This window comes from Amycolatopsis sp. NPDC004747 (genome assembly GCF_053601335.1).
Window position 1 is genome coordinate 168,062 of record NZ_JBSGBQ010000014.1, and the last position, 55,961, is coordinate 224,022.

General features: G+C 71.6%; 53 protein-coding genes (2 of these 53 running past the window's edge). 21 read left to right on the forward strand and 32 right to left on the reverse strand.

What is annotated here, in order from left to right:
* Positions 1-239, forward strand: the 3' end of a protein-coding gene (locus ACWEGE_RS23925; protein ID WP_449662656.1) for a solute symporter family protein. The gene continues 1,369 nt to the left of window position 1, outside the view; 239 of the gene's 1,608 nt are visible here — the last part of the coding sequence; the start codon falls outside the window, past its left edge; it ends in the stop codon at positions 237-239.
* A gap of 73 nt (positions 240-312) precedes the next feature.
* Here ACWEGE_RS23925 and ACWEGE_RS23930 read toward each other — a convergent pair whose 3' ends face one another.
* Together ACWEGE_RS23930 and ACWEGE_RS23935 are read right to left on the reverse strand one after the other, a co-directional pair.
* A complete protein-coding gene (locus tag ACWEGE_RS23930) occupies positions 313-1,050 on the reverse strand; it encodes an isocitrate lyase/PEP mutase family protein (RefSeq protein ID WP_449662657.1) in 738 nt (245 codons plus the stop codon).
* Positions 1,047-1,508: a carboxymuconolactone decarboxylase family protein gene (locus tag ACWEGE_RS23935; RefSeq protein WP_449662658.1), complete on the reverse strand. Its 462-nt coding sequence runs from the start codon at positions 1,506-1,508 to the stop codon at positions 1,047-1,049. Before ACWEGE_RS23935 ends, ACWEGE_RS23930 begins: the two co-directional genes overlap by 4 nt.
* Positions 1,509-1,554: 46 nt before the next feature.
* On the opposite strand from ACWEGE_RS23935, the gene pdxR reads away from it, so the two are divergent.
* Positions 1,555-2,937 carry a MocR-like pyridoxine biosynthesis transcription factor PdxR gene (pdxR, locus tag ACWEGE_RS23940; protein ID WP_449662659.1) on the forward strand — a complete coding sequence of 461 codons (1,383 nt, stop codon included), beginning with the start codon at positions 1,555-1,557 and terminating at the stop codon, positions 2,935-2,937.
* Positions 2,938-3,213: 276 nt separating this feature from the next.
* On the opposite strand, the gene ACWEGE_RS23945 is transcribed toward pdxR, so the two are convergent.
* The 3 genes from ACWEGE_RS23945 to ACWEGE_RS23955 form a co-directional block, all read right to left on the reverse strand.
* Positions 3,214-3,939 carry a peptidylprolyl isomerase gene (locus tag ACWEGE_RS23945; protein ID WP_449662660.1) on the reverse strand — a complete coding sequence of 242 codons (726 nt, stop codon included), beginning with the start codon at positions 3,937-3,939 and terminating at the stop codon, positions 3,214-3,216.
* 262 nt (positions 3,940-4,201) lie between these two features.
* On the reverse strand, positions 4,202-5,167 hold the full coding sequence (meaB, locus tag ACWEGE_RS23950; RefSeq protein ID WP_449662661.1) for a methylmalonyl Co-A mutase-associated GTPase MeaB: 966 nt from the start codon (positions 5,165-5,167) through the stop codon (positions 4,202-4,204).
* Complete coding sequence (locus ACWEGE_RS23955) at positions 5,168-6,355, reverse strand: acetyl-CoA C-acetyltransferase (RefSeq protein WP_449662662.1); 1,188 nt, start codon at positions 6,353-6,355, stop codon at positions 5,168-5,170.
* Positions 6,356-6,492: 137 nt separating this feature from the next.
* On the opposite strand from ACWEGE_RS23955, the gene mce reads away from it, so the two are divergent.
* Positions 6,493-6,948, forward strand: a complete 456-nt coding sequence (mce, locus tag ACWEGE_RS23960; protein ID WP_449662663.1) for a methylmalonyl-CoA epimerase — start codon at positions 6,493-6,495, stop codon at positions 6,946-6,948.
* 97 nt (positions 6,949-7,045) lie between these two features.
* Here the strand turns inward: mce and ACWEGE_RS23965 are convergent, their stop codons facing one another.
* Positions 7,046-7,618, reverse strand: coding sequence for a TetR/AcrR family transcriptional regulator (locus ACWEGE_RS23965; protein ID WP_449662664.1), 573 nt, complete (start codon positions 7,616-7,618; stop codon positions 7,046-7,048).
* Between the two features lie 19 nt (positions 7,619-7,637).
* Positions 7,638-8,006 carry an SPW repeat domain-containing protein gene (locus tag ACWEGE_RS23970; protein WP_071831581.1) on the reverse strand — a complete coding sequence of 123 codons (369 nt, stop codon included), beginning with the start codon at positions 8,004-8,006 and terminating at the stop codon, positions 7,638-7,640.
* 201 nt (positions 8,007-8,207) lie between these two features.
* Here ACWEGE_RS23970 and ccrA point away from each other — a divergent pair, with 201 nt between their 5' ends.
* The 5 genes from ccrA (at position 8,208) to ACWEGE_RS23995 (ending at position 13,820) form a co-directional block, all read left to right on the forward strand.
* Positions 8,208-9,548, forward strand: coding sequence for a crotonyl-CoA carboxylase/reductase (gene ccrA, locus ACWEGE_RS23975; RefSeq protein WP_449662665.1), 1,341 nt, complete (start codon positions 8,208-8,210; stop codon positions 9,546-9,548).
* Between the two features lie 574 nt (positions 9,549-10,122).
* Positions 10,123-11,331, forward strand: a complete 1,209-nt coding sequence (locus tag ACWEGE_RS23980; RefSeq protein ID WP_449662727.1) for a chromosome segregation protein — start codon at positions 10,123-10,125, stop codon at positions 11,329-11,331.
* Positions 11,332-11,424: 93 nt separating this feature from the next.
* Positions 11,425-11,877, forward strand: coding sequence for a universal stress protein (locus ACWEGE_RS23985; protein ID WP_091306092.1), 453 nt, complete (start codon positions 11,425-11,427; stop codon positions 11,875-11,877).
* Position 11,878: 1 nt separating this feature from the next.
* Positions 11,879-12,994 carry an adenylate/guanylate cyclase domain-containing protein gene (locus tag ACWEGE_RS23990; protein WP_449662666.1) on the forward strand — a complete coding sequence of 372 codons (1,116 nt, stop codon included), beginning with the start codon at positions 11,879-11,881 and terminating at the stop codon, positions 12,992-12,994.
* Positions 12,995-13,136: 142 nt separating this feature from the next.
* On the forward strand, positions 13,137-13,820 hold the full coding sequence (locus ACWEGE_RS23995) for a toll/interleukin-1 receptor domain-containing protein (protein ID WP_449662667.1): 684 nt from the start codon (positions 13,137-13,139) through the stop codon (positions 13,818-13,820).
* Positions 13,821-13,822: 2 nt separating this feature from the next.
* Here the strand turns inward: ACWEGE_RS23995 and paaE are convergent, their stop codons facing one another.
* The 6 genes from paaE to paaZ form a co-directional block, all read right to left on the reverse strand.
* The gene (gene paaE, locus ACWEGE_RS24000; RefSeq protein WP_449662668.1) at positions 13,823-14,875 is read right to left on the reverse strand and encodes a 1,2-phenylacetyl-CoA epoxidase subunit PaaE; all 1,053 of its coding nucleotides are present in this window, start codon (positions 14,873-14,875) and stop codon (positions 13,823-13,825) included.
* A 1-nt stretch (position 14,876) separates the two neighbouring features.
* Entirely contained in the window at positions 14,877-15,365 is a 489-nt protein-coding gene (paaD, locus tag ACWEGE_RS24005; protein WP_449662669.1) for a 1,2-phenylacetyl-CoA epoxidase subunit PaaD, read from the reverse strand.
* On the reverse strand, positions 15,359-16,216 hold the full coding sequence (paaC, locus tag ACWEGE_RS24010; protein WP_449662670.1) for a 1,2-phenylacetyl-CoA epoxidase subunit PaaC: 858 nt from the start codon (positions 16,214-16,216) through the stop codon (positions 15,359-15,361). Before paaC ends, paaD begins: the two co-directional genes overlap by 7 nt.
* Positions 16,213-16,479, reverse strand: coding sequence for a 1,2-phenylacetyl-CoA epoxidase subunit PaaB (paaB, locus tag ACWEGE_RS24015; protein ID WP_449662728.1), 267 nt, complete (start codon positions 16,477-16,479; stop codon positions 16,213-16,215). The genes paaC and paaB overlap by 4 nt, the downstream gene beginning before the upstream one ends.
* Before the next feature lie 86 nt (positions 16,480-16,565).
* The gene (gene paaA, locus ACWEGE_RS24020; RefSeq protein ID WP_449662671.1) at positions 16,566-17,498 is read right to left on the reverse strand and encodes a 1,2-phenylacetyl-CoA epoxidase subunit PaaA; all 933 of its coding nucleotides are present in this window, start codon (positions 17,496-17,498) and stop codon (positions 16,566-16,568) included.
* The gene (gene paaZ / locus ACWEGE_RS24025) at positions 17,495-19,522 is read right to left on the reverse strand and encodes a phenylacetic acid degradation bifunctional protein PaaZ (protein WP_449662672.1); all 2,028 of its coding nucleotides are present in this window, start codon (positions 19,520-19,522) and stop codon (positions 17,495-17,497) included. The genes paaA and paaZ overlap by 4 nt, the downstream gene beginning before the upstream one ends.
* Positions 19,523-19,687: 165 nt before the next feature.
* On the opposite strand from paaZ, the gene paaI reads away from it, so the two are divergent.
* The 3 genes from paaI to ACWEGE_RS24040 are packed head-to-tail and all read left to right on the forward strand — an operon-like array spanning position 19,688 to position 21,968.
* Positions 19,688-20,104, forward strand: a complete 417-nt coding sequence (paaI, locus tag ACWEGE_RS24030; RefSeq protein WP_449662673.1) for a hydroxyphenylacetyl-CoA thioesterase PaaI — start codon at positions 19,688-19,690, stop codon at positions 20,102-20,104.
* Positions 20,101-21,378 carry a phenylacetate--CoA ligase PaaK gene (paaK, locus tag ACWEGE_RS24035; protein ID WP_449662674.1) on the forward strand — a complete coding sequence of 426 codons (1,278 nt, stop codon included), beginning with the start codon at positions 20,101-20,103 and terminating at the stop codon, positions 21,376-21,378. The genes paaI and paaK overlap by 4 nt, the downstream gene beginning before the upstream one ends.
* Complete coding sequence (locus ACWEGE_RS24040) at positions 21,375-21,968, forward strand: TetR/AcrR family transcriptional regulator (protein ID WP_449662675.1); 594 nt, start codon at positions 21,375-21,377, stop codon at positions 21,966-21,968. The genes paaK and ACWEGE_RS24040 overlap by 4 nt, the downstream gene beginning before the upstream one ends.
* Position 21,969: 1 nt before the next feature.
* On the opposite strand, the gene ACWEGE_RS24045 is transcribed toward ACWEGE_RS24040, so the two are convergent.
* Entirely contained in the window at positions 21,970-22,542 is a 573-nt protein-coding gene (locus tag ACWEGE_RS24045) for a TlpA family protein disulfide reductase (protein ID WP_449662676.1), read from the reverse strand.
* Positions 22,543-22,561: 19 nt separating this feature from the next.
* Entirely contained in the window at positions 22,562-22,873 is a 312-nt protein-coding gene (locus ACWEGE_RS24050; RefSeq protein ID WP_449662677.1) for a hypothetical protein, read from the reverse strand.
* A 194-nt stretch (positions 22,874-23,067) separates the two neighbouring features.
* On the opposite strand from ACWEGE_RS24050, the gene ACWEGE_RS24055 reads away from it, so the two are divergent.
* Positions 23,068-23,739: a TetR/AcrR family transcriptional regulator gene (locus ACWEGE_RS24055; RefSeq protein ID WP_449662678.1), complete on the forward strand. Its 672-nt coding sequence runs from the start codon at positions 23,068-23,070 to the stop codon at positions 23,737-23,739.
* On the opposite strand, the gene ACWEGE_RS24060 is transcribed toward ACWEGE_RS24055, so the two are convergent.
* A complete protein-coding gene (locus tag ACWEGE_RS24060; protein ID WP_449662679.1) occupies positions 23,660-24,715 on the reverse strand; it encodes an AraC family transcriptional regulator in 1,056 nt (351 codons plus the stop codon). The two genes, ACWEGE_RS24055 and ACWEGE_RS24060, sit on opposite strands and share 80 nt — an antisense overlap.
* An 80-nt stretch (positions 24,716-24,795) precedes the next feature.
* Between ACWEGE_RS24060 and ACWEGE_RS24065 the strand changes: the two genes are divergently transcribed.
* From ACWEGE_RS24065 to ACWEGE_RS24075, 3 genes are all read left to right on the forward strand, one after another.
* On the forward strand, positions 24,796-25,890 hold the full coding sequence (locus ACWEGE_RS24065) for a winged helix DNA-binding domain-containing protein (RefSeq protein ID WP_449662680.1): 1,095 nt from the start codon (positions 24,796-24,798) through the stop codon (positions 25,888-25,890).
* 75 nt (positions 25,891-25,965) lie between these two features.
* On the forward strand, positions 25,966-27,429 hold the full coding sequence (locus ACWEGE_RS24070) for a flavin-containing monooxygenase (protein WP_449662681.1): 1,464 nt from the start codon (positions 25,966-25,968) through the stop codon (positions 27,427-27,429).
* Positions 27,429-29,087, forward strand: coding sequence for a GMC oxidoreductase (locus ACWEGE_RS24075; protein ID WP_449662682.1), 1,659 nt, complete (start codon positions 27,429-27,431; stop codon positions 29,085-29,087). Before ACWEGE_RS24070 ends, ACWEGE_RS24075 begins: the two co-directional genes overlap by 1 nt.
* Positions 29,088-29,129: 42 nt before the next feature.
* Here the strand turns inward: ACWEGE_RS24075 and ACWEGE_RS24080 are convergent, their stop codons facing one another.
* On the reverse strand, positions 29,130-30,608 hold the full coding sequence (locus ACWEGE_RS24080; RefSeq protein ID WP_449662683.1) for a chitinase: 1,479 nt from the start codon (positions 30,606-30,608) through the stop codon (positions 29,130-29,132).
* A gap of 145 nt (positions 30,609-30,753) precedes the next feature.
* Here ACWEGE_RS24080 and ACWEGE_RS24085 point away from each other — a divergent pair, with 145 nt between their 5' ends.
* Positions 30,754-33,123, forward strand: a complete 2,370-nt coding sequence (locus ACWEGE_RS24085) for a Tex family protein (protein ID WP_449662684.1) — start codon at positions 30,754-30,756, stop codon at positions 33,121-33,123.
* A 95-nt stretch (positions 33,124-33,218) separates the two neighbouring features.
* Here ACWEGE_RS24085 and ACWEGE_RS24090 read toward each other — a convergent pair whose 3' ends face one another.
* The 4 genes from ACWEGE_RS24090 to ACWEGE_RS24105 are packed head-to-tail and all read right to left on the reverse strand — an operon-like array spanning position 33,219 to position 36,552.
* The gene (locus ACWEGE_RS24090) at positions 33,219-33,632 is read right to left on the reverse strand and encodes a hypothetical protein (RefSeq protein ID WP_449662685.1); all 414 of its coding nucleotides are present in this window, start codon (positions 33,630-33,632) and stop codon (positions 33,219-33,221) included.
* A gap of 9 nt (positions 33,633-33,641) precedes the next feature.
* Positions 33,642-34,403: a 2-keto-4-pentenoate hydratase gene (locus ACWEGE_RS24095; RefSeq protein WP_449662686.1), complete on the reverse strand. Its 762-nt coding sequence runs from the start codon at positions 34,401-34,403 to the stop codon at positions 33,642-33,644.
* Positions 34,400-34,846, reverse strand: coding sequence for a nitroreductase family deazaflavin-dependent oxidoreductase (locus tag ACWEGE_RS24100; protein ID WP_449662687.1), 447 nt, complete (start codon positions 34,844-34,846; stop codon positions 34,400-34,402). Before ACWEGE_RS24100 ends, ACWEGE_RS24095 begins: the two co-directional genes overlap by 4 nt.
* The gene (locus ACWEGE_RS24105; protein WP_449662688.1) at positions 34,846-36,552 is read right to left on the reverse strand and encodes an acyl-CoA dehydrogenase; all 1,707 of its coding nucleotides are present in this window, start codon (positions 36,550-36,552) and stop codon (positions 34,846-34,848) included. The genes ACWEGE_RS24100 and ACWEGE_RS24105 overlap by 1 nt, the downstream gene beginning before the upstream one ends.
* Before the next feature lie 234 nt (positions 36,553-36,786).
* Between ACWEGE_RS24105 and ACWEGE_RS24110 the strand changes: the two genes are divergently transcribed.
* Positions 36,787-38,331, forward strand: coding sequence for a DEAD/DEAH box helicase (locus ACWEGE_RS24110; protein WP_449662689.1), 1,545 nt, complete (start codon positions 36,787-36,789; stop codon positions 38,329-38,331).
* Positions 38,332-38,463: 132 nt separating this feature from the next.
* On the opposite strand, the gene ACWEGE_RS24115 is transcribed toward ACWEGE_RS24110, so the two are convergent.
* The 5 genes from ACWEGE_RS24115 to ACWEGE_RS24135 all read right to left on the reverse strand — a co-directional run bounded on the left by ACWEGE_RS24115 (position 38,464) and on the right by ACWEGE_RS24135 (position 42,471).
* Entirely contained in the window at positions 38,464-39,285 is an 822-nt protein-coding gene (locus ACWEGE_RS24115; protein ID WP_449662690.1) for an SMP-30/gluconolactonase/LRE family protein, read from the reverse strand.
* A complete protein-coding gene (locus ACWEGE_RS24120) occupies positions 39,282-39,659 on the reverse strand; it encodes a DUF1761 domain-containing protein (protein WP_449662691.1) in 378 nt (125 codons plus the stop codon). The genes ACWEGE_RS24115 and ACWEGE_RS24120 overlap by 4 nt, the downstream gene beginning before the upstream one ends.
* Positions 39,660-39,742: 83 nt before the next feature.
* Entirely contained in the window at positions 39,743-40,627 is an 885-nt protein-coding gene (locus ACWEGE_RS24125) for an ABC transporter permease (protein ID WP_449662692.1), read from the reverse strand.
* Complete coding sequence (locus ACWEGE_RS24130; protein WP_449662693.1) at positions 40,614-41,405, reverse strand: ABC transporter ATP-binding protein; 792 nt, start codon at positions 41,403-41,405, stop codon at positions 40,614-40,616. Before ACWEGE_RS24130 ends, ACWEGE_RS24125 begins: the two co-directional genes overlap by 14 nt.
* A 13-nt stretch (positions 41,406-41,418) precedes the next feature.
* The gene (locus tag ACWEGE_RS24135; RefSeq protein WP_449662694.1) at positions 41,419-42,471 is read right to left on the reverse strand and encodes an ABC transporter substrate-binding protein; all 1,053 of its coding nucleotides are present in this window, start codon (positions 42,469-42,471) and stop codon (positions 41,419-41,421) included.
* A 209-nt stretch (positions 42,472-42,680) separates the two neighbouring features.
* Here ACWEGE_RS24135 and ACWEGE_RS24140 point away from each other — a divergent pair, with 209 nt between their 5' ends.
* Positions 42,681-43,061, forward strand: coding sequence for a hypothetical protein (locus tag ACWEGE_RS24140; protein WP_449662695.1), 381 nt, complete (start codon positions 42,681-42,683; stop codon positions 43,059-43,061).
* A gap of 574 nt (positions 43,062-43,635) precedes the next feature.
* Here the strand turns inward: ACWEGE_RS24140 and ACWEGE_RS24145 are convergent.
* From ACWEGE_RS24145 to ACWEGE_RS24155, 3 genes are read right to left on the reverse strand one after another with little or no spacing between them, the layout of a single operon-like run.
* Positions 43,636-44,688 (reverse strand): S-adenosylmethionine:tRNA ribosyltransferase-isomerase, encoded by a 1,053-nt coding sequence (locus ACWEGE_RS24145; protein WP_449662696.1) that lies wholly within the window; start codon positions 44,686-44,688, stop codon positions 43,636-43,638.
* Positions 44,685-45,338, reverse strand: a complete 654-nt coding sequence (locus ACWEGE_RS24150) for an SDR family NAD(P)-dependent oxidoreductase (RefSeq protein ID WP_449662697.1) — start codon at positions 45,336-45,338, stop codon at positions 44,685-44,687. The genes ACWEGE_RS24145 and ACWEGE_RS24150 overlap by 4 nt, the downstream gene beginning before the upstream one ends.
* A gap of 44 nt (positions 45,339-45,382) precedes the next feature.
* Entirely contained in the window at positions 45,383-46,750 is a 1,368-nt protein-coding gene (locus ACWEGE_RS24155; RefSeq protein WP_449662698.1) for a purine-cytosine permease family protein, read from the reverse strand.
* A gap of 157 nt (positions 46,751-46,907) precedes the next feature.
* Between ACWEGE_RS24155 and ACWEGE_RS24160 the strand changes: the two genes are divergently transcribed.
* The gene (locus ACWEGE_RS24160) at positions 46,908-48,470 is read left to right on the forward strand and encodes a sensor histidine kinase (RefSeq protein WP_449662729.1); all 1,563 of its coding nucleotides are present in this window, start codon (positions 46,908-46,910) and stop codon (positions 48,468-48,470) included.
* 44 nt (positions 48,471-48,514) lie between these two features.
* Here ACWEGE_RS24160 and ACWEGE_RS24165 read toward each other — a convergent pair whose 3' ends face one another.
* Positions 48,515-50,446, reverse strand: coding sequence for a S53 family peptidase (locus ACWEGE_RS24165; protein WP_449662699.1), 1,932 nt, complete (start codon positions 50,444-50,446; stop codon positions 48,515-48,517).
* Positions 50,447-50,791: 345 nt separating this feature from the next.
* Positions 50,792-51,928: an ROK family protein gene (locus tag ACWEGE_RS24170; protein WP_449662700.1), complete on the reverse strand. Its 1,137-nt coding sequence runs from the start codon at positions 51,926-51,928 to the stop codon at positions 50,792-50,794.
* Positions 51,929-51,986: 58 nt separating this feature from the next.
* Here ACWEGE_RS24170 and ACWEGE_RS24175 point away from each other — a divergent pair, with 58 nt between their 5' ends.
* The gene (locus ACWEGE_RS24175) at positions 51,987-53,222 is read left to right on the forward strand and encodes an MGH1-like glycoside hydrolase domain-containing protein (protein ID WP_449662701.1); all 1,236 of its coding nucleotides are present in this window, start codon (positions 51,987-51,989) and stop codon (positions 53,220-53,222) included.
* Between the two features lie 59 nt (positions 53,223-53,281).
* On the opposite strand, the gene ACWEGE_RS24180 is transcribed toward ACWEGE_RS24175, so the two are convergent.
* On the reverse strand, positions 53,282-55,054 hold the full coding sequence (locus ACWEGE_RS24180; RefSeq protein WP_449662702.1) for a discoidin domain-containing protein: 1,773 nt from the start codon (positions 55,052-55,054) through the stop codon (positions 53,282-53,284).
* A 350-nt stretch (positions 55,055-55,404) separates the two neighbouring features.
* Between ACWEGE_RS24180 and ACWEGE_RS24185 the strand changes: the two genes are divergently transcribed.
* Positions 55,405-55,961 carry the start of a glycoside hydrolase family 88/105 protein gene (locus tag ACWEGE_RS24185; RefSeq protein WP_449662703.1) on the forward strand. 631 nt of this gene lie beyond the right edge of the window, so 557 of the gene's 1,188 nt are visible here — the first part of the coding sequence; it begins with the start codon at positions 55,405-55,407; its stop codon lies beyond the right edge, outside the window.

Consider the following 55,961-nt stretch of genomic DNA (forward strand, 5'->3'; position numbering starts at 1 on the left):
TCACGATCATCCTGATCGTGTTCTCGCCGGCGGTGTCCGGCAAGAGCACGTCGATGATCAAGACGGTGGACTTCGCCTGGTTCCCGCTCCCCAACCCGGGCATCGTCTCGATCCCGGCCGCGTTCATCCTCGGCTGGCTGGGCACGATCCTGTCCAAGGAGCACAACGAGAAGAAGTACGCCGAGATGGAGGTCCGCTCCCTCACCGGCGCGGGCGCCGAGAAGGCGGTCGTCCACTAGTCCCGCTGGTGCACCGACACCGAAGGCCGTCGCGAGGGTGTTCCCGATCCCCTCGCGGCGGCCTTCGGCCATTTCAGTACGGCAGCTTGCCCTCGGCGACGCTCTTGAGCGTGCTTTCCAGCTGCTTGCGGAGGTACTGCCAGAGCCCGCCACCCAGCGAAATCCTCGCCACCCCCAGATCGGCGAGGCGCTCCAGGCCCGGGCCGCCCGGCCAGGCGGCCGTGTTGACCGCACCCCCGGTCTCCCGCACGAACTCCGCGATCAGCTCCGGCGTGCGCAGGTGGATCGGGTAGACGCAGTCGGCACCCGCTTCGAGGTACGCCTTCGCCCTGGCGATCCCCGCTTCGATCGCTTCCTCCGGGTCCACGCCGCGGAAGGAGTCGACGCGGGCGTTGATCACCAAGCCGTCGCCGGACGCCTCGCGCAGGGCGGCGATCCGGGCCGCCTGCGCCTCGACCGGCCGCACGTCGCCGGTCGCGTGGTCGGTGTCCTCGAAGTTGCAGCCGACGGCGCCGGCGTCGAGCAGCCGGCCCGCCAGTTCGGCGCCGGAGAGGCCGTAGCCCGACTCGGCGTCGACGGTGACCGGGACGCCGACCGCCTTGGCGATCCGGGCCGCGGCGGCGAACATCTCGGCCGCGGGCGCCTGCTCGCCGTCGGCGAACCCGAGCGCGGCCGCCACGGCGACCGAGCTGGTGGCGACGGCCGGGAACCCGGCGGCCTCGACGAGCTTCGCGGTGTCGGCGTCCCAGACGTTCGGCAGCACCAGCGGCTTGCCGGGGACGTGCAGCGCCTTGAGCGCGGCGGCGCTCACGCGTCCCGCTTCGGCAGCGGTGTGTGGCTGGTGATGGTCATCCGGTTCCAGCTGTTGATGGCGATGATCTCCCACGCGACCGCGCGGTACTGGTCCTCGGTGAACACCTTCGCGGCCTGCTCGTAGACGTCGTCCGGGACGGTCTGCGTGGCGGACAGCTTGGTCATCGCTTCGGTGAGGGCGAGGGCGGCCTGCTCCTGCTCGGTGAACAGGTCGGTCTCGCGCCAGCCGTCGAGCACGAACAGCCGCCGCGGCGACTCGCCCAGCTCGAGCGCGTCGCGGGAGTGCATGTCGAGGCAGTACGCGCAGCCGTTGAGCTGCGACGCGCGGGTCTTCACCAGTTCCAGCAGCTTGGGGTCGAGCCCCGCGTTGGCGCCGGCCTTGTTCACCTCGGCCTGCAGGTTCGCCATCGCCCGGTACAGCTCGGGGGCGCCCCCGAGCGCGATTCGCTTGCTCATGCCGTCCACGCTAGTGCGAACTGGTCCACGGGTATGGTCCAGTCACATGACGGAATCGTGGTCCAGTTCCGGCCTCGACGTCCACCTCGGCTGGCAGCCCTCGTCCGGCCGCGCCGGGCTCGCGGCGGCGATCCGCGCGGCCATCCGGGACGGCCGGTGGCAGGCGGGCGCGGCGGTGCCCTCGACCCGCGCGCTGGCCCACGACCTCGGCGTCGCCCGCGGCACGGTGACCCGCGTCTACGCCGATCTCGCCGCGGAGGGGTACCTGCGCACGGCCCAGGGCGCACCGACCCGGGTGGCGACGGCGGGCTCGCTCCCGCAGTCGGCGCCCCGGCAGGCCCCGCGCGAACCGGCGCCGCGCTGGGACCTGCGACCGGGACGGCCGGACCTGACGGCGTTCCCGCGGCAGGCATGGCTCACCGCGACCCGCCGGGCCCTGCTGCGGACACCGGCGTCGGCGTTCGGCTACGAGTCGGAGCTGGGCGCGCCGGAGCTGCGGGACACCCTCGCCGGCTACCTGGCCCGGGCCCGCGGGGTGGTCGCCGACCCGGCGCGGATCGTGGTGTGCCACGGCTTTTCGCACGCCATCGCGGTGGTGGCGCGGGCCTGGTCGTCGTTGGGTACGGACGAGATGGCGTTCGAGAACCCGTCGCTGGGCATGTACCGGTCGATCGCGGCGGCGCAGGGCCCGCGGATCGTCGGCGTGGACGTCGACGGCGCCGGGATCGACGTGTCCGCTTTGGACAGTCCGGCGGTGGTCGTCACGCCGGCGCACCAGTACCCCACCGGCGTCACCCTGGCCCCACCGCGCCGGGCGGCGCTGGCCCGCTGGGCGAGCGAGTCCGGCGGGTACGTGCTCGAGGACGACTACGACGGCGAGTTCCGCTTCGACCGCCAGCAGGTCGGGGCGTTGCAGGCGCTGGCGCCGGAGCGGGTGGTGTACGCGGGAACGGCGAGCAAGACGCTCGCCCCGGCGCTCCGGCTCGCGTGGCTGGTCCTGCCGCGCTCGCTGGTGGAGCCGGTCCGCGCGGCGATGGCCGACAGCGGTTCGCGGCCGGCGTTGCTGAACCAGCTGGCGCTGGCCGAGCTGATCGACTCGAGTGCCTACGACCGGCACGTCCGCCGCAGCCGCGCGGAGTACCGTGCCCGCCGCACCCGTCTCCTGGCCGCCTTGCCGGCTTCGGTCCGCCCGCACGGCATCGCGGCCGGCCTGCACCTGCTCCTCATGCTGCCGCCGGACGGCCCGTCCGAGGCCACGGTCCTCGCGGCCTGCCGCCGCCGTTCGATCGGCATCGAAGGCCTGTCCGGCCACTGGATGACCCCCAACGGCCCCGGCGGCCTCATCGTCGGCTACGCGGCAACCCCGGCCCACGCCTTCGCCGGCGCAACCCAAAACCTGGTAGAGGCCCTAACCGAACCACCCCCCTAACCCAGTTCCGCCCCAATCACGCGAGTCGTCCATCCAGGTACGCGAGTCGTCCATCCAAGTACGCGAGTCGTCCGCCCAGGTACGCCGACCGACCCTTCAGGCACGCGGCCCGACCCTCGAGGTACGCGAGTCGACCTCCCAATCACGAGTGATGCCCCTCCAATCACACGTGATGCCCCCTCAATCACGCATGAAGCCCGCCCGATCACCCGCGAAACCCCGCCGGACACAGGTGATGCCCGCGGGCCACCCCACCGGAGCGGCCCGCGGCCACCGTCAGAGCCAGCAGTCCGGCCGCACCCGAAGCAGTTCCGTCCGCAGCACCGGCGTCCCGTCGACCGGTGACGGCTCCTCCGCGGTCGGTTGGATCCCGCCGGCCGCAATCTTGTCGAGCGTCTTCAGCCCCTCCGCACCGACCGTCCCGAACACCGTGTAGTTCGGCCGCAGCGCGGAATCGCCGTACACGACGAAGAACTGCGAACCGTTCGTGTCCGGCCCAGCGTTGGCCATCGCGAGCAGGCCACGCGCGTAGACCCGCCGGGCACCGGTCGGGTCGGTCGGCGCCGGCGGCAGGTCGACCGGCAGCTCGTCCTTGTACTTGTACCCCGGCCCGCCCTCGCCGGTCGCCGTCGGGTCGCCGCACTGCAGCACCTTCAACGTCGGGTACGCGGTGAGCCGGTGGCACACCGTGTGGTCGTAGAACCGGTGCCGCGCCAGGTGCAGGAAGCTCTGCACGGTGCACGGCGCCTTCGCGCGGTCCAGCCGCAGTGGCAGCGCGCCCTGGCTGGTCGGGATGGCGACGTCGACCTTCCCGTGGCTCGGCGTGTGCCGCGGGTCGGGCGGCAGCGGCACCGGGCGCGCGGGCGGCTCGTCCGGGGTTTCGGTGTACTGGCAGGGCCCGTGGGTCGTCTTCGGCGGCGGGGCGTCGGCCGCCGCGGCGACGCCGTTCCCGGCCACGAACAACGCGCCCGCCGCCAGCGCGGTGAGAAGTGTCTTCTTCATGCTGCACGCCCTCCCAGTGATCGCCCGGTTCCGGAGCGCCCCGCAGTCTAGGGCCCGGCACCGACAGCCAGAACCGGCGAAAGTCGTCCCCTGTCAGCCCATCGGGTGAACCTCCGCGCCCGAACCCCGGAAATTGTCGGACCCTCCGCGCACGATGGTCGGCACGCGGCAAACCCGCCGCCCACGAGGGGAGAACACCATGGAATTCCGGCGAAGAACCGTTGCGCTGGCCCGGTTCCTGCTGACGCGGCTCGCGTCCGCGCTACCCGCGCAGGTCCGCGATCAGTTCCTCGGCGGCGGCGAACGGGTCGAGCTCCCGCGCCACGACCCGCTCGGCGACCCCGGCAAGCCTTCCCCCGCCGCGCAGGTCCACGAGCTCGGCCCGCAACCGCCGGAGCGCGATGGCTTCGACCTCGTCCCGCGCCCGCGCCACCCGGCGCCGGGCCAGCTCGTCGTGCTCGACCAGCCAGTCGTGGTGCGCCGCCAGCGCCCGCACGACTTCGTCGACGCCTTCACCCTTCGCCGCGACGGTCCGCACGATCGGCTGGCGCCAGCTCGGTCCCCGGATTTCCCGGCGCGCCAGGGAGATCATCTGCTTGAGGTCGTGCACGGTGGCGTCGGCGCCGTCGCGGTCGGCCTTGTTGACGACGAAGACGTCGGCGATCTCCAGCACCCCGGCCTTGGCGGCCTGGATGCCGTCACCCATGCCCGGCGCGAGCAGCACCACCGTGGTGTCGGCCAGCTTCACGACGTCCACTTCGGACTGACCGACGCCGACGGTTTCGATCAGCACGACGTCGAACCCGGCCGCGTCCAGCACGCGCACCGCCTGCGGGGTCGCCCACGAGAGCCCGCCGAGGTGCCCGCGGGTGGCCATCGAGCGGATGAACACGCCGGGGTCGGTGGCGTGCTCGGTCATCCGGATCCGGTCGCCGAGCAGGGCCCCGCCCGAAAACGGCGAAGACGGGTCGATGGCCAGCACGCCGACCCGCTTGCCCTCCGCGCGCAGCGCGGTGAGCAGTGCCGAGGTCGAAGTCGACTTGCCGACTCCCGGCGGTCCGGTGAGCCCGACGACCCTGGCCCGCCCGGTGTGCGGGGTCAGCGCCCGCGCGATCTCCGCGACGCGGGGGTGGGCGTCCTCGACGAGCGACAGCAGCCGCGCGACGGCACGGGGTTGTCCGTCCCGCGCGCGGCCGACGAGGTCGTCGAGGTCGAGTGGGCCGGCCACTTACGCGGTCGGCACCCGCAGCAGGAGGGCGTCGCCCTGGCCGCCGCCACCGCACAGCGCGGCCGCGCCGAGCCCGCCACCGCGGCGGCGCAGCTCGTGGATCAGGTGCACGGCGAGCCGGGCGCCGGAGGCGCCGATCGGGTGGCCGAGGGCGATGGCACCGCCGTTGACGTTGACCTTCTCCGGGTCGAGGCCGAGCTTCTCGGTGGAGACGAGCCCGACGGCGGCGAAGGCCTCGTTGATCTCGACCAGGTCGAGCGCGTCGGCGGTCAGGTTCGCCTTCGCCAGCGCGGCGAGGATGGCGTTCGAGGGCTGCTCGTGCAGGCTGGCGTCGGGCCCGGCGACGACACCGTGCGCGCCGATCTCGGCGAGCGGCGTGATGCCGAGCTCCTCGGCCTTGGCCTTGCTGGCCACGATCACGGCGGCGGCGCCGTCGGAGATCTGCGAGGCCGAGCCCGCGGTGATGGTGCCGTCGGAGGCGAAGGCCGGGCGCAGCTTGGCGAGGCCTTCGGCGGTGGTGTCGGCGCGGACGCCCTCGTCGGTGTCGAAGACGACCGGGTCGCCCTTGCGCTGCGGGATGGCGACCGGCGCGATCTCGTCGGCGAAGTAGCCGTTCTTGATCGCCTCGGCGGCGCGCTGGTGGGAGCGCGCGGAGAAGGCGTCCTGCTGCTCACGGGTGACGCCGTAGCGGGAGTTGTACTTCTCCGTGGAGGCGCCCATGGCGACCTGGTCGAAGGCGCAGAAGAGACCGTCGTAGGCCATGTGGTCGACGAGGGTGGTGTCGCCGTACTTGAAGCCGGAGCGCGACTTGGGCAGCAGGTGCGGCGCCTGGGTCATCGACTCCTGCCCACCGGCGACGACGAGGTCGAACTCGCCGGCGCGGATGAGCTGGTCGGCGAGCGCGATGGCGTCGAGGCCGGAGAGGCAGACCTTGTTGATGGTCAGCGCGGGCACGCTCATCGGGATGCCCGCGGCGACGGCGGCCTGGCGGGCGGGGATCTGGCCGGCGCCGGCGGTCAGCACCTGGCCCATGATCGTGTACTGCACCGCGTCCGGGGCGACCCCGGCGCGTTCGAGGGCCGCTTTGATCGCGACCCCGCCCAGCTGAGCTCCCGTGAAGTCCTTGAGGGAGCCCAGCAGGCGCCCGATCGGCGTACGGGCGGCACCCAGGATCACGGAACCGGACACGGCGTCCTCCAAGCTTCGGCGCATGGGCAGTTTCGCCGACCATACCCGGGAGCGGGGCTTCTTGATGGAGCCAGTGTGAGGCGGGGCACGCGACGATTCCGCCTCGAAGCGGCGAGCGGGCCCCCTATCCTGCCTCCATGAATGACGCCCTGCAGCCGTTCGTGACGGCCATCGACCACGTCGGCATCGCGGTCCCGGACCTGGACGCGGCCATCGAGTTCCACCGCGCGCACTTCGGCCTGGAGGTCGCCCACGAGGAGGTGAACGAGGAGCAAGGGGTGCGCGAGGCGATGCTGCGCGCACCGGGCACGGCGGGCACGGAGACGCAGATCCAGCTCCTGGCCCCGCTGCGCGAAGACTCGGCGATCGGCAAGTTCCTGGCGAAGAGCGGCCCGGGGCTGCAGCAGCTGGCGTACCGCGTGTCCGATGTGGACGCCGCGGCGGCGGCCCTGCGCGAAAAGGGCCTGCGCATGCTGTACGAGGAGGCGAAGAGGGGCACATCCAACAGCCGGGTGAACTTCGTCCACCCGAAGGACGCGGGCGGCGTCCTGGTGGAACTGGTGGAGCCGGCCAAGGGCGGCACCGCGCACTGACCCCTTCGCGCACAACGGATCCGCGCGGAGCCGCACGCCCGTGACAACAAGCGGGCGCGCGGCCGGCACCGCGGTGAGTGCGGGCAGCCCGATCCGGCTACGCGGGCTCGGCCTTCGAGGCGAGCGCGTCCGCGATGAACGTCAGCTCACCGTCGAACTCCGCCGGCAGGTCGTCCTCCGAATGCCGGGCCGTCGCGTGCCGATGGCTGACCGCGCGCGCCAGCAAACCCGACGCCCGGTCCACGTCGGCCGTCGGCAGCCCGCCGCCCGTCGCCGCCACGATCACCGCCCTGACCTGGCGAACCAGGACCTGGAAGCGGTCGTGGAGGGCGTCGCGGACCACGTGGTGCGTGTCCGCCTCGCGCCACAGCAGGTGCGACAGGCCCAGCGACCTGCTGAACCGGTGGTCGAGCTCGCGCACCAGCCGCCGGAGGCTACCCGCCAGGTCTCCGGGCACCACCACGACGGCCGGCTCGATGCGCTCGTCGGGCAGGCGCGCGACGAGCGCGGTGAGCAGGTCGGACTTGTGGCGGAAGTAGTAGTGCACCAGCCCCTTCGGCACCCCGGCCCGCTCCGCGATGCGCGAAGTTGGGGTGGCGTCGAAGCCGGACTCGGCGAAGAGCGCCTCGGCGGCGCAGAGGATGCGCTCCTTCGCCGAATCCTCGGTCATTCCCGTGCCTCCTGCGTCGTCAGTGCTGACCGGCCGTGCGGTGTGCGGCGTTCGCGACCGGCATCGCTGCCGCGCCGGCGATGACCGTCAGCACCCCGGCGATCCAGGACGTCCAGGATGCGCCGTTGAACTCCGTGTACCCCATCACCCACGGCGCGATGAACAGCAGCACGCCGAGCGCGATCTGGATGCCTTCGCCGTAGACCATGCCCGGCATCGCCAGCGAAACCAGGCCGTCGAGTGCGATCAGCGCGCCCAGGACGACCATCGTCCACATCGCGGTCGTGTCCGTGCTCAGCCAAAGGGGTGAAAGAGCGGCGACCACCCCGATGACGACCTCGGCCCAGTCGTGCGGCCGGGTCCACGCGCGCGTCGAGACTTCACTCATTCGTGCTCACCTCCGTCGGTGAAACTGCTGGTCGGGTGATGTACCCGATGTCAATGATCCGCTTGACTGGCCGGCCGGTCAAGGTGACCCGGTCACAGTTGGGCGTGTAATCGTGCTGTCCGTCTCGTACAGTTGTGGGCGCGTGTTACCCGCGAGTAATTTCTCCCGCCAACGCACCCCACGTCTCCCGCGGAGGAACCGATGACGCAGCTCGGCGAGATTCAGCAGGCCATCCTGACCGGCGAGTCCGCCGCGGTCGGCTCGTTGCCCGTGCCCGAGAGCTACCGCGGGGTGACCGTGCACGCCGACGAGGTCGACATGTTCGAGGGCCTGGAAAGCCGGGACAAGGATCCCCGCAAGTCGCTGCACGTCGACGACGTGCCCGTGCCCGAGCTGGGCCCCGGCGAGGCGCTGGTCGCCGTGATGGCGAGCGCCATCAACTACAACACCGTGTGGACGTCGATCTTCGAACCGATCCCCACGTTCAAGTTCCTCAAGAAGTACGGGAAGCTCTCGCCGCTGGCCAAGCGGCACGACCTGCCGTACCACGTCGTCGGCTCGGACCTGTCCGGCGTCGTGCTGCGGACCGGGGCCGGCGTGCACAACTGGAAGCCGGGCGACGAGGTCGTCGCGCACTGCCTGAACGTCGAGCTCGAGGGCCCGGACGGGCACAACGACACCATGCTCGACACCGAGCAGCGGATCTGGGGCTTCGAGACCAACTTCGGCGGCCTCGCCGAGATCGCGCTGGTCAAGGCGAACCAGCTGATGCCGAAGCCGGACCACCTGACCTGGGAAGAGGCGGCCTCGCCCGGCCTCGTCAACTCCACCGCCTACCGCCAGCTCGTCTCGCGCAACGGCGCGGACATGAAGCAGGGGGACGTCGTCCTGATCTGGGGCGCCTCGGGCGGCCTCGGCTCCTACGCGACGCAGTACGCGCTGAACGGCGGCGCCATCCCGGTGTGCGTCGTGTCGAGCCCCGAGAAGGCGGCGATCTGCCGGAAGCTGGGCGCCGAGCTGATCATCGACCGCAGCGCCGAGGGCTACCGGTTCTGGAAGAACGACGACGAGCAGGACCCGAAGGAGTGGCAGCGCTTCGGGGCGAAGATCCGCGAGCTGACCGGCGGCGAGGACCCGGACATCGTGTTCGAACACCCGGGCCGGGAGACCTTCGGTGCTTCCGTCTACGCCGCGCGCAAGGGCGGCACGATCGTCACGTGCGCCTCGACGTCGGGGTACATGCACCAGTACGACAACCGCTACCTGTGGATGAACCTCAAGCGCATCATCGGCTCCCACTTCGCGAACTACCGCGAGTCGTGGGAGGCGAACCGCCTGATCGCGAAGGGCCTGATCCACCCGACGCTGTCGAAGACGTACACGCTCGAGGAGACCGGACAGGCGGCGCTGGACGTGCACCGCAACGCCCACCAGGGCAAGGTCGGCGTGCTCGCGCTCGCACCGCAGGAGGGCCTCGGCGTCCGCGACGAGGAGAAGCGCGCGAAGCACATCGAGGGCATCAACGCCTTCCGCGGCGCCTGAGGCCGGCTGGCGCCGGGAGCGGGACCGGCCCGGCGCCGGAAGCCGGCTCGCTCGCGCGCCGCACTGCGAACCGGCTCGCTTCCAGGGCCGGGAGCGGGGCCTGTCCGGACACCCGGAGCGGGGCCGGCGCGGGAAGCGGGCCGGCGCGAGGAACCGGCCTGCGCTCGCACGCTCACCGCGCCGGGCACCGGCTCGCGTCCAGCGACCGGAACAGGCTCGCTCCCCCGCGCCGCACGCCGCTGGGGAAGCGGCCGCGCTCGCGGTGTCGGCGGCCGCCCGGTGCGCCGTGTCGGCGACCGTCTGCGCCGAGTCAGCAGCCGCCCGGTGCGCAGTACCGGCGGCCGTCCCTGCGCCGAGTCAGCAGCCGCCCGGTGGGCCGTGTCGGCGGCTCCGCTCGCGGCGCCGGCGGGCGGGGCGCTCCCGGTGTCGGGAACCGGCGAAGAATCGGGTGTTTGGGGCGGTTCCTTTCGCCGCGGCATACGGCGCGTTGGGCGCACCGCACGGGTGCTCACCCTTCCGTGACCCCGCTGCGGCTACGGTAGGCCCCATGAGCCTTGGCGATGAACGGGAGCTTGTGCCGCTGGGAGCCGGCTTCGACGTGGCGAAGCGCGGGTACAGCCGAGCGCAGGTCGATGAGCACCTCGAGCGGCTGGATGCCGATCTGAAGATGCTCACCGCGGATCGGGACGCCGCCATCGCGCAGGCGGGGGACCTCGCCCGCCAGCTGGAGATCGCGCGCGGCGAGATCGCGGACCTGCGTGGGCAGGTCGATCGGCTCGCCCAGCCGCCGACCAGCGTCGAAGGCCTGTCCGAACGGCTTCAGCGGATGCTGCGCCTGGCGCAGGACGAATCCGCCGACACGCGTGCCCGCGCCGAAGCCGAAGCCGGGCACATCCGGGCCAAGGCCGAGACCGATGCCAGTGCCATGCGGGCCCGCTACGAGCAGCTGCTCACCGAGCTCGACCTGCGCCGCAAGGAGATGGAAGCCGAGCACCGCAAGGTCCTCGAGGACGCCCGCGCGGAGGCGAAGAAGATCACCGACGAGGCCGAGGCCGAGCGGAAGCGGCTCGACACCGAGTCGCAGGACCGCCGCACCAAGGTCGAAGAGGACTTCGAGATCGCCATGGCCTCGCGCCGCACCGAGGCGATGCGGGTGCTGGCCGAGCAGGAGGCCGCGAGCAAGGCCGAAGCCGCCCGGCGCGTCCAGGAGGCCACGCAGGACGCCGCCGACATCCGGGCGAAGGTCCTCGAAGAAGAGAAGGCCGCGAAGGCCGACATCGACCGCCGTCAGCGGGAGTCGGTCGCGGAGGCGAACAAGCGCCGTCAGGACTCGATCACCGAGGCCAACGCCCGGCTCGCGGAAGCCGCCGACGAGGCGCGCCGCCGGGTGACGGCGGCCACGGAAGAATCCAACCGGCGGATCACCCAGGCGAACGAGCGGGTCGACGCGCTGCGGAAGGTGCGCGGCGGGCTGGCCGAGCAGGTCCGCGCGGCCCGTGCGGTGCTGGCCGAGGCGCACACCGTCCTCGGCGACGACGTCAAGGTGCCCGCCGAAGTCAAGGCCGACCTGGTGCCGGACCCGAAGCCCGACGCCGTGGACGAGACCGAGAAGACGGTCCGGGTCACCGACGTCGAGGAGACGATCCGGATCCGCGCCTCCGACGTGCCCAAGCCGAAACCCGGAGCCAAGCCCGCCCCCGCCGCGGGCCCCAAGCCGGGCCAGAAACCGGCGCCGAAGCCCGCTCCGCGGGCGAGCGGAGCACAGAAACCGACTGGCGAGTAACCTTCCACCCGACACGGGCGCGGACGAGCCTGCGCGGTCGGTACCGACCGGCTATCGTCCCTGCTCACGCGGGATCACCTGGAGGTTTTGCGCATGGGTGCGGCATATCGGACCGTGGTGGTGGGCACGGACGGCTCGGAGTCATCGTTCGCGGCAGTGGACCGCGCGGCGGCGGTGGCCGGCGACGCCGGCGCGACACTCGTCATCGCGTGCGCGTACTACCCGGCGAGCCAGTCGGACGTCGAGAAGGCCCAGGACGCCCTCGGCGAAGAGGCGTACCAGGTCGTCGGCTCGGCCCCGGCCGAAGACACCCTGCAGTCGGCGCGGGACCGGGCGGCGCGGGCGGGCGCGGAGAAGATCGACACGGTCGCGGTCAAGGGCGACCCGGTCGACTCGCTGCGCAAGGTGGTCAAGGAGCGCGAGGCCGACCTGCTGGTGGTCGGCAACCGCGGGCTGAACACGATCGCCGGCCGGATCCTGGGCTCGGTGCCGTCCGAGGTGGCCCGCAAGTCCGGCGTGGACGTGCTGATCGTTCACACGACCTGACGTGACCGACCCGAGCGAGGAGCTTCAGCAGCGGCTCGAACGCGTCCTGCTCGGCGGCAGGCGGAAGTACACCCGGCTCGAAGTGGCGGAGAAGGCCGGCGTGCCCGACGAACGGTCACGCCGGCTCTGGCGCGCGCTGGGCTTCGCGACCGTGCGCGACGACGAGGTCGTCTTCACCGACGCGGACGTCGAAGCGATGCGGACCGCCGACCAGCTCGTCCAGTCCGGCCTGATCGACCCGAGCATCGAGGTCTCGGTGACGCGCGCGCTCGGCCAGCACCTGTCGCGGCTGGCCGAGTGGCAGGTCGACATGCTGTGGCAGCTGATCCGGGAGCAGCCGGAGCTGGGCCGCAGCGAGCGCCAGGTGACGCGCCTGGTCGACCGGCTGCTGCCGGAGCTGGAGCAGGTGCAGAACTTCGTCTGGCGCCGGCACCTGGCGGCCTACGCGGGCCGGGCGTTCGCGGCCTCGGACGAGCACCTGGAGACCCGCACCGAGGTGGTCGGGTTCGTCGACATGGTCGGCTACACGCGCCTGACGCGCCAGATCGGCGAGGACGAGCTGAGCCGCGTGCTCGACGCGTTCGAGACCCTGGCCACGGAGGTGATCGCCGAGCACCACGGCCGGGTGGTGAAGATGATCGGCGACGAGGTCCTGTTCGTGGCGGACGCGCCGGTCGACGCCGCGGAGATCGCCCTGACGCTGACCGAGCGCACCTCGGCGGACGACACACTGCCCGCGGTCCGCGCGGGCATGGCCTCGGGACGGATCCTGTCGCGCTTCGGCGACGTGTACGGCTCGGTGGTCAACCTGGCGGCCCGGCTGACGTCGGTGGCCCGCCCGGGCACCATCCTGGTCGACCGCGAGCTGGCCACGGAGCTGGCGGAGGAGAAGGCGTACGAGCTGCGGGCCCGCAGGCCGGTGACGGTCCGGGGCTACAACCGCCTCCGCCCGGCCGCGTTGCGCCGCGCGAGCGAGGCCCCGACGGGCATGTTCGCGAGTTCGCAGCAGCTGGCGGCGGAGATGCTGGGGCTGGCCTCGCCGGAGGAACGCGACCCGCTTCCGGAGGACCAGGGGACGGAGCCGAAACCTCGCCGCCGCCGGCGCCGCAGGCTCTGACCCGGCCGGCAGCGATCCCCGAGCCGGTAGAATCCCTCCCTCACGTGGATGAGGTGGGAGGTGCGCGCGTGACTCGACACCGCTTCGGTACCGATGAGCAGGCCGCCCAGCCATGCCGGGGACACGTCGCGGGTGGCGCCGCGTGACCGAGCCGCCCGCGGTGTTCCTCTCCTACGCCCGGGAGCCCGGCGATCCGGCCCATGAGGAGGCCGTGCTCCGGCTCTGGACGTTCCTGCGGTCCTGCGGTGTCGACGCCCGGCTCGATCTGGGCGAGGCCTCCGAGCGCCGCGACTGGGCGTTGTGGATGGCCGGGCAGATCCGGGACGCCGACTACGTCCTGGTGATCGCCTCCCCCGCGTACCGCCGGAGTGCCGAGGGCCGCGGCGACGCCCACGAGGAACGCGGCGTCCAGTGGGAGGCCCGGCTGATCCGGGACGCCTTCTACGCCGACCAGCACGCGGTCAACCGGTTCGTGCCCGTGGTCCTGCCCGGCCAGAGCGTGGCCGGGGTGCCCGACTTCCTCGGCCCGGCCACGTCGACCGTGTACCCGGTCGAGGACTTCACCGTCGAAGGCGCCGAAAAGCTCCTGCGGCTGCTCACGAACCAGCCCGAGATCCTCCAGCCGCCGCTGGGGCCGGTGCCGGCGCTCGCGCCCCGGCCGGCCGCCCCGGTGACGCCCGGGCCGCAGCCGGGCAGCGGCGTGTTCAACAGCATCACCGGCGACGTCAGCGGGGTCGTGATCCAGGCCGGGAACATCTTCGGTCCGGTGACGCTCTCCGGCCCGCGTGCCGAAGCGGACCCCGATCCGCGGACCGAAGACGGCTGAACTCAGGCGTCGAAGTCCACCGACAGCGTCTCGGACACCGGGTACGACTGGCACGTCAGCACGAACCCCGCCTCGACCTCCGCCTCCTCCAGCGCGAAGTTCCGCCGCAGGTCGACCTTGCCCTCCGTGACGCGCGCCCGGCACGTCCCGCACACCCCGCCCTTGCACGCGAACGGCAGGTCCGGGCGGAACTTCTGCGCCCCGTCGAGCACCGACGCCGAACGCGGCAGCGTCATCGGCGTCGACCGGCCGTCCAGAACCACCGACACCTCGGACGACTCCCCCGCCACCGCCGGGTCGAGGTGCTCCACCGGGGCCGGCGGCGTGTCCACGTAGAACAGCTCCTGGTGGATGCGCTCCCGCGGCACGTCCAGCGACGCCAGCAGCTCCTGCGCGCCCGACACCATTTCGAACGGGCCGCACAGCCACCAGTGGTCCACCGAATCCACCGGCACCAGCGAAGAGAACAGCGTGCGCAGCTTCGGGACGTCCAGGCGGCCGGTGAACAGCTCCGCCTCGCGGGGCTCGCGGGACAGCACGTGGATCAGCTCGAGCCGCGACGGGGCGCTGTCCTTCAGGTCGGCCAGCTCGTCCGCGAACATCACCGTGTCCGTGCGACGGTTGCCGTACAGCACCGTGACCGTCGCCGTCGACGACTTCAACAACGATGACACGATCGAGAGCACCGGCGTGATGCCCGAGCCCGCCGCGATCAGGACGTGGTGGCCACCCTCGGACAGGTCCGGGGTGAACGAACCCGTGGGCGGGGCCACCTCGATCGTGTCGCCCGGGCGGACCTCGTTGACCAGCCACGACGAGAAGTACCCGTCCGGGACCAGGCGGACGCCGACCCGCGGGGCCGCTCCCGCCGGGGCGCAGATCGAGTACGACCGGCGCTCGTCGCGGCCGTCGACCGAGCGCCGCAGCGTCAGGGACTGGCCCGGCTTGAACGCGTACTCCGACGCCAGCGACGAAGGTACGTCGAAGGTCACGGCAACGGCGTCGTCACAGAGCCGCTCGACCCCGGCCACCTTCAGCGAGTTGAACCGGGCCACGCTAAATCTCCTTGACGTGTTCGAACGGCTCGAGACAGGCGCGGCAGCGTCGCAGCGCCTTGCACGCCGTCGCGCCGAAGCGGGACTGCTCTTCGGTATCCGCCGACCCGCAGTGCGGGCAGACAACGCGCGAGACCGGCGCCGACAGCGTCAGCGGGATCGGCCCCGACCGGCGGGGCGCGGCCCCCGGCGGCGCGATCCCGGCCTCGGCCAGCTTTTGCCGCCCCTCGGCCGAAATCCAGTCCGACGTCCACGCCGGCGACAGCTGCGTCCGGATCTCGACGTCGGCGTAGCCCGCCGAAACCAGCGCGTGCTCCAGGTCGTCGCGCATGGTGTCCATCGCCGGACAGCCGGTGTACGTCGGCGTGATCGAGACGACCACCCGCCCCTCGGACTCGGACACCGAGCGCAGCACGCCCAAGTCCGCCAGCGTCAGCATCGGCAGTTCGGGGTCGGTGACCGTGGCGGCCACGGCTTCGGCGGTCACCACCGGGCGTCCGGCATCGCCCGGGCCACGCTCTGCAGCTCCGCCAGCAGATACCCGAAGGACTCGGTGTGGACGCCGTCGCGGCCCATCCGGCCGGAGACCCCGGCCAGCTCACCCGAAGTCGGCCGCGTCAAGGTCGCCGCGGCGAGAGCCTGGTCCAGCACCGCATCGAACTCGGGACGCAGCGAAGCCGCGTCCACGAACTCAGTGGCGTGCGTGCGGAACAGCTCCCCCACGTACGGCCAGACCTCGTCCAGGCCCTCCTGCATCCGCGTGTGCGACAACGGCGTCCCGTCGCCGAGGCGGACCAGCCACTGGGCCGCGTAGTCGCGGTGGTAGGTCAGCTCCTTGACACCCTTGTCCGCGATGGCCGCCAGCACCGGGTCCACCGAGGACACCAGCCGCTGCAGCAGCGCCAGCCGCCACGTCGAGAACACGAACAGCCGCGCGATCAGGTGCCCGAAGTGCCCGCCGCCCAGCTCGGCGAGCCGGACGTTGCGGAACTCGTTCTCCGCACGCAGGAACGCCAGCGAGTCCTCCGTGCGCCCCGAACCGTCGGCCTTGCCGGCGCGGGCGAGCAGCAGCCGCGCCTGGCCGAGCAGGTCGAGGGCGATGTTGGCGATCGCGACCTCGTCCTCCAGCTCGGGTGCGTTGGTGCACCACTCCTGGAGCCGGTGGGAGAAGACCAGCGCGTCGTCGCCCAGCATCAGGCAGTACACCGCCAGCGCGTCACCGTCCACCCCGGACGGCACCGAAGTGTCCACTCCGGACAGCGGGTCCTCGAAGCCGGTGCCGAACGCCCAGCGCGCGTCGTTCTCCTCGGTGATGGCCTCGTACACGTTGTCGAAACTCATATGTGCGGCACATCCTCGGGAATGTCGTAGAACGTCGGGTGCCGGTAGACCTTGTCGCCGCTGGGCGCGAAGAACGGGTCCTTCTCGTCCGGCGACGACGCCGTGATGTCCGCCGCGCGCACGACCCAGATCGACACGCCTTCGTTGCGCCGCGTGTAGAGGTCACGCGCGTGGTGCAGCGCCATCTGGTCGTCGGCCGCGTGGAGCGAGCCGACGTGCACGTGGTTCAGCCCGCGCTTGCCGCGGACGAACACCTCGTACAGCGGCCAGTCGTGCTTGACCGGTCCCGGAGCCGCGGGGACGCCTTCGAGGGGGACGGCGCCGTGGCCGCCTTCGGCCGTCAGGTCGGTCACTTGTGCTCCTTCTTCGCGGCGTGGGCGACGGCGGCTTCCCGCACCCACGCGCCTTCTTCGTGGGCCCGGCGCCGGTGGGCGATCCGCTGCGTGTTGCAGGGCCCGTTGCCCTTCAGGACGTTCTTGAACTCGTCCCAGTCGACCGCGCCGAAGTCGTAGTGCCCCCGCTCGGGGTTCCAGCGGAGCTCCGGGTCCGGGAAGGTGACGCCGAGGGCTTCGGCCTGCGGCACCGACATGTCCACGAACCGCTGCCGCAGCTCGTCGTTGGTGTGGCGCTTGATCTTCCACGCCATCGACTGCGCGGTGTTCGGCGAATCGGCGTCCGGCGGGCCGAACATCATCAGCGACGGCCACCACCAGCGGTTCACGGCCTCCTGGACCATCTCCCGCTGCTGCGAAGTCCCCTTCATCATGGTCATCAGCAGCTCGTAGCCCTGCCGCTGGTGGAAGGACTCCTCCTTGCAGATCCGGATCATCGCCCGCGCGTACGGCCCGTACGAAGACCGGCACAGCGGCACCTGGTTGCAGATCGCCGCGCCGTCGACCAGCCAGCCGATCACGCCGACGTCGGCGAAGGTCAGCGTCGGGTAGTTGAAGATCGACGAGTACTTCTGGCGGCCGGTGATCAGCTTGTCGGTCAGGTCCGCCCGGTCGGCGCCCAGCGTCGCCGCGGCCGAATACAGGTAGAGCCCGTGGCCGGCCTCGTCCTGGACCTTGGCCAGCAGGATCGCCTTGCGTCGCAGCGACGGCGCCCGCGTGATCCAGTTGCCCTCGGGCTGCATGCCGATGATCTCCGAGTGCGCGTGCTGCGCGATCTGCCGGATCATCGTCTTGCGGTACCCCTCGGGCACCCAGTCGCGCGGCTCGATCCGCTGGTCGCGCTCGATCGTCGCCTCGAAGTGTTCTTCCAGCGATGCCACAGCGGTCACGGCTGCTCCTTCGCCACCAGCGTCAGGACGTCGTACTTGGCCACCGACTCGCCCTCGGCGTTGGTGACGTCGGCGTCCCAGCAGACCTCGCCGTAGTCCTGGTCGACCCGCGGGGTGATCTGCTTGGCGGTGAGCGTCACCGTCAGCGAGTCGCCGACCTTGACCGGGGTCAGGAAGCGCAGGTTCTCCAGGCCGTAGTTGGCCAGCACCGGGCCCGGCTCGGGCGAGACGAACAGGCCGGCCGCGAACGAGACGACCAGGTAGCCGTGCGCGACGATCCCGCCGAACAGCGGGTTGGCCGCCGCGGCTTCGGGGTCGGTGTGCGCGTAGAACGTGTCGCCGGTGAACTCGGCGAAGTGGTCGACATCCTCCTGGGTGACCGTGCGCGGCCCCGCCACCACCGAGTCTCCGACGCGAAGCTCGGCCAGTGACTTCCGGAACGGGTGGACACCCTCCGTGCGCGGTGCCCCGGCGACCCAGCGGCCGGTGACGGCGGACAGCACCGCGGGCGAACCCTGGACCGCGGTGCGCTGCAGGTGGTGCAGCACCCCGCGGATGCCGCCCATCTCCTCGCCGCCGCCCGCGCGGCCCGGGCCGCCGTGGACCAGCTGCGGCATCGGCGAACCGTGCCCGGTGGACTCCTTGGCGTCCTCGGCGTCCAGTACCAGCAGCCGGCCGTGGAACGGCGCCGCGCCGAGGACGACCTCGCGCACGAACTCCTTGTCCGCCGAGACGATCGACCCGGCCAGGCTGCCGCCGCCGCGCGCGGCGAAGTCGACGACCTGCTCGGTGGAGGTGTAGGGCATCAGCGTCGAGACCGGGCCGAACGCCTCGACCTCGTGCGGCTCGGAGCGTTCGGGGTCGGCCTTGAGCAGCACCGGCGAGATGAAGGCGCCGCGCTCGGCGTCGGCGTCGACGACCTCGACGTGCTCCGGGTCGCCGAACACGACGCTCCCGGCGTCCAGCAGCGCCTTCAGCGAGCGCCGGACCTCCTCACGCTGCTCCAGGCTGGCCAGCGCACCCATCCGGACGCCCTCGGACGCCGGGTGGCCGACGGTCACCTTCGCGAGCCGCTCGGACGCGGCGGAAGCGACGTCGTCGAGCAGCGAAGCCGGCACGAACGCGCGGCGGATCGCGGTGCACTTCTGGCCCGCCTTGACCGTCATCTCGGTGACCAGCTGCTTGACGAACAGGTCGAACTCGGTCGTGCCCTTGACCGCGTCCGGGCCGAGGATCGAGCAGTTCAGCGAGTCGGCCTCGGCGTTGAACCGCACGGCGTTGCGGATGATCGCCGGGTGCGACCGCAGCTTCTGGGCCGTCGAGGCCGAGCCGGTGAACGACACCAGGTCCTGCGCGGTGACGTGGTCGAGCAGGTCGCCGGCACTGCCGGCCACGAACTGCAGCGAGCCTTCGGGCAGGATGCCGGACTCGATGATCAGCTCGACCAGCCGCGCGGTCAGGTACGCCGTCTGGCTGGCCGGCTTGACCAGGCTCGGGACCCCGGCGAGGAACGCGGGCGCGAACTTCTCCAGCGGCCCCCACACCGGGAAGTTGAACGCGTTGATCTGGACGGCGACGCCCCGCAGCGGGGTCGCGATGTGCTGCGCGACGAACGTGCCCCCGCGCGAGAGCGGCTCGACCTTGCCCTCGACGTAGACCGTGTCGTTCGGCAGCTCGCGCTTGCCCTTGGAGGCGTAGCTGAACAGCACGCCGATGCCGCCGTCGACGTCGAACTTCGAGTCACCGAGGGTGGCGCCCGTGCGAGCGGAGAGGGCGTACAGCTCCTCGCGGTGCTCACGCAGGTGCGAGGCCAGCGCCTTGAGCAGGGCCGCACGCTGGTGGAACGTCAGCTCCCGCAGCGCCGGGCCGCCCACCCGGCGGCCGTGCTCCAGAGCCGCCGCGAAGTCGACGCCCGCCGACGAGACCCGGGCGACCTCCTCCCCGGTGGCCGCGTCGTGCAGCGGCACGCCCTCGTCCGCCGCCGTGTGCCAGCTCCCGGAGACGTAGCTGCGCAGCAGTGCCATCAGGTCCCTCTCGCCGAATTACCTACCGGACGTTCAGTTAATCGCATGGTAACCGCCGGACCCGAAGATCGGAAGGGGTGGCGCTTGACACCGGCCCGGACCACTGCCTTTACTGAGCGGCACCGCGTGGTGACCGTCCATTCGGTCAGTGAGGACGGAGGGTGCATGACCAACGCCGCGCACACCATGTTCGCCGCCGACGAGGCTTCCCGCGCGCTGGGCATCGAACTCGTCGAAGCGGCTGGTGGGCGGGCCGTCGCGACCATGACGATCACCCGCGAGATGGTCAACGGCCACGACCTCGCCCACGGCGGGTACGTCTTCCTGCTGGCCGACACGGCCTTCGCGTGCGCCTGCAACACCCACGGCCCGGTGACGGTGGCCGTGGGCGCCGAAATCTCCTTCGTCGCGGCCGGCCGGCTCGGCGACCACCTCGTCGCCACGGCCACCGAGCGCACCCGCTACGGCCGCAACGGCATCTACGACGTCACGGTGCACCGGGAAACCCCCGGCGGGCCCGAGGTCGTCGCCGAATTCCGCGGCCGCAGCCGCGTCCTCTCCGCGAAACGGGACGGTGCATGATCGAGGCGAACATCAGCGTGGACGAGCTGGCCGCCCTCCAGCTGGAACGTCTGCAGTGGACACTCCGGCACGCCTACGCGAACGTGCCCGCCTACACCCGGAAGTTCGACGCGGCCGGCGTCCACCCGGACGACTGCAAGGAACTGGCCGACCTGGCGAAGTTCCCGTTCACCACCAAGCAGGACCTGCGCGAGAACTACCCGTTCGGGATGTTCGCCGTGCCCCAGGACCAGGTCCGGCGCATCCACGCCTCCAGCGGCACCACCGGCAAGGCCACCGTCGTCGGCTACACCGAGCAGGACATCGACACCTGGGCGACGGTGATGGCCCGGTCGATCCACGCCGCCGGCGGCCGTCCGGGCCACAAGGTGCACGTCGCCTACGGCTACGGCCTGTTCACCGGCGGCCTCGGCGCGCACTACGGCGCCGAGAAGCTCGGCTGCACGGTCATCCCGGCGTCCGGCGGCATGACCGCGCGGCAGGTCCAGCTGATCACGGACTTCGAGCCCGAGATCATCATGGTGACGCCGTCGTACATGCTGACGCTGCTCGACGAGTTCGAGCGCCAAGGCGTCGATCCGAAGGCCAGTTCCCTGAAGGTGGGCATCTTCGGCGCCGAGCCGTGGACCGAGCAGATGCGCGCCGAGATCGAGGAGCGGTTCGCCCTCGACGCCGTCGACATCTACGGCCTGTCGGAGGTGATGGGCCCGGGTGTCGCGCAGGAGTGCGTCGAGACGAAGGACGGCCTGCACGTCTGGGAGGACCACTTCTACCCCGAGGTGATCGACCCGTACTCCGAGGAGGTGCTGGGCGGCGGCGAGACCGGCGAGCTGGTGTTCACGTCCCTGACCAAGCAGGCACTGCCGATCATCCGCTACCGCACGCGCGACCTCACGGCGCTGTCGCCGGGCACCGCGCGGCCGGCGTTCCGGCGGATGGCCAAGGTCACCGGCCGCACCGACGACCTGATCATCCTGCGCGGGGTCAACGTCTTCCCGACGCAGATCGAGGAGATCGTGCTGCGGACGCCGTCGCTCAGCCCGCACTTCCAGCTCGTCCGGTCCACCCGCGGCCGCCTCGACCACCTCACCGTGCGGGTGGAGGCCCGCCACGACGCGACTTCCGGTGCCCGGGAGGAAGCCGCCGCTTCGCTGGTTTCGCAGGTGAAGGACGGCGTCGGCGTGACGGTGTCGGTGGACGTCGTCGACCCGGACACCCTGGAGCGGTCGATGGGCAAGATGCGGCGGATCGTCGACCAGCGGGACAAGCCGTGACGGCGCCGCGGCGCGGGCGGCCGGGCTACGACCTCGAATCGCTGCTGCAGGTGGCGGTGAAGCTGTTCAACGAGCGCGGCTACGACGGCACGAGCATGGAGGACCTCTCCCGCAAGCTCGGCATCACGAAGTCGGCGATCTACCACCACGTGCCGAGCAAGGAGGAGCTGCTGCGGCTGGCGGTGGACCGCGCGCTGGACGGCCTGTTCGAGGTGGCCGCCTCGACCGGCCGGCTGGACGGGCGCGCGATCGACCGGCTCGAGCACCTGGTGCGCGGCAGCGTGCTGGTGCTGGCGGACCGCCTGCCGTTCGTGACGCTGCTGCTGCGCGTGCGCGGCAACACGAAGGTGGAGCGGGCGGCACTGGCCCGGCGGCGCGAGTTCGACCGGCTGGTGACGGACCTGGTGAAGCAGGCCGAAGCCGAGGGCGACGTCCGCCCGGACGTCGACCCGGCGGTGACCGCGCGGCTGGTGTTCGGCATGGTGAATTCGCTGATCGAGTGGTACAAGCCGCGGCGGGGCTCGTCGGCGGCCGAGGTCGCGGACGCGGTGTGCAAGGTGGCCTTCGAGGGGCTGCGCACCGGGTCGTGAGTCATTCGGCCCGGACGCGGTCCAGGTCCGGGCGGAGGTCCTCCTCGAGCACTTCGCCGATGTGGACCGCCGCCACCCGCTGCCGCTTGTCGACGACCAGGGAGATCGGCACGGCCGCCAGCGGGAGCCCGCGCAGCTGCAGGGCGATCCGGCCGGACTCGTCGTAGATCGACGGGTAGCCGAGCCGGAAGTCGCGGACGAAGTCGGCGGCGTACTGGCGGTTGTCGCGGACGTTGAGGCCCAGCACCTCGACGCCTTCGCTCTTCCCGCGCGCCGCGATCGCCTTGAGGACAGGCGATTCCGAGCGGCACGGCGGGCACCAGGCGCCCCACAGGTTCAGCAGGACGACCTTCCCGGCGTAGTCGCTCAGCGCGATGCGCCTGGCCGGGTCGACGACGTCGGGGCCGGCCAGCTCGGCCACCCGGCTGCGCTGTTCGGGTGGGTAGAACAGGTGGGTCTGCCCGCCCGGGGAGACGAACTCGAAGGTGTCCGGCGGCCCCACGGCGTCCTTGCCCGTCGAGCAGGCGGCCGGCCCGAGCAGCGCCGCGACCACGAGGAGGCGCCCGAGCAGCATGGCCTCACCCTAGCGGGGGTCACTCCTCCGCGGTCTGCGGCGGGCGCCCCGCCTGCCACAGCAGGGCGTCGCGCAACTGGCCGATGAGCCGCTCGTCGTCCGCTTCGGACGGGTCGACGCCCAGGGGGATCCAGCGCTCGGACACCTTCTCCCCCTGGTCGTAACTGGAAATCACGATGCCCGAGTACGACAGGGACGCTTCGTCCGCGCAGTCGCCGTCAGGCACCGGTTCGTCGGCTTCGAAGCAGTCGTCGAAGCTGACGTGGCGATGCTGCAGGCGGACGCTGACCCAGCGCCCGGCCCGCCGGATCGGCGCGCCGTCTTCGTTCATCTGCTCCTACCCCCGGTCCGGGCCCCCATGCCGTCTCGTCGCATCCGGCCCCCGAGGAGTTACCGGCGGGTTGTTCCGGTTGCATAACGACAAAGGTTGGCCCGAAACACCGCTTGCCCGCCACCGGAGTCACTCTTTTGACAAGGGGTCAACTACTTGTTGACAGCGTGCCGATCCCCCGCGAGGCTGAGCGGATGACCAGTGGGACCCGGCCCCGGCGGCGCCGGCTCGAACCGGCCGAACGGCGTGCGGAGATCCTCGCCGCCGCCCGGCACCTGTTCGGCGCGGGCAGCTACGCCTCGGTGTCCACTTCGGACATCGCCGAGGCCGCCGGGGTGGCGCGCCCGCTGATCAACCACTACTTCGGCGGCAAGCGCGAGCTGTACCTGGAAGTGGTGCGGCAGCTGATGATCGTGCCCGCCCCGGTCACCGAGGCACTGCCGGACACCACGATGGAGCAGCGGCTGGCGATCGGCGTCGAACGCTGGATCGAGGTCGTGGACCGCAACCGCGACGCCTGGCTGACCGTGATCGGGCCGGAGGCGGCCGGGCGCGACCCCGAGATCGAGCGGATCATGCTGGAGGCCGACGAGATCGCGGCCGACCGGGTGCTGGAAGCCGCGCTGATGACCGGCGTGACCGACGGCCGCGAAGAGCTGCGCGCGATGATCCGGTCGTTCGGCGGGATGCTGCGCGCGGCGTCGCGGGAATGGCTGGTCCGCGGCACGCTCGACCGCGCGGAGCTGCGCACGTTCCTCACCGATTCGCTGCTCAACCTGCTGAAGCTCACCTACCCGGCGGTGCTCGCCGAGCGGCGCGGAAGCGGCGGGCGAACGCCGCCGGCGTCATCCCGGTCCAGCGCTTGAACGCGTGGATGAAGCTCGACGCCTCGGCGTACCCGAGCCGGTAGGCGACGTCCTCGACCGACAGGACGCCGGTGTCGAGCAGCTCTTCGGCGAGCGTCTGGCGCACCTCGTCGACCAGCGCCCGGTAGCTCGTGCCCCCTTCGGTCAGGCGGCGGCGCAGGGTGCGCGTGCTGAGGGTCAGCTGGCGGGCGACCTCGTCCATCCCGGCGTCGACGCCGCCGAGCCGGACCAGGCGTTCGCGCACCTGCTGCGCGATGCCGGAACGCCGGCGGCGGCGCGTGACGAGCTCTTCGCACTGCGCGGCGCACAGGGCGACGGTCTGGTCGTTGGCCTGCGGCAGCGGCAGGCTCAGCAACGCGGGGTCGAGCGTCGCGCGGCAGGCGCCGGCTCCGAACCGCGGCCGCACGCCGAACGCGGCCAGGTACGCCTCCGGCGCGGCCGCCTCGTGCCGGAACGCCAGCTCGTCCAGCGCGATCTCCGGCAGGAGGTCGCGCATGACCGAGAAGATCGCGGCCAGGTCGCGCAGGACGAGGAACCGGGCGACGTCGGCGGGCACGCGGCTGTCGTCGAGCTCGAGGGTCAGCCGGTCGGCGCCGAGGACGACGTGCGGGATGCAGAAGGCGAAGGTCAGGTCGAAGTAGCGGAGGGCGAACAGCATCGCGTCGCGCAGCGTCGGGCTGCTGATGCAGGCGAAGCCGAAGATGCCGAAGGTGGTGACGTGGTAGCGGCGCCCCAGCTCCAGCGCCGTCGCGTCCGAACCGTCGAGGGCGGCCAGTGCCCGGACGACGGCCAGCTCCTGGCGCGCGTCGACCTGCACGGCCGGGTCCGCGAGCAGTTCCGGGGTCAGCGTGGTCGCGGTCAGGAGCCGTCCGGCGGGCAGGCCGCGTTCGGCGGCGAACCGCGTCATGAGCTCGATGCTCGCGGTGCCGCGGGGGAAGTCCCAGTCCCCGACGGCGGGCGCGGCGAGCTCGGCCATGGCCGGAATTCTGGATCACGCGCGGAGAACGTGTCCAATCGAGGACCGGAACTGTCCGGGGTGATCGTTAGGGTGAGCGGGTGGAGACCCTGAGCCGACGAGCCCTCAACCGCGCGACGCTGGCGCGCCAGCTGTTGCTGAGCCGGGCGGAGATGTCCGCCTTCGACGCGGTGGAACACCTGGCCGGGCTCCAGGCGCAGGCGCCGTTCCCGCCGTACTTCGGGCTGTGGTCGCGGCTGGCCGGGTTCCGGCCGTCGGAGCTGGTGGAGCTGCTCGAAAGCCGGCGCGTGGTGCGGATCGCGCTGATGCGCGGCACGGTCCACCTGGTGACGGCGGCGGACGCGCTGGCCTGGCGGCCGGTGGTCCAGGCGATCTACGACCGCGACCTGAAGCAGAACACGCTGCACGCGGGCGCGCTGGCCGGGCTCGACCACGACGAAGTGGCCGAGGCGGCGCGGAAGCTGCTCCTCGGCGGCCCGATGCCGGGGAACGCGCTGGGCGCCGAGCTGGCGCGGACCTGGGACGCCCCGGCGGCGTCGCTCACGCACCTGGCCCGGGGGCGGCTGCCGCTGGTGCAGACGCCGCCCCGGGCGATCTGGGGCAAGGCCGGGCAGACGACGTACGCGTGCCTGGACGAGTGGGTGGGCGCTCCCCTGTCGCCGGCTTCGCCGGCTTCGCTGATTTCGCGGTACCTGCGTGCGTTCGGCCCGGCCACGGTGGCGGACGTCCAGACGTGGGCGGGCATCACCCGCCTGGGCGAGGTGGCGGCCGGGATGGACCTGCGGCGCTACCGCGACCCGGACGGCCGCGAGCTGCTGGACCTGCCGGAGCTGACCGTGCCCGACGAGGACGTCCCGGCGCCGCCGCGGCTGCTGGGCCCCTTCGACCAGACGATCCTGTCCTACGCCGACCGGACGCGGGTCGTCTCGGACGCCTACCGCAAGCGGGTGATCTCCCAGAACGGCCTGGTCAAGGGCACGCTGCTGGTCGGCGGCCAGGTGTGCGGGTTCTGGGAGATCAAGGCGGCGAAGAAGGCGGCGGCGATCGAGCTGTCGCCGTTCGAGAAGCTGCCGAAGCGGGACCTGGCGGCGCTGGAGAAGTCGGCGGGCGAGCTGGTGAAGTGGGCGGAAGCGGCCGCCGAGACGCACGAGGTGCGCGTGCACCCACCCGCGTGAGGGTGGCCGGAAATCTCGATTGAGTGACCGTTCGTGGCCTGTTGTCACAGGCCACGAGTCCGTAGCTTTTCGGGCATGACTGGTTCGGCGAAGGGGCCGTCGGTGCTGATCGCGGGCACCGGGTTCGGCGGCATCGGCACGGCGATCGAGCTCAAGCGCGCCGGGTTCACCGAGTTCACGATCCTGGAGAGCGCCGCGGAACCCGGCGGCGTCTGGCGGGACAACACCTACCCGGGCGCCGCCTGCGACATCCCGTCGCCGCTGTACTCCTTCTCCTTCGAGCCCAACCCGCGGTGGCCGAAGCGGTTCTCGCACCAGCCCGACATCCTCGCCTACCTGCGGCGCGTCATCGCGAAGTACGGCCTCGAGCCGCACATCCGGTACCGCACCGAGGTCACCGGGGCCGCCTTCGACGAGGAGCGCGGCCTCTGGCGGGTCGAAACGAAGGGCAGGGAGACGTTCGAGGCGAACGTCTTCGTGCCCGCCGTCGGGCAGCTGTCGCGGCCGGTGCTGCCGGACATCCCGAACCGGGAGAGCTTCGCCGGCGAGGCCTTCCACTCCGCGCGGTGGAACCACGACGTCGACTTCACCGGCAAGCGCGTCGCCGTGATCGGGACCGGGGCCAGTGCCGTGCAGTTCGTGCCCGAGCTGCGGAAGCGCGCGCAGCACGTCACGGTCTTCCAGCGCACGCCGCCGTACGTCATGGCGAAGTCCGATCCGAGCTACCGGCGGTGGCAGCACTGGCTGTTCGAGCGCCTGCCGCCGACGCAGCTGCTCGGCAGGCTGCGGATCTTCCTGCTCGCCGAGTACGCCACCTACGCCATGACGCGCCACCCGCTGCTGGCGAAGGTCTTCGAGCTGCGGACCGCGCAGCTGCGACACCGCCACATCAAGGACCGCGAGCTGCGCGCGAAACTCAAGCCGGCCTATCCCCTGGGCTGCAAGCGGATCCTGTTCACCAACGAGTACCTGCCCGCGCTGGCCCAGCCGGACGTCGACGTCGAGACGCGGCGGATCTCCGAGATCACCGAGAAGGGCGTGCGGGTCGAGGACGGCGCGGAGATCGAGGCGGACGTCCTGGTCTACGGCACCGGCTTCGCGGCGACGGACTTCCTCGGCCGGATCGACGTGCGCGGCCTCGGCGGCCGGTCGCTGGCGGACGAGTGGTCCGGCGGCGCGCGGGCCTACCTGGGCATGACCGTGCCCGGCTTCCCGAACCTCTTCTGCGTCTACGGGCCCAACACGAACCTCGGCGCCGGGTCCATCATCTACATGATCGAGCGGCAGGCGCGGTACATCCGGCAGGCGGTGGAACGGCTCTCGCGGCCCGGCGTGTGCTATCTGGACGTGCGACCCGAGGTCGAGGAGCGGTACGACCGGGAGGTGCAGCAGCGGCTTGGCCACAGTGTGTGGAGCGCCTGCACGAGCTGGTACCGGCAGGCCGACGGCCGGGTGACGACCAACTGGCCCGGCCTGGTCACCGAGTACGACCGCCGGACGCGGCGCTTCGAGCTCGCCGACTACCGGGTGGCGGGCTGATGGACTACGACGTCCTGGTGATCGGTTCGGGGTTCGGCGGCAGCGTCACGGCCCTGCGGCTGACCGAGAAGGGCTACCGCGTCGGCGTGCTGGAGGCCGGCCGCCGGTTCGCCGACGACGAGTTCGCGAAGACGTCGTGGCGGGTGCGGAAGTACCTGTGGGCGCCCGCGCTGGGCTGCTTCGGCATCCAGCGGCTGACTCTGCTGAAGAACACGTTCGTGATGAGCGGTGCCGGTGTCGGCGGGGGCTCGCTGGTGTACGCGAACACGCTGTACGAGCCGCCGGACGGCTTCTACGAAGACCCGCAGTGGGCGCACATCACGGACTGGAAGACCGAGCTGGCGCCGTACTACGACCAGGCCAAGCGGATGCTGGGCGTGGTCGAGAACCCGGCGACGACGGCCGCGGACCGGGTGCTGAAGGACGTCGCCGACGACATGGGCATCGGCCACACGTACCGGCGCACGCCCGTCGGCGTCTACTTCGGACAGTCCGGGGTGGATCCCTTCTTCGGCGGCGCGGGCCCGCTGCGCTCCTCCTGCACGCAGTGCGGCGAGTGCATGACCGGGTGCCGGGTCGGGGCGAAGAACACGACGGTCAAGAACTACCTGTACCTGGCCGAGCGGGCGGGTGCCGTGGTGCATCCCCTGACGACGGCGGTGTCGGTGCGGCCGATCGACGGCGGGTACGCGGTGGACACGCGCCGGACCGGCGGCTTCTCCCGCCGGACGGTCACCGCCACGCAGGTCGTGTTCTCGGCGGCGGCTTTGGGAACGCAACGGCTGCTGCACCGGATGCGGGACACGGGAAATCTGCCTCTCGTTTCCCCGCGGCTCGGGCTCCTGGCCCGTACGAACTCCGAAGCGGTCCTGGCGGCCCGGTCGCTGCGCGCGGACACGGACTACTCGCGGGGTGTCGCGATCACGTCGTCGATCCACCCGGACGCGGTGACGCACGTGGAGCCGGTGCGGTACGGGCGCGGCAGCAACCTGATGGGCCTGCTCGCGACGGTGCTGGTGGACGGCGCCCCGGGCCGTCGTCGCTGGGCGCTGGGGCTGCGCGAGCTGTGGCGCTCCCGCCGCGACCTGCTGCGCATCCACAACCCGCGGCACTGGTCGGAGCGGATGATCGGGCTGCTGGTGATGCAGACCCTCGACAATTCGGTGACGACGTACACGAAACGCGGGCTGTTCGGGCGCCGGATGACGACCCGCCAGGGTGCGGGGGCGCCGTCACCGGACTGGATCCCGGCGGGCCACGAGGTGACGCGCCGGGTGGCCGCGAAGATCGGCGGCCTGCCGCAGGGCGCGTGGACCGACCTGGCGAACATCCCCATCACGGGCCACTTCATCGGCGGCTGCGCGATCGGCGACTCGCCTTCGACGGGGGTGGTGGACCCGTACCAGCGGCTGTACGGGTACCCGGGGCTGCACGTGGTGGACGGCTCGGCGATCTCGGCGAACCTGGGCGTGAACCCCTCGCTGACGATCACCGCCCAGGCCGAGCGGGCGATGGCGTTCTGGCCGAACGCCGGGGACCCCGATCCGCGGCCGGCGCCGGGCTCGCCGTACCGGCGCGTGGCGGCGGTGGCGCCTCGGCGTCCGGTCGTCCCGCCGGAGGCGCCGGCAGCCCTGCGGCTGCCGTTGACGCCCCGCTGAAGAGGCCCTCCCGGACCGCGCCGCCGGGAGGGCCGCTCAGCGTTACGGCAGGCTGGCGAGCCCCGCCGACACCGTGTTGGCGAACGCGTAGCCCTGCGACGCGTCCCAGTTGATCGACCACGTCATCGCGCCCCGGATCGACGGGTACGTCGCCGACGGCTTGAACGAACCGCACGACGTGCCGCGGGCCAGGCAGTTCAGCGCCGAGACCGTGTTGGCCGGGGCCTGGTAGCCGCCGCCCGCCGCCTGGGGCGAGGCCGGGAGGCCGAGGCCGACCTGGTCCGCGCGCAGGCCACCCTGCAGCTGGATGCAGGCCAGCGCCGTCAGGAAGTCGACCGTGCCCTGCGAATAGACGTTGCCGTTGCAGCCGTTCATCGAACCGGAGTTGTAGTACTGCATGTTGACGATCGTCAGGATGTCCTTGATGTTCAGCGCCAGCTGGAAGTAGCCGCCCGCGGTGGACTGCATGTCGATCGTCTGCGGCGCCATCGTGATCACCTTGCCGCCGCCGTTGTAGATGCTGCGCAGCGCCTGGCCCATGTACGTGGCGTTGATGCCGTTCTCGAGGTCGATGTCGACGCCGTCGAAGCCGTAGTTCGCGATCAGCGACTTGATGCTGTTCGCGAAGTTGTTCGCCGAGGTCGAGTCGCCGACGCTGATCGTGCCGTTCTGGCCGCCGACCGAGATGATCACCCGCTGGCCGCGGGCTTGGACCGTCTTGATGTCGGCCTTGAACTGCGCGTCCGTGTAGCCGCCGAGCTGTGAGGACAGGCCGGGGTCGAGCGTGAAGCTCACCGCGCCGGGCGTGCCGGTCGCGTCGGCGAACGACACCGCGATGACGTTGTACTTCGTCGGGACGTCGGCGAGCTTCAGCGCCTTGGCGCCGTTGTAGAAGTTCTGCCAGTAGCCGGTCAGGACGTGCTTCGGCAGGTCACCCTGCGTGGGCGGCGTCGTGGTCGTCGTGGTCGGCGGAGTGGTGGTCGTCGTCGGGGTGGTGGGCGTGGTGGGCGTGGTCGGCGTGGTGGTCGGCGGGGTGCCGGGGCCGTCGAGGCTGATGTCGTCGGCGAAGTACGCCGGCTGGCCGTACCAGCCGTGCAGGTACACCGTCAGCGACGTGCTCGAGCCGGTCGTGAAGCTCAGCGACAGCTGCTGGTAGCCGCTGGTGCCGGGCGTCCACGTGCTGGCCGTCGCCGAGCCGGAGACGCCCAGGTAGACGTAGCTGCCCTGGACCCAGCCCGAAAGCTTGTACGCCGTGTTCGCCGAGACGGTGAGCGTCTGCGAGCACTGGGCGTTGTCCGACGACGACGGCGTCGCGTTCAGGGCGCGGCTGCCGCCGTGCACCGGCGAGCTCACCGCGGCCGCCGCGCCGGTGCACGTCCAGCCCGACGTGCCGGCTTCGAAACCGGGGTTGGCCAGGATGTTCGCCGCCGAAGCGCTGCCGGCGAGCACGAAGGTCACGCCGAGGCACAGCGTCACCACGGAAAGTAAGGAAAGCAGAGCGAAGCGAACCTTGGGGACCACGGGCAACCTCCGTGACACTGGTGAGGCAGGTCACCACAAAGTGGACTAGACCAATCTGAATGTCAAGGAACCCCATCCGAAAGTCGGGGCGCCCGAAACGGCAGAATGTGACGATCGGATCCAGGTCAATCGGGAGCGTGTTGCAGTGAGCGTGTCGGTCGAGCAGAAGATCGCCGAAGAACTGGGCGTGCGCGAAGGACAGGTCAAGGCCGCTGTCGAGCTCCTCGACGGCGGGTCGACCGTGCCGTTCATCGCCCGCTACCGCAAGGAAGTCACCGGCATGCTCGACGACGCGCAGCTGCGCACGCTCGAAGAGCGGCTGCGCTACCTGCGGGAACTCGACGAGCGCCGGCTCGCCGTGCTCGAGTCCATCCGCAGCCAGGGCAAGCTCGACGACGCCCTCGAGGCGTCGATCCTCGCCGCGGACACGAAGTCGCGGCTGGAGGACATCTACCTCCCCTACAAGCCGAAGCGCCGCACGAAGGCGATGATCGCGCGCGAAGCGGGTCTCGAGCCGCTGGCCGACGGCCTGCTCAACGACCCGACCACCGATCCGCAGGCGGCGGCCGCGGTGTTCGTCGACGCGGACAAGGGCGTCGCGGACGCCCAGGCGGCCCTCGACGGCGCCCGCGCGATCCTCGTCGAGCGCTTCGCCGAGGACGCCGACCTCATCGGTGACCTGCGCGAGAAGATGTGGGGCCAGGGCCACCTGGTCGCCAAGGTCCGGTCCGGCAAGGAGGAGGAAGGGGCGAAGTTCTCCGACTACTTCGACTTCTCCGAGCCCTACACCAAGCTCCCCTCGCACCGGATCCTCGCGATGCTGCGCGGCGAGAAGGAGGAGGTCCTCGACCTCACGATGGCGCCGGACGAGCCTTCGGACGAGCCGCAGGTCGGCCCGACGGAGTACGAGCAGCGCATCGCGGCGAAGTTCGGCATCACCCAGCAGGGGCGGCCGGCCGACAAGTGGCTCGGCGACACCGTGCGCTGGGCGTGGCGCACCAAGATCCTCCTGCACCTGGGCATCGACCTGCGGATGCGGCTGCGCCAGGCGGCCGAGGACGACGCCGTGCGCGTGTTCGCGGCCAACCTGCGCGACCTGCTGCTGGCCGCGCCGGCCGGCACCCGCGCCACGATGGGCCTCGACCCGGGCTTCCGGACCGGTGTCAAGGTGGCGGTCGTGGACGCGACCGGCAAGGTCGTCGACACCCACGTCATCTACCCGCACCAGCCGGCGAACAAGTGGGACCAGTCGATCGCCGAGCTGGCCGTGCTGGCCGCCCGGCACAAGGTGGACCTGATCTCGATCGGCAACGGGACGGCGTCGCGCGAGACGGACAAGCTCGCGCAGGAACTGATCAAGAAGCACCCCGAGCTGAAGCTGACGAAGGCTGTCGTGTCCGAGGCCGGCGCGTCGGTGTACTCGGCGTCGGCGTTCGCTTCGCAGGAACTGCCGAACATGGACGTCTCGCTGCGCGGCGCGGTCTCGATCGCCCGGCGGCTGCAGGACCCGCTGGCCGAGCTGGTGAAGATCGACCCGAAGTCGATCGGCGTCGGGCAGTACCAGCACGACCTGTCCGAGGTTTCGCTGTCGCGCTCGCTCGACGCGGTGGTCGAGGACTGCGTGAACGCGGTGGGCGTGGACGTCAACACGGCGTCGGCGCCGCTGCTGACCCGGGTCTCGGGCATCACCACGGGCCTGGCGGAGAACATCGTGGCCCACCGCGACACGAACGGCCCGTTCCGCTCCCGCATGGCGCTGAAGGAGGTCGCCCGCCTCGGCCCGAAGGCGTTCGAGCAGTGCGCGGGCTTCCTCCGGATCCCGGACGGCGACGACCCGCTCGACTCCTCGGCGGTGCACCCGGAGGCGTACCCGGTGGTCCGGCGGATCCTGTCCAAGACGGGCACCGACATCCGCTCGCTGATCGGCAACACGCGGACGCTTTCGTCGCTGAAGCCGGGCGAGTTCGTCGACGAGCAGTTCGGTCTCCCGACGGTGACGGACATCCTGGCGGAGCTCGACAAGCCGGGCCGCGACCCCCGCCCGGCGTTCAAGACGGCGACGTTCGCCGAGGGCGTGGACAAGATCTCGGACCTCAAGCCGGGGATGCGGCTGGAGGGCGTGGTGACGAACGTGGCGGCGTTCGGCGCGTTCATCGACGTCGGCGTCCACCAGGACGGGCTGGCCCACGTTTCGGCGCTGTCGAAGAACTTCGTCAAGGACCCGCGGGAGGTCGTGAAGCCCGGGGACATCGTGAAGGTGAAGGTCCTCGACGTCGACGTGCCGCGCAAGCGCATCTCGCTGACGCTGCGGCTGGACGACGAGCCGGGTGCGGGGCCGGGCAACCGCGGCGGCGGAGGCGGCGAGCGCCGGGACCGCGGCCAGGGCGGCGGCGGTCAGCGCCGCGGCGGCAGCGGCGGCGGCGACCGGCGTGGTGGCGGCGGCCGTGACCGCGGCGGCAACGCGAGCGGCTCGATGGCCGACGCGCTCCGGCGGGCCGGGTTCGGCAACAAGTAAGGCATCCGGGGAGGCCGCGCCGGGCGGCCTCCCCGCTGTCGAACCTCAGCGGCGATCTCGTCCGGCACCGGGGCGGCGAATCCGACGGCTGGAAATCACCGAAGCGCGAAGAGCCCCACCGGGAACAGCACCACCGGAACCACGGCGGCGGACGCGCTGATCAGCCAGGTGCCCCCACGCCAGCCGACCGGCGACGCGTCCAGCACCAGCCGCCGCACCAAAGCCGCCTCCACCACGGCCGCCAGCAGGTATCCCAGCCCGACGCTGAAGACCGCCGTCGCACCGACGAACAGCAGGCCCGACGTCGACGCCGCGCCCAGCGGCGCGGCCACCTCCCAGCGCACCACGCCGGCGGCCGCGGTCAGCAGGGCCAGCAGGAGCACGAACGCCACGAAGAAACCGACGGGCGCCTTGGCCGGGTGCGAGCCGCGGGCGAACACCCAGAAGCCCGCGTCGATTCCCGCCACCACCAGCGCCAGCACGACGAAACCGGCACGGAACGTCAGCACCCGATCACTCTAGCGGAACGTCACCGCCACGGTGCCCAGCTCGCCGAAGTCCGCCACCACGTGGCCGCCCGCCTGGATCGGGCACGGCGGGGTCGCCGTTCCCGTCGTCACGACGTCGCCCGGGCGCAGTGCGAGGCCGTGGCGGGGCAGCTCCATCGCCAGCCAGTGCAGTGCCAGCCTCGGATCGCCCAGCACCAGGCTGCCGCTGCCGCGGGAGAACTCCTCGCCGCCGGTGTGCAGGACCACCGGGCGGCGGGGCAGGTCGAGGTCGCGCCAGCCCGGCACCGGGCGGCCCTCGACGAACCGGCCCGCGCACGCCGCGTCGGCCAGCAGCTGCGGGCCGCCCGCGTGGCGGTGGTCGGTGTAGCGGCTGTCCGGCAGCTCGATCGCCAGGAACATCGTGTCGACCGCGTCGAGCACCGCGGCCAGCGACGGCGACAGCCCCGGGTCGGCCTTGAGCCGGAAGGCGAACTCCGGTTCGGCGACGCCCATGGTCATCGTGTCCGCCGGGACCGGCGCCCCCTCGACGTGGCGGAACCGCTCGAACATCGCGCCCGGCAGCGGCCCTGGCACGCCGAGGTACTGCCGGGCGTACACGGTCGTCGCGGCGATCTTCCAGCCGGACACCGGTCCGGCCAGCTCGGCGAGCGCCACCTGCGCCGCCATGCCCTCGGCGAGGTCGCACGGGCGGGCGTCGTCCGGCAGGCCCTCCAGCCGCTTGCCGGTCAGCCACGCGTCCCAGATGAGCTCCGCCGCCCGCTCTCGCTTCACGCCCGCGATCTTGCCAACCGGAACACCGGGTGTCGATCGGCTTCCGCCGCGAACGCATCGGGCGGGCCGGCCGGCTTCGCGTCGAAGAACGGCGCCGTCACCGGGATCCTGCGGACGTACGCGCGCAGCACCGGGCCCGCCGCGGCGGCGTCGGCCTCCTCGACCTCCCACGTTTCGCGCCGGCGGCCGCGCCGCAGCCGGGCGGTCGGGTGGGCGCGCAGGTTGTGCACCCAGCCGACCGGCCCGTAAGGCGCCACGAGCCAGCGTTCGCCACCCGCTTCGATGACGTTCACCGGCGTGGTCCGGTCCTCGCCGCTCTTGCGCCCCCGCGTGGTCAGCAGGAACCCGGTGCCGCCCGCGGCCGGGATCCCGCGCTCCAGCAACACCTTCACGACGACGTTCGCGACCTTCCGCGTCACGCCCATCCGGTACTTCCGCGCCATCACGGCTGCATAGCGTAAACCCCCGACAGCTCCCGCACCCGCGCCCAGACGTTCTCGAACCGCGCCGCGTCGACCACCGGCTTGCGCAGCGCGGCCAGTGCGATCGCCTGCTGGGCGTCGGTCGAGCTCGCCTTGCCGTTGAGGTCCACCGCCGCGACGCTGAAGTCCTGCACCAGCACCGCGAAGATCTGGTCGGTGACCTCGTCGTCCAGTCCGGTGATGCGGGCCTGCTCCAGGACGAGCTGGCCGTACACGACCAGCGTGAACAGCTCGGTGAGCGCGAGCCCGAAGTCGAGGTCGGCCTGCTGCGCCTCGTCCGGCGTCGCCTCGGTGAGCAGCTTGACCAGGTAGCCGGCCTGCTCGGTGAACAGCGCGACGTTGGGGATGTGCGCGGCTTCGGCGTAGGCGGTCTTCCAGTCGTGGAACCGGACCTTCGACAGGCCGCGCGCCGGGCCCTGGCGGAAGAGGAACTCGTCGTCCGCGGCGTCGGTGCGGGTGCCTACCGGCGCGTACTCCTGCGGCGCGAACAGGTAGTTCGGCATGAACTTGGCGATCAGCGCCAGGTTCACGGCCACCGTGCCCTCGAGCTTCGGGAGGCCGTCGATGTCGTTCTTGGACATCGCCAGGTAGGTGTCGGCCTCGAAGCCCTTGGCCGCGACGACGTCGGCGACCAGGCCGATCACCTTCTGCGCCTCGGTCGTCACCTTCATCTTGGTGATCGGGTTGAACAGCAGGTAGCGGCGGTCGTCGGGGTTCGCGCTGCGGAAGTAGTCGACGGCGCGGTCGGAGAACAGCTTCATCGCGGTCAGCCGCGCATACGCCTCGACGAACTCGCGCCGGACGTGCGGGAAGTCCGTCACCGGCTTGCCGTACAGGACGCGGTTGTGCGCGTGCGTGATGGCTTCGTACAGCGAGTGCGTCGCCATGCCGATGCCGCCGAAGCAGAGGTTGAACTTGCCGATGTTCACGGTGTTCAGCGCGGCGCTGAAGGCTTCGGCGCCGACGTGCAGGATGTCCTCGGCGCGCACCGGGTAGTCCTCGAGCCGGAACTCGGCGACGTACATCTGCGACGGCACGACGTTCTTCACGACGTGGTAGTTCGGGTGCTCGGAGTCGGCGTAGAAGAAGACGTACTGGTCCGGGCCATCGACGCCGTCGATGCGGCCGAAGACCGACACGGTGCGCGCGCAGTTGCCGTTGCCGATGTAGTACTTGGAGCCGGTCGCGCGGTAGCCGTCGCCGTCGCGCGTGAGCACCATGTCGGACGAGTAGATGTCGGCGCCGTGGTCCTTTTCGGACAATCCGAAGGCGCCGACGCCGCCGGCGTCGAGGGCCGCCGCCGCGCGCTCGCGTGCGGCTTCGTTGGCGCTCTGCCAGACCGGGCCGAGGCCGAGGATGGTGACCTGCCACGGGTACCAGTAGTTGAGGCCGTAGAACCCGAGGATCTCCGACAGCGCGGCGACGCGGCTGGTGTCCCAGCGCTTGTCCGGGTTGCCGCCGGCGTTCGCCGAGGGGGTCAGGAAGGTCGAGAACAGGCCTTCCTTGCCCGCGAACTCGATGAAGTCCGCGTAGAAGGTGCGGTTGTGGTAGTCCTCGGTCAGCTTCGCCTTGCCGCGCTGCTCGAACCAGTCGATGGTGGCGCGCAGCAGGCGCCGCGTCTCGGCGTCGAAGTGCGCCGGGTCGTACTCGCGCGGGTTCAGCAGCATGGTCGTCCTCCTTGATTACCGACCGGTAACTTAGCAAGCGCCGCCGAGTGCGGGCAATCTCACTGGGGGTAGGTCACTCTTGTTCGCTACACTGATCTTGCGGGCCGCTCAGTTCTGCCTCGGCCCGCTGCTGTTGTCGACTACCACGCGCCGCGGCCGTTGACCGGTCTGCGCCGGGCAGGACAACCCTTCTCAGGTTATGGAGACCAGGGCACTAGCGTGCCCGTACGACTTATGAGCACTTTCGCTGAACTCGGCTTGCCGACCCCGCTCGTGGCCGCGCTGGCCACCCAGGGCGTCACCGAGCCGTTCCCCATCCAGGCGGCGACCCTGCCGCACACCCTCGCCGGGCGTGACGTCCTCGGCCGTGGCCGCACCGGCTCCGGCAAGACGTACGGCTTCGTGCTGCCCGTGCTGGCCCGCCTCGCCGCGGGCCCGACGCGGCGGCGGCCCGGCCGTCCCCGCGCGCTGATCCTGGCGCCGACGCGCGAGCTCGCGACGCAGATCGAGGCCTCGATCCTGCCACTGGCCCGGCCGCTGGGCCTCAAGGCGACCACCATCTTCGGCGGCGTCAGCGCGAACCCGCAGATCACGCGGCTGCGTGACGGCGTCGACATCGTCGTCGCCTGCCCCGGCCGGCTCGCCGACCACATGCGCTCCGGGCACGTGAAGCTCGACGCCGTCGAGATCACGGTGCTCGACGAGGCCGACCACATGGCCGACCTGGGCTTCCTGCCCGAGGTCCGGCGGATCATGGACGCCACGCCCGAGCGCGGCCAGCGGCTGCTGTTCTCGGCGACCCTGGACAACGGCGTCGACGTGCTGGTCAAGCGCTTCATGAACGACCCGGTCACGCACAGCGTCGACTCGGCGCAGTCGCCGGTGTCGACGATGGAGCACCACGTCCTGCACCTCGAGGAGACCCACCGGCTGCCGGTGCTGGTCGACCTGACCGCGGCGCCCGGGCGCACGCTGGTGTTCACCCGGACGAAGAGCCGCGCGAAGGCGCTCACGCGCAAGCTGAACGCGTCCGGCGTCCCGGCGGTGGAACTGCACGGCAACCTGGGCCAGAACGCGCGCACGCGCAACCTCGAGGCGTTCTCTTCCGGTACCGCGAAGACGCTGGTGGCGACGGACATCGCCGCGCGCGGCATCCACGTCGACGACGTCCGGCTGGTGATCCACGCGGACCCGCCGGTGGAGCACAAGGCGTACCTGCACCGCTCGGGCCGCACGGCGCGCGCCGGGGCGTCGGGCACGGTGGTCACGTTGATGACGGACGCGCAGGTCCGCGACGTGCGGGACCTCACCCGCAAGGCGGGCATCAAGCCGACGACGACCCAGCTCGGGCCGGGCCACCCGCTGCTGGCGGAGCTGGCGCCCGGGGAGCGGACGTTCACGAAGGCGCCGGCGGTCGACAACCGGCCGAAGAAGGTTTCCGCCACGGGCGAGGCACCGGGTGGTGGCCGCGGCCGGCGCGGCGGGGCGCCGAAGGAGAACCGCGGTGGTCAGCGGGCGCGGGCGACCGGGCAGGCTCGGCGTGAGGAGCAGCCCCGGGCGGAGCGGCACGGGGCTGGTGCTGCTTCGGGCGGGGAGCGGCGTGGGGGTTCGCGGCGGTCGGGTGCCTCGGCGGCTGGGCACCGGCGATCGGGTTCCGGTTCTGGTGCTGCGGCATCGGGTGGCGGCGGTCGGTCGGGTGCTGCTTCGGGGAACCGGCGCGGCGGGGCTGCGGCTTTCTCGGCCGGTACGCGTGCCGGGGGACGTCGGAGCGGCCGCTGAGCCCTGGCTGGCGGGTCGGTTTTCCCACCACCCCGAAGCCCGATCGTGACTACGGCCCGCCGCACCGGGTCAAGGCGGGAAAGCGTGCCTTGACCCGGTGCGGCGGGCGTCTTGTCCGGGCCGTGAGTCGCCTCAAGCACGGCCAACGGGAGCCGGGTGGGTCAGGAGGCGGCCTGTTCGGGTCTCTGCCGTGGCGATCGCGTTCAGGCCTTGCCACTCCTGAGTCACCAAGTACAGGGTGTCCTCGCTCAGCGCGCACGCGAAACATCCGCGGTCCAACGTCAGGCGGTCCAGGACTTCGCCCCCTTCCTTGACCCGGGTGCACGACTTGTGCGGGACGTCGGCCACCCAGACCGCGCCCGACGCGTCCAGTGCGATGCCGTCCGGGTTTCCGTCGCCCAGGGCGGCCCAGACCCGGCGGTTCGTCAGGCTGCCGTCCGGGTGCACCGAGAAGGCCGTGAGGCAGTTCGCGTACGACTCCGCCACGATCAGCGTCCGCCCGTCCGGGGTCAGCGCCATGCCGTTGCCGAACGCGATGTCCGCCGCCACCTGGCGCACCTCGCCGGACGGGGACACGTGCAAGATCACCCCCGGCCGGTAGTCCTCCCCCGCCATCAGGTCGAAGCCGCCGCCGTTGACGTAGCACCCGCCGTCGGGGGTGGTCACTATTTCGTTCAGGCCGGTCCGGCCGAGGTTCGCGTGGGTGACCAGCGAGCCGTCTTCCAGCAGCCGCAGGAGCAGGCCGTCCGACGACGACACGATCAGCGGCCGCCCGCCGGCGAAGTCGAAGCACATCGGCATCGTCGGGAAGCCCGCGCGGAACACCACCTCCCGCTCCCCCGACGGTGAGACCGCGACGATCTCGTGGGACAGCCAGTCGGCGAACCACAGCCTGCCCTCGTGCCAGCGCGGGGACTCACCGAACGCGAAGCCCTCGAGCAGCACCGCGGTCATCGCCACACCCCCACGATCGCCGCCACCACGACGATCTTCACCAGCCAGTCGCCCGCGTGCAGCGCCGCCAGGCGGACCGGGACCCGCTCGTGCAGCACCGAGCCCGCGAGGATCACCAGCGGGAAGCCCGCCCACACCGGCAGCGCCAGGCCCAGAGCACCCGGCACGCCACGCACCCCGGCCGCCGTCGCCAATACCGCGAACGCCGCCACCAGGACCAGCGTCCGGCCGAACTCCGCGCCCATCCGCCAGACGGCCGGGCGGGCCTCGGCGCCCGCCGGGCTGAGCCGGGCCCAGACCTTCCCGAACGCCGTGTACCAGACCGAGCTCACCACGAACGCCGCCACCGATGCCGTCAACACCGCGATAACCATCGCCTGCTCCTTCGCCGGAGAACCACTTGCGATGGGGACGTCGAGGCCGCGGCCCCGGCTTCGACACCCGGGCGGAAGAATTTTTACAGCGACGAAGTGAGCCCGCGCGCCCGCAGCACCGCGCGCTCCAGCGGGCGGAACACCAGCAGCTCGATCCCCACGCCGACCAGCAGGATCAGGAAGATCGCCGCGATCACCGTCTCCATGCTGTTGAACGACGAGCCCTGGTTCAGGTACGCCCCCAGGCCGATGCCGAGCTGCGGGGACAGCGCGATCAGCTCCGCCGCCATCAACGAGCGCCACGAGAACGCCCAGCCCTGCTTCAGCCCGGCGAGGAAGCCCGGCAGCGCCGCCGGCAGCAGGATGTGGCGGGCCGACGACAGCCGGTTCGCGCCCATCACCTGGCCGACGCGCGGGAGGATCGGCGGGATCTGGTCGATGCCGGAGACCAGGCCGTTCGCGATCGACGGGACCGAGCCCAGCAGCACCACGAAGTAGATCGCCGCGTCGTTGATCCCGAACCACAGGATCGCCGCCGGCACCCACGCCACCGACGGGAGGCTCTGCAGGCCCGTCAGCAGCGGGCCGATCGCCGCTCGCACCACGCGGACCTTCGCCACGACCAGGCCGAGCGGGGTGCCGATGAGGACGCCGGCGAGGAAGCCGAGCGCGGCGCGGTGCACCGACGTCCAGACGAAGCCGAACACCTTGCCGTCGACGACGATGCCCCAGAACTCGTCCCACACCGAAACCGGCGCCGGCAGCTGCGACTCCGGCCAGAAGGCCGCGGCCCAGAGCAGCTGCCAGACGACGACCAGCACGACGAGCGCGCCCACCGGCGGCAGGAAACCCCAGGCGAACCGCTTCCAGAAGCCGGGACGGCGTTCGCCCACCGGGGCGTCGAGCGAATCCAGTCCGGCGCCGACCGCGTCCAGGTCGGGCTCCGCGGACCGGTCAAGCTGCGGCATGGGTGCTGATCACCTCGCGCAGGTGCCCGGTGATCTCCTCGGTCAGCTCCTCGGCGTCGGCCAGCGGCACGTCCGTCCACTCGCGCACGACCCGGCCGGGCCGCGACGAGAGCAGCACCACGCGCCGGCCGAGCCGCACGGCTTCGCGCACGTCGTGGGTCACGAACAGCACGGACGTGCCCGTGCTGCGGTAGACGCGCAGCAGCTCGCCCTGCAGGACGTCGCGGGTGATGGCGTCGAGCGCGGCGAACGGCTCGTCCATCAGCAGCAGCGACTGCTCCGGGTCGCCGCCGACGCGCAGCGTCGCGGCCAGGGCGCGAGCCAGCGCGACGCGCTGCCGCATCCCGCCGGACAGCTCGTGCGGCCGCTTCGCGCCCGCGCCGTTCAGCCGGACCAGTTCCAGCAGCTCGGCGGCCTTTTCGCGGCGCTCCACCCGGCCGAAGCCGGCCAGCCGCAGCGGCAGCTCGACGTTGCGGGCCGCGGTCAGCCACGGCATCAGCGCGGCCTCCTGGAACATCACCGCCGGGCGGGAGGTGTTCAGCGTGATCTCGCCCGCCGACGGCGCGTCCAGCCCGGCGACCAGGTTCAGCAGCGTGCTCTTGCCGCACCCGGACGCGCCGAGCAGGCAGACGAACTCGCCGGGCGCGACGGTGAGGTCCACGCCGTCGAGCGCGACGACCGCGCGGCCGGCGGTGCCGAACGTCTTGCGCACGCCGTCGAGACGCACCGCTGCCGTGCCGGTGAAGTTGCTGCGGCCGGTCGGGAGGGTCGTGGTCATCGCTGAGCGCCTCTCACTTGGTCAGTTCGGGAGCGTCGACGGCGGGCAGGTTCTTGGCCTTCAGCACTTCGTTCAGCGGGCCGAAGTCCGCGAAGCCCTTCAGCGCGACCGCCGACTTCACCACGCCCGCCGTCACCGAGTCCTGCGCGAGCTGGGGGAATTCGGCGGCGATGGGATCGGTGGTGAGCTCGATGCCGGAGAAGGCGCGGTCCAGGACCGCTGCGCTCAGGGTACTGCCGGCCAGCTCCTTGAGCGCACCGTTGACCACGGTCTTCGCCTCCGCCGGGTTGGTCTTGGCCCAGTCGATGGCGGCGAGCTCACCCTTGAGCAGCGCGCGGACGGTGTCCGGGTGCTGCTGCAGGAACTCGCTGCGCACGATGGCGACGGTGGTCGGGAAGCGGCCGCCGGGCCAGAGCGTCTTCTCGTCGACCAGGACCTTCGCGCCGGCGTCGAGGACCAGCCGGGACGCCCACGGCTCGGGCAGCCAGCCGCCGTCGACCTCGCCCTTCTTGAAGGCGTCGAGCGTCTTCGGGTTGTCCAGGTTGGTGATCTTGACCTGGTCGGTCAGCTGCTTGCCGGCGAGGAACTTCTTGAGCGCGACGTCCTGGGTGTTGGCCAGCTGCGGCGTGGCGATGTTCTTGCCCTTGAGGCCCTCGACACCGGTGATGTCCGGTTTGACGACCAGCTGCGCGCCCCCGGAGACGGCGCCGGAGATCAGCTGGATGGCCCCCTTGGACTTGGTGAAGGCGTTGATGGCCGGGCCGGAGCCGATGAAGGCGACGTCGAGGGAGCCGCCGAGCAGGGCATTGACCTCTTCGGGGCCGGCGTTGAAGGTCTGGGTGGTGAGCTTGGTCGAGCCGAGCTCGTTCTTGAAGAAGTCCTTCTTGACGCCGATCAGGGCGGGCGCGTGCGTGACGTTCGGGAAGAACCCGAGGCGAACCTCCCCGGCGGCGCCCTGGTCGGCAGCGGGCGCGGTGGTGCTGTCGGCGCGCGAACAGCCGGTGAGCGCGCCCAAGGCGGTCAGGGCGGCCAGCGCCGTGGCCAGGGTTCTCCGGGAGGTGCGCACGTCGGCATCGCCTTTCGTCGGTGTGTCGGGGCGAGGTTCGCACGGTCACCCACTCAGGCGCATAGCCATCCGCATCCCGGGAATCCCGGTGAGATTTCTTGACATCGGCGCCCGCGGCACTTAGGGCCCCAGAGAAAGTCGCGCCGGCGGGCAACCGCTCGCGTCACCCGGACGTGGTACAGGGTGGACCACGGATTCGGGAGGAAGACATGACGAGCAGGGGCCAGGGAGCCGCCGGCGTCCGCGTGGCGCTGGTCGTGTTGTTCATCGGGCTGGGCCAGGCGTCGTTCGAGTGGCTCAGGTCACTGGGGATGGACGCGCTGACGAGCGCCGTCGTCGGGGCGATCCCGGTCATCACCGGGGCGGCGGTGGCGCTGGTGCTGTGGGTGGCGTCGGACCGGGCGTTCCAGCTGCGCAACTGGCTGCCGGTGGCGGTGTCGATCCCGGTGTACCTGGGCGGCGCGTTCGGCCTGGCGACGGGGACGGCGAGTTTGGTGGCGTCGATCGTGAGCGGGGTCGGGCTGGGGATCGCGGCGGTGGTGATCGCGGGACTGATCCGGTCGAGGCGGCGGGTTGAGGCTGGTCAGTAGGGGTTTTGGTGGGTTGTCCACAGGTTGAGGGGGGTGTGGACAACTTGGGCTTGGAGTGGGGTTTTCGGGCTTTTTGTCGGTGGGGGCCGGTAGGCTGGAGCTGGGCACGCCCCCTGGGAGTGGCGGGGCTGCTTGAGGGCGGGGCTGCTTGAGGGCAGGGCTGCTTGAGGGCAGGGCTGCTTGAGGGCAGGGCTGCTTGAGGGCAGGGCTGCTTGAGGGCAGGGCTGCTTGAGGGCGGGGTTCCGGCAAAGTCGGAGTGCCCCTTTCAGCTACCGCACCCGGCCCGAACGGCACGCTGACGGCCAGACCCGCACCCCACCCAGACCTCCCCACCGCCCCGATCCGAAGCCCCCACACGGCCGGTGGTGCCGGGTCAAGGCACGCTTTCCCGCCTTGACGCGGTACCACCGGCCGTAGTGACAATCAGACTTCGGGGTGGTGGGCACCGCGACACCCCCTGGCATCCACCCAGGCCGACGGCAACCCCAAAGCGTAGGTCGACCAGCAGACCCGCCTCCACCACGGAACACCAACCGACTTGCCGGAACCCTGCCAGGGAAAGGCGCCCCGCAGCTCAGCGGCGCAGCAGAAGTGACACGTCGCCGAACTCGTGCCACAAGTACCTCTCCTCCACCGCCGCCTCGTAGGCCTTCTGGACCACCTCGGCCCCGGCCACCGACTCCAGGAGCAGCAGGTGCGATGCCTCCGGGGCGTGCAGCCCCGTGACGATCCCGTCCACCACCCGCGCCGGGCGGTCCGGGCCCAGAACCAGCTCCGTCCAGCCCTCCGCCGCGCGCACCTCGGCGTCCGAAGAGCCCGAAGCGCCCGAAGCGCCTGAGGAACCCGAGGCCTCCAAAGCCGCCGACTCCAGCGCCCGCGCCGCCGTCGTGCCCACCGCTATCACGCGGCCTCCGCGCTCCCGGACCCACGACACCAGCGCCGCCGTCGTCGGGGGTACCCGGTACCTCTCCGCCTGCGGCGGCTCTGCCGCCTCCGGTGACGACACCCCCGTGTGCAGCAGCACCGGCGCGAACAACACCCCCTCCGTCACCAGCCTCGTCACCAGCTCCGGGGTGAACGGCCGGGCCGCCGAGGGCATCTCCGCGCTGCCCGGCTCGCGGGCGAACACCGTCTGGTAGTCCGACAGCGGCCACGCCTCCGGGACGTACCCGTAGCGGATCGGCCGGCCGGCGGACCCCAGCAACGACAGCACGTCCACCGACGACACCACCCGCCACAGCCGCGCCGCTCCCGGCACCGCCTGGGCCAGCAGCGTCAGCGACGCGCCTCCGGCCAGCTCGAGGCACTCGCCCGGGCGACCGTCGAGGAGAGGGCCGCCCGGGGCGCGCAGCTCGATGATCCACGCGCCGTCGTCGAGGGCCGTGGCGAAATGGACCACGATCGGGCGACCCTCTCGGCGGGCGTCGACCGCCGCCGGGAGGGTTCCGGACGTGTTGACCACCAGGACGTCTCCCGGGCGCAAATGACCACCGAGTGCCGTGAACGCCGTGTGGTGGACGCCCGACGGGGACGCCACCAGCAGGCGGACCTCGTCGCGGCTCAGGCCGCGGGCCTCCGGCGGGACCGATGCCGACAGCGCCTCCGGCAGGTCGAACCGGACGCTCATGCCGTCACCAGCAGATCCGCCGCGCGGTAGCGGCCACTGGGCGGGCGCTCGTCCAGCAGCCTCAGGAACGCCGGGACCACGGAGTCAGGCAGCGGCCGGTCCGAGATGTCCTCGCCCGGGAACGCGCGCTGGTGCATCGCCGTGCGCAGGTCGCCCGGGTCGACCGCGTACACCGGCATGTCCGGGTGTTCCACGCCCAGGACGGCGGTCAGCTGATCGAGGGCCGCCTTCGACGAGCCGTAGCCGCCCCAGCCCTCGTACGCCTCCACCGCCGCGTCGGAACTGACGTTGATCACGACCGCGGGCTTCAGGAGCTGCGTCAGGGCGAGCGGCGCGAACACGTTGACGCGGTAAACCTCTTCCAACGCCGCCAAGGGATAACGCGCCAGCGGCGGCAGCGGGCTGACGCCGAGCGCACTGGCGTTGTTGACGAGCAGGTCGGGCGAAGGACAGGCGTCGGCGAGCGCGGCGCGGTGGGCCGGGTCGGCGACGTCGCCGGGGACGGCCGTGAAGCCGGTTTCCCGGGCGGCGGCCGACAGCGCGGCCGCGTCGCGGGCGTCGCCGATCACCGTCCACTTGCGACGGACGAGGGCGGCCGCGAGCGCGCGGCCGAGGCCGGCCGAGGCGCCGGTGACGAGTGCGGTGGGCATGGTTCCTCCTTCGAGGGCTACCACACCATCGTTAAACCTCTACATTACTTGAGGTCAACGCGGCCGCGGAGCAGGAAGTACGCTGCCAGCGAAACGACCAGCCCGACGTAGTAGGCGAGATCCGCACCGTGCAGCGCCGCCGCGACCGGTCCGGTGTAGAGGGACGTGTTCATGAACGGCACCGCCGCGCCGAACCCCACGACGAAGGCCACCACCGCCGCCCACGGGCGCACGGAGACCGACGCCAGGACGTCCACCTCCCGGCCGCCGCGGGTGCGGGCGAGCCAGTCCGGGACCACCACGCCGAGGAACGGCGGGATCCAGTAGGAGACGAACAGCAGCACGTTCTCGAACTTCGCCGAGAAGTCGCCGCTGTGCATCCAGAGGATCAGCGCGAACGCCAGCACCGTGACGACCACCGCCGACACCGGGCGCCGCAGCCGGATGCCGACCGTCTGCAGCGCGAGCGAGCCGCTGTAGTCGTTCATCGCGTTCGACGACACCGCCGCCAGCGCGATCACGGCCAGCGCCAGCGCCCCCAGGAACCCGCCGCCGAGCAGGCGGGCGACGCCCGCCGCCGTCTGGTCGCCCAGTGACGACCCCAGCGCGAGGCCGAGGCCCTCGCCGATCGCGTAGGAGACGACGAGGCCGAGCAGCGTCGCCCAGAAGATCGCCCGCGCGGAGGAAGCAACCGGCAGGTACCGGCTGAAGTCCGACGCGTAGGGCGCCCAGGAGATCGCCAGCGACAGCGTGATCGTCGTGAACAGGACGACGCCGCCGGCCAGGTCGGCGCCCGACGCGGTGTCGGCGACGGCGATCGGGTGTCCGGAAAGGACCTTCACCGCGAGCGCGGCGAACGCCAGCACCAGCAGCACGCTCATCACCGCCTGCACGCGGTGGATCAGCGCGTAGCCGAACACGCCGAGCGCGCACTGCAGCACCAGCACGATCAGCACCGCCGCCCAGAACGGCAGCCCGGTCAGCTCGGCCAGCGCCTCGCCGCCGAACAGGCCGACCAGCGCGTCCCAGGCGATCGAGCCGAGCCACTGCACCAGGCCGGGCAGCACGACGCCGCCGCCGAACGGCAGCCGGGCCAGCGGCAACTGGCCGGTGCCGGTGCGCGGGCCCCACGTCGACAGGTACGCCACCGGCAGCGAGCCGAGCACGGTGCCGGCGAGCATCGCGGCCAGGCCCGTCCAGAAGCCGAGGCCGAGCGTCGCCGCGAGGGTGCCGGTGAACACCGCCGTCATCGTCAGGTTCGGCGCGAACCACACGCTGAACAGCCGCCACGGGCGGCCGAACCGGTTGCCCGGGGGCACCGGCGCGATGCCGTGGGTTTCGATCGCCAGGTCGCGCCCGCCGGCCGGCATCCGCCCGCCGAAGACCTCGGCGCCCAGACCGCGTCCGCTCATGTCCTGCCTCCTGTCCCGATCACCCTAAAGCGCAGCCGCGTGGTGTAACGCGACGGCCCGAACGGACGAATCACGGTTAGCCGTTGCCGGACTGCTTCACCCAACCGCCAGGACCCACCGGGAGGGTCGCGAAGTGCAGCACTCGCGGACGTCGGCGATGACCGCCCTGCTGGCCGCCGGGTGCGGGCTCGGCGTGGTCGCGCTGACGCTCAAAGCCGGCGAAGGCACCCACTCCGCCCTCGACACCGCGCTCAGCACCACCACCGGGTTCCTCTTCCTGCTCGCGGGCGCGGTCGCGCACGTGCGGCGCCCGGCCAATCCGATCGGGGTCCTCATCGCCCTGGCCGGCGTCGCCCTGTTCCTCGAGGACCTGCAGTTCACGCACAACCGGGTGCTGTACACGATCGCCGTGCCGCTGCGCGCCGCGTCCAGCCCGGTGATCGCGCACCTGGTGCTCGCCTTCCCGCACGGCAGGCTCCGCTCGCGGTGGGAGCGGCTGCTGGTGGCCGCGGCGTACGTCGTGGTGCTCGGCATCGGCGTGGTCGGCCTGCTGACCGACGACGACCCGCGCGACCTGCTGGCCGTGGCGGCCGACTCGCAGGCCGGTCCCGTGGTCGGCCGCGCTCTCGGGCTCGCCGCGACGGCGATCAGCGCGGGCGTGGTCGTCGTGCTGCTCTACCGGTGGCTGACCGGACGGTTGCCGCAGCGGCGGCTGCTGTCGCCGGTGGTGGTCATCGCGCTGGCCGGGGCCGTGACGTCGGGGGCGGGCACCGCGCTCGGCGACGGGCACCCGCTGTCCGAGCCGCTGCTGATGGCCTACCGGATCCTGTTCTGCCTGTGGCCGCTGGCGTTCCTGGCCGGGGTGATGCGGGCCAGGGTCGGCAACGCCGAGATGATCCGGCTGCTGCTGGAGCGCGACGGCACCGGGCTGGCCGCGCTCGTGCAGGACGACGAGGTGTGGAAGGACAGCCGGTCGATCGACGCGCTCAACGCGGCCGCCGGGCTGGTGCTGGACAACCAGCGGCTCACCGCCGAGCTGGAGCAGCGGCTGGCCGAGGTGCGCGCGTCGCGGGCGCGGCTGGTCGCGGCCGGCGACGAGGAGCGCCGACGGCTCGAGCGCGACCTGCACGACGGCGCCCAGCAGCGGCTGGTCAGCGTCGTTCTGCTGCTGCGGATGGCCGCCCGCCGCTCCGGCACCGACCTGCCGCCGGAGCTCCGCGCCCTGCTCACCGGCGCGGTCGACGAGCTGCAGACGGCGATCACCGAGCTGCGGGAGCTGGCCCGCGGCATCCGCCCGGCGATCCTCACCGAGGCGGGCCTGGTGGCGGCGGTCCGGTCGCTGGCCGACCGGATCCCGATGGAGGTGGCGCTGGCGGTCGGCACGGTTCCCCGCCTCGACGCGGCGGTGGAGGCGACGGCGTACTTCGTGACGTCGGAAGCGCTGACCAACGCGCTGAAGCACGCCCGGACCGACCGCGCCGACGTGCGGATCGAGGTGGCGGGGGCGGCGCTGCGGGTCGAGGTGACGGACGCGGGCGTCGGCGGCGCGGACGCCGAAGGCGGGACGGGGCTGGCCGGGCTGCGCGACCGCGTGCAGGCGTTGGGCGGGGAGCTCGACGTCACCAGCGGCCCCGGGGGCACCACGGTCACCGCAGTCATCCCCCTCGATGCCGAAACCGCCGAAACCGCCGGAAACGCCGGAAACGCCGGAAAGCCGTGAAGGCCCCCTCGGAACGTCCGAGGGGGCCTTCACGTGCTTCTTGCCTAGACGAGCAGCAGGAACAGCAGGCCGTTCGGCGTACCGAGCCCGGTCACGTCGTCGTAGCCCGGGGTGGTGTGGATGGTCAGGCCCTGGTAGTCCAGCGTGCGGACCGAGCGGAGCAGGCCGTCCGTGGCGTCGACCGAGTTGGCGTAGTCGACGCGGGCCACCGCGGCGTCCACGTGCTTCACGTCGGTGATCGCCGGCGTGCGGGACGTCAGCTTGTAGATCACCGGGTTGATGAAGCCGTGGTGGAAGTGGTCGAAGCTGTCGGCCACCGCCATGATGCCGGCGAACACCGGCGACGCGAGGCTCGTGCCGCCGATCCGGTACTGGTCGTAGTGCGCACCCTCCGGGAAGGTCTGCGTCTGGCCGACCAGGAAGCCGGTGTTCGGGTCGCCGACCGCGGAGATGTCCGGGACGACCCGGCCCTTCTTGTGGCCGGTCTGGTTCTTCGTGGACAGCGCGTCCGGCACGACGCCCTTCTGGTAGAAGGGCTGCTCGAACAGGCGGCTGGTGCCGCCGCCGGAACCGCTGGTGTAGTTGGCCGGGCCGTAGACACCGTTGGTCAGCACCGACTTGCTGGTCTCCCAGCCGGTCTCGAAGATCTTCTTGCCGTCCTTGCCGATGGCGATGGACGTGCCGCCGACCGCGGTGATCCACGGCGCCGAGGCGGAGAAGTCCGGCGACGGCGTGCCGAGGCGCGCGACCTCGTCACCGTTGTCGCCCGAGGAGAAGTACACGCCGATGCCCTCGAGCACCGCCTGCAGCGAGATCTGGTTGAACACCTTGACCTCGTCGGCCGGGATGTCCTCGCCGGTGTCGCCGTAGGAGTTCGACACGATGTCGGCCTTGTGGCCGGCGACGACGTAGTTCAGCGCCACGTCGAGGGCGTTGTCCTCGCAGGACTCGCCGCCGACGTACAGGATGTCCGCGCCCGGCGCGAGCCCGTGGGCGGCCTCGACGTCGAGGGTCTCCTCGCCGTACCAGCCCGCCGCGTCGCACTGGTCCGGCGGCTCGAGGACCGGGTTCGCCGGGAAGACGTGCTGCTTGAACTGGCTCGGCTTCAGCGGGTGCGCCGGGTCGTTCTTCTTGGCGTACGTGCTCGCGTCGGCGTAGATGGTCGGCGAGGCGAACGCGTCCACGATGGCGATCGTGGTGCCCTTGCCGTCGGCGCCCGCCTTATCGATGCCGTAGGCCGACCGCAGCTGCGCCGGGGTGTAGCCACAGGGGGCGTACGGCAGCTGCTTGCCGTTGTAGGCGGGATCGGTGGTGTCGGTCTTCTCGCCGTAGTAGGCGCTGCACGGCGGCGCGTTGCGGAACCCGGGCCCGGGCGCGACGTCCGACGGCGTGCCGGAGCCGGTCGCGTGGTCCGGCTTGAACAGGTTGGTCGCCTGGTCGACACCGACGACGCCGAGCACGTCGCCGGCCAGGCTCGCCGGCACCGACAGGTTCTTGTCGGCGGCGCGCAGCGTCTGGCCCTTGACCCGGTACTTGCCGAGGTCGACGGCGAACGCGTTCTCCGTCTGCGCCGCGGTGCCGGTGGCTTCGACGTAAGCGCGGTTCGACGGGATGTCGCCGATGCTGAAGCCGTTGCCGGTCAGCCACGCCTTGACGGCGTTCACCGTCGCGTCACTGGCCGCGAACCGGTCGCGGACCTGGTCGGGGCTGAGGTACTGCCGGTAGGTGGCGCTGTCCGGGTCGGACACGGCCTGGGCCAGCGCCTCGGCACCGGCGTTGTCGCGCTGGTTCAGGTAAACGCGGAAGCTGAGCTTCGCGGCGGGCGCCGTGTCGGCGACCTTCGCCTGCGCGTTCGCCCACAACGGGTGCGACTGCGGGATGTCCTGACGCCCCTGCGCGGACGCCGTCGCCGGCAGGGTGCCGGTCAGGCCACCCACCACCGCGAGCGAAAGGAGCAGGGTGGAGCTTCTTCGCACAGAAATCTCCCTCTTCGAAAGCGGCCCCCAGAAACGGGCCTTGGAACACCGGCTGAGACTAGATCGGTGTTCCGCCCCGGGGAAGTGCGTGCGGAACCGTTATCTGGCCGGGAATTCGCGAACCGGTGACCGTGGTACGGAAATCCGATTTGTCGCGCGGAAAAAGCGAGGAATGGTATTCGATGCGCGCTAAGTCCGGTTCGTGCCGGTATCGCGGACCACGCGCGCCGGGCGGGCGCCACCTACCAAAGTAGGGTGCTCCGTCCACTCGGGACAGTCCCGTGACATCCGGGGCTCCGCCACCCGGACCCCGGAAGGCAACGGGCGGTGACGGCAGTTCGGCCGTCACGCCAGGCGCCGGTCCACCTCCGCGGGGGCGAACACCGCGTCGACGACCATCGCCACCGCGCCACCCACGGCCATTCCTTCGCCGCGGCCGCCGATTTCCACGCGCAGGTTCTCCGTCACCCGCGGCAGCGCCCGCCGGTACAGCACCTCCCGGACGCCGGCCACGAAGTGCGGCTCGGCCAGGTCACCGGCGATCACCACCACGCCCGGGTTGACCACGCACACGAGCGTCGCCAGCACCTCCCCCACCTGGCGGCCCGCCACTTCGGCGAGCCGGACCGCGGCCGGCTCGCCCGCGGCGATCCGGTCGCGGACACCCGAACCCGACTCCGTCGGCAGGCCCAGCTCGGTCAGCCTCGCCGCCAGCGCCCCGCCGCCGGCCACCGCCGCCAGGCAGCCGCGGGAACCGCACAGGCACGGGGCGTCCGGGTGCTCCGGGAGCCGGATGTGGCCGATGTCGCCCGCCCCGCCGTCGATCCCGCGGTACACCTCGCCGCCGAGGACCAGGCCGGCGCCGATGCCGGTGGACACCTTCACCACCACCAGCGCGGCCGAGTCCCGGTGACGGGCCCGGTGCTCGCCCAGCGCCATCAGGTTCGCGTCGTTGTCCACCAGCACCGGGGCGCCGAAGCGCGCGCCGAGGTGGGCGTCGATCGGGTAGCCGTCCCAGCCCGGCATGATCGGCGGCTGCCGGACCCGGGCGCGGCCGGGCTCCACCGGGCCCGGCACCGAAACGCCCACCCCGCACACCGGCCGGCCCGCCTCGGACGCCAGCGAGCCGAACCACTCCGCGATCCGGTCGAGCACCGGCTCCGGGCCGTCGGCGACCCGCAGCGCGCCCGACCGGCGGGCCAGGACCCGCCCGGCGAGGTCGGTGACGGCCGCCTCGGCGTGCGTCGTGTCGATGCTCGCCGCGAGGACGACCGCGTGCTGGTCGTCGAAGCGCAGCTGCCGCGCCGGACGGCCGCCGGTGGAGTCCTCCTGGCCGCCCTCGGCGAGCAGCCCCGCCGCCTGGAGCCGGTCCAGGCGCGCGGTCAGCGTCGAGCGCGACAGCCCGCCGAGCTCCTGCAGCGCCTTCCGCGTGCTCGCCTGCCCGGTCCTGACCAGCTGCAACAGCTCGCCGGCGCTCGCCATCGGCCCCCCTCGGACTTTTGTCCATTGACAAGACATAAGTAGGAGATATGTTGGACATATGAACGTAACATGGGGGCGCGCGGGTGAGGTCCTCGCGGGCAACTGGCTCGGCTCTTCGACCGTGCCCTCGCGCGGGCTCTACCCGCACCAGTGGAGCTGGGACTCCGCCTTCATCGCGTTCGGCCTGCGTCACCTCTCGCCGGCGCGGGCCCGGCGCGAGCTGCTGACGCTGTTCTCCGCGCAGTGGCGCGACGGCCGCGTCCCGCACATCCTCTTCAACCCCGACACCCCGCCCGAGGCCTACTTCCCCGGCCCGGCCTTCTGGCAGGCCGGGCGGACGTCGGGGCTGGTCCAGCCGCCGATCCACGCCCGGGCGGTGCTGGCGGTGCACGAAGCCGACCCCGACCCGGTGTTCCTCGCGACGCTGTACCCGAAGCTGCGGGCCTGGCACGAGTACCTGCGGACCGGGCGCGACGCGGGCGGGCGCGGCCTCGCGGCGATCGTGCACCCCTGGGAGTCGGGCATGGACAACAGCCCGGCGTGGGACGGGCCGCTCTCGCACGTCACGCCCTCGACCGGGTTCGTCCGCCGCGACCTGGAACACGGCGCCGCCGCCGACCGCCCGAGCGACGAGGACTACGGCCGCTACGTCCGGCTCGCCACGGACTACCGCGACAGCGGCTACCGGGACTTCGGCGACTTCGTCGTCGAGGACCCCGGCTTCAACGCCCTGCTGGCCGACGCCGAACTGGCCTTGGCCGAGATCGCCGAAATCCTCCGGCTGCCCACCGCCGCGGCCGCCCACCGCGAAGCCGCGGCCCGCGTCGCGAAGGCGTTGCAGGACACGTTGTGGGACAGCGCCGCCGGCTGGTTCTTCGCCAGGGACGTCCGCACCGGCGCGCCCGCACCCGAGTACACGTGCGCGGGCCTGCTGCCGCTGCTGCTGCCGGACCTGGCGGTCGCCCCGGCACTGGTGGCGACCGCGACCGGCCCGCGCTTCCGGCTCGGCCGGGTGCACGGCGTGCCGAGCTACGACCTGACCGCGCCGGGCTTCGACCCGGGCCGGTACTGGCGCGGGCCGTCGTGGTTCAACGTCGGCTGGCTGGTCCGCCACGGCCTGCTCCGCCACGGTGAGCACGTGCTCGCCGCCCGGCTGCGCGAGGACCTCGTCGAGACCGCGGCCGCGACCGGCTTCGCCGAGTACGTCGACCCGCTGACCGCCGCCGGACACGGCACCCGCTCCTTCAGCTGGACCGCGGCACTGACCGTGGACCTGCTGGCCGAGCGGCACTGAGGAACGGGCCGCCCAGCCGCGTTCGGGGGCGGCTGGGCGGTCCGGCACTCGAGGCCCGCTCAGCCCGCCGCGGTCGCGTAGTCCGAGCCCACCCAGGTTTCGTCGATCCTCAGCCGCTTGTAGCGCGTGCTGTCGCTCGACGCCGCATACGTGCTCGTCACCTGGAGCCGGACGTACCGGGACGTCACCGCCGAGAGGTCGACGAACTGGACCCCGCGGTGGCTCGGCAGCGTCCCGGACTTCACCGCGCTGCCCCAGTCCTTGCCGTCACTCGACACGAACACCTTGTACGCCTTGATCCGGGCCGACTGCTCGGAGTCCGACCGGGCGTAGCTGACCGAGTCCTCCCGCTGGTTGATGCCGAGGTACTGGACCTTCTTCGCCGCGCCGAGGTCGTAGTCGAGGTTGACCGGCAAGGTCTTGTTGTTGTCGAAGTAGGTCAGGTAACTGCCGTCGCTCGCCGCCTGTCCACTGTGGCCGCTCGCCGACGCGCTCGCCTTGAGCGTCACGGTCTTCGGGTCGTAGGTGCCCGTGCGCTCCGCCGTCTCGACCTTGAACACCGTGTCGTAGGTGTCCCAGCCGGACAGACCGGTCAGAGTCAGGCTGCCACCGCCCTGGCCGAAGGAGATCGCCGCGCCAGTGCGCAGGTTCGTGACGCGGCGGACGCGGTAGCCGTTGTCGCGGATCTTGAGCGTGCTCCCGGACGGCTTGGTCAGCACGTGCACGTACTGCGTGTCACCCTTGATGGTGATGACGCCGTGGGCGCCGTCGTTCCAGAAGCCCGGCTGCATGCCGCCGTACATGTACCCGGCGCCTTCGGTCCCGCCGAGGGATTCCCAGATCGCGTCGAGGTAGGTCTTCGCGAAGTTGTTGAACGCTTCCTGGTTCGACGGGAACTTCCCGTTCACCATCGCCGTCTCGGCCATCAGGGACTTGATCGACGAACCCGAGTTGGTGACGTACCGGCCGATGTTGAGCATCTTGTTGACGGCCGAGTTGGACCCGCCGTACCACCACGAGCCGGTGTCGGGGAGCTTGAAGCACGCCTCGGTGAGCCGGGGCATCGCCGTGTAGGTCGCCTGCGGGTAGTCGTACGACGGCGTCATGCCGGTCTTCTGCTCGTTGCTGATCGTGTCCATGATCGGCGTGTCTTCGTTGTTGTTGCTCAGCAGGTAGTCCGGGCGCTGCTGGTAGATCTGCTGGTAGAGGTCGTGCGATTCCCAGTAGGCGTTGTCGTTGTCGATCCAGAAGCCGCCGAGGTCGGGGTAGTTCTTCATGACCTCGAAGAAGTTGTCGTAGCTGAACTGGCCGAAGCCGGACTGGCTGTCGAGGTCGACGTCCTTGCCCTTGTACTTCGAGTAGCCGGCGGAGTCGAGCCACTCGTGGCCGCCCTCGTCGTGCCACTGGGCGTCGTTGGTCATGTAGAGGATGACCTTGAGCCTGCGGGCCTTCGCCGCGGCGATCAGCTCGCCGAGGAAGTCCCGTTTGGTGCTGCAGCTGCCGGGGATCTTGGACGGCCAGGCGCGTGAGTAGCCGAGGCGGCTGTGGAAGGACGCGAGCACGAGGTAGGACGCGTGCAGCTTCTCGGCTTCGGTGACCCAGTAGCCGGGACTCCAGCCGCCGTCGGTGATCGCCTTTTCCCAGGCGCTGCAACTGGTGTAGCCGGGTGAGGTGCGCATGCCCCAGTGCAGGAACAGCCCGGCCTGGCTGTCGCGCAGCCACTGCTGGGAGGGTTTCTGCAGATCGGCCGAAGCCGGCGCGGCGATGAGCCCGGACACCGCCAGGGCCGCCGCGCACGCGACGAGCAACCGGCGGAGGAACCTGTCTGCCATTGACGACCTCCAGTGGTCTGGTCCACCCGGTGTGTACTCCTGACGACGAGGGCCGGTCAAGGCTTACATCCGACCTTTCCGCGGAGTTTCGCTGGCCGGTACATCCCCACTGCCGCCGTTCGGGTTAAATATCTGATATATGACGCGAGAGATCTGATCTCTCTTGACGTCGGCTCCGGGAGGCGAGTAGATGTTTCCCCGAGAGCGCTTTCGCTCACCAGACCATCGCTCCGGCGACACGGGCAGCACGCCGCGCCCCCCAGAGCTGGTCGGGATGCCGACGGACGGCGGATCGGCATCCCGGCCACCTTTTCACCGCGTCGCGGGGCCAGTGCACGAAAGGGACGACGATGTCCGAACATCCCCTTCGCCCGACCCGGCGCGCGGTCCTGGCCGGGACCCTCGGCGCCCTGGGCGCGCTCGCCGCGGCGAGCCCCCTCGCGCGGGCGGCGGACCAGCTGCCCCCGATCGGCGGCACGGCACCCCCGCCCGACTGGTCCCGCGCGGTTATCGACTCGACGATGAAGCGCTACACGCCCGACAAGATCGGCGGCTGGGGCTACACGCTCGGCCTGTACCTTTACGGGCAGTACCTGTTCTACAAGCGCACCGGCGAGAAGAAGTACCTCGACTACATCGTGGCCTGGTACGACCGGTTCATCACCGACAGCGGTATCTCCAACAGCTTCACCAACCTCGACTCGATGCGCTCGTGCCAGATGCTGCCGCTGCTCTACGCGGAGACGGGCCGCAAGAAGTACAAGACGGCGGCCGACCAGCTGCGCAAGCGCTTCCCGTCCTACCCCCGCACGTCCGACGGCGGCATGTTCCACGCCACCAGCAAGGTCGGCCAGCTGTGGGGCGACGGCGTCTACATGGCCCAGCCGTTCCTCGCGCTCTACGGCGC

Excerpts from the sequence above, each read along its gene's own strand:
- ACWEGE_RS24115 (WP_449662690.1), bottom strand. The coding sequence starts at position 39,285 with ATGACCGCGGTGCTGCTCGAGGGCTTCGCGTTCGGTGAGTCCCCGCGC.
- ACWEGE_RS24180 (WP_449662702.1), bottom strand. The coding sequence starts at position 55,054 with ATGGCAGACAGGTTCCTCCGCCGGTTGCTCGTCGCGTGCGCGGCGGCC.
- ACWEGE_RS23970 (WP_071831581.1), bottom strand. The coding sequence starts at position 8,006 with ATGAGTGAAGTCTCGACGCGCGCGTGGACCCGGCCGCACGACTGGGCC.
- paaK (WP_449662674.1), top strand. The coding sequence starts at position 20,101 with ATGATCGAGGCGAACATCAGCGTGGACGAGCTGGCCGCCCTCCAGCTG.
- ACWEGE_RS24100 (WP_449662687.1), bottom strand. The coding sequence starts at position 34,846 with ATGGCGCGGAAGTACCGGATGGGCGTGACGCGGAAGGTCGCGAACGTC.
- ccrA (WP_449662665.1), top strand. The coding sequence starts at position 8,208 with ATGACGCAGCTCGGCGAGATTCAGCAGGCCATCCTGACCGGCGAGTCC.
- ACWEGE_RS24155 (WP_449662698.1), bottom strand. The coding sequence starts at position 46,750 with ATGAGCGGACGCGGTCTGGGCGCCGAGGTCTTCGGCGGGCGGATGCCG.
- ACWEGE_RS23935 (WP_449662658.1), bottom strand. The coding sequence starts at position 1,508 with ATGAGCAAGCGAATCGCGCTCGGGGGCGCCCCCGAGCTGTACCGGGCG.
- ACWEGE_RS24160 (WP_449662729.1), top strand. The coding sequence starts at position 46,908 with ATGACCGCCCTGCTGGCCGCCGGGTGCGGGCTCGGCGTGGTCGCGCTG.
- ACWEGE_RS24110 (WP_449662689.1), top strand. The coding sequence starts at position 36,787 with ATGAGCACTTTCGCTGAACTCGGCTTGCCGACCCCGCTCGTGGCCGCG.
- ACWEGE_RS24140 (WP_449662695.1), top strand. The coding sequence starts at position 42,681 with ATGACGAGCAGGGGCCAGGGAGCCGCCGGCGTCCGCGTGGCGCTGGTC.
- ACWEGE_RS24175 (WP_449662701.1), top strand. The coding sequence starts at position 51,987 with ATGAACGTAACATGGGGGCGCGCGGGTGAGGTCCTCGCGGGCAACTGG.
- ACWEGE_RS24055 (WP_449662678.1), top strand. The coding sequence starts at position 23,068 with ATGACCAGTGGGACCCGGCCCCGGCGGCGCCGGCTCGAACCGGCCGAA.
- ACWEGE_RS24060 (WP_449662679.1), bottom strand. The coding sequence starts at position 24,715 with ATGGCCGAGCTCGCCGCGCCCGCCGTCGGGGACTGGGACTTCCCCCGC.
- ACWEGE_RS24070 (WP_449662681.1), top strand. The coding sequence starts at position 25,966 with ATGACTGGTTCGGCGAAGGGGCCGTCGGTGCTGATCGCGGGCACCGGG.
- ACWEGE_RS24150 (WP_449662697.1), bottom strand. The coding sequence starts at position 45,338 with ATGCCCACCGCACTCGTCACCGGCGCCTCGGCCGGCCTCGGCCGCGCG.
- ACWEGE_RS24125 (WP_449662692.1), bottom strand. The coding sequence starts at position 40,627 with ATGCCGCAGCTTGACCGGTCCGCGGAGCCCGACCTGGACGCGGTCGGC.
- paaI (WP_449662673.1), top strand. The coding sequence starts at position 19,688 with ATGACCAACGCCGCGCACACCATGTTCGCCGCCGACGAGGCTTCCCGC.
- ACWEGE_RS23945 (WP_449662660.1), bottom strand. The coding sequence starts at position 3,939 with ATGAAGAAGACACTTCTCACCGCGCTGGCGGCGGGCGCGTTGTTCGTG.
- pdxR (WP_449662659.1), top strand. The coding sequence starts at position 1,555 with ATGACGGAATCGTGGTCCAGTTCCGGCCTCGACGTCCACCTCGGCTGG.
- ACWEGE_RS24170 (WP_449662700.1), bottom strand. The coding sequence starts at position 51,928 with ATGGCGAGCGCCGGCGAGCTGTTGCAGCTGGTCAGGACCGGGCAGGCG.
- ACWEGE_RS23965 (WP_449662664.1), bottom strand. The coding sequence starts at position 7,618 with ATGACCGAGGATTCGGCGAAGGAGCGCATCCTCTGCGCCGCCGAGGCG.
- mce (WP_449662663.1), top strand. The coding sequence starts at position 6,493 with ATGAATGACGCCCTGCAGCCGTTCGTGACGGCCATCGACCACGTCGGC.
- paaC (WP_449662670.1), bottom strand. The coding sequence starts at position 16,216 with ATGAGTTTCGACAACGTGTACGAGGCCATCACCGAGGAGAACGACGCG.
- ACWEGE_RS23985 (WP_091306092.1), top strand. The coding sequence starts at position 11,425 with ATGGGTGCGGCATATCGGACCGTGGTGGTGGGCACGGACGGCTCGGAG.
- paaZ (WP_449662672.1), bottom strand. The coding sequence starts at position 19,522 with ATGGCACTGCTGCGCAGCTACGTCTCCGGGAGCTGGCACACGGCGGCG.
- ACWEGE_RS24105 (WP_449662688.1), bottom strand. The coding sequence starts at position 36,552 with ATGCTGCTGAACCCGCGCGAGTACGACCCGGCGCACTTCGACGCCGAG.
- ACWEGE_RS24120 (WP_449662691.1), bottom strand. The coding sequence starts at position 39,659 with ATGGTTATCGCGGTGTTGACGGCATCGGTGGCGGCGTTCGTGGTGAGC.
- ACWEGE_RS24075 (WP_449662682.1), top strand. The coding sequence starts at position 27,429 with ATGGACTACGACGTCCTGGTGATCGGTTCGGGGTTCGGCGGCAGCGTC.
- ACWEGE_RS24045 (WP_449662676.1), bottom strand. The coding sequence starts at position 22,542 with ATGCTGCTCGGGCGCCTCCTCGTGGTCGCGGCGCTGCTCGGGCCGGCC.
- ACWEGE_RS24130 (WP_449662693.1), bottom strand. The coding sequence starts at position 41,405 with ATGACCACGACCCTCCCGACCGGCCGCAGCAACTTCACCGGCACGGCA.
- ACWEGE_RS24050 (WP_449662677.1), bottom strand. The coding sequence starts at position 22,873 with ATGAACGAAGACGGCGCGCCGATCCGGCGGGCCGGGCGCTGGGTCAGC.
- ACWEGE_RS24145 (WP_449662696.1), bottom strand. The coding sequence starts at position 44,688 with ATGAGCGTCCGGTTCGACCTGCCGGAGGCGCTGTCGGCATCGGTCCCG.